52 protein-coding genes and 1 riboswitch (2 of these 53 running past the window's edge) are annotated in these 56504 nt (G+C 66.6%); of the genes, 20 read left to right on the top strand and 32 right to left on the bottom strand.

The features are described from left to right. The 5 genes from HBE63_RS20355 to HBE63_RS20375 form a co-directional block, all read left to right on the top strand. Positions 1-289: the final stretch of a DUF1326 domain-containing protein gene (locus tag HBE63_RS20355; protein WP_166906359.1), read on the top strand. It extends 431 nt beyond the left edge of the window; 289 of the gene's 720 nt are visible here — the last part of the coding sequence; its start codon lies off the left edge, out of view; the stop codon is at positions 287-289. 438 nt (positions 290-727) lie between these two features. Continuing rightward, positions 728-964, top strand: coding sequence for a hypothetical protein (locus HBE63_RS20360; RefSeq protein WP_166906360.1), 237 nt, complete (start codon positions 728-730; stop codon positions 962-964). Positions 965-1077: 113 nt separating this feature from the next. After that, complete coding sequence (locus HBE63_RS20365) at positions 1078-2292, top strand: acetyl-CoA acetyltransferase (protein WP_166906361.1); 1215 nt, start codon at positions 1078-1080, stop codon at positions 2290-2292. Next, positions 2289-3740, top strand: coding sequence for a carotenoid oxygenase family protein (locus HBE63_RS20370; protein ID WP_166906362.1), 1452 nt, complete (start codon positions 2289-2291; stop codon positions 3738-3740). The genes HBE63_RS20365 and HBE63_RS20370 overlap by 4 nt, the downstream gene beginning before the upstream one ends. Before the next feature lie 40 nt (positions 3741-3780). Next, a complete protein-coding gene (locus tag HBE63_RS20375) occupies positions 3781-4650 on the top strand; it encodes a helix-turn-helix domain-containing protein (protein WP_166910012.1) in 870 nt (289 codons plus the stop codon). Here the strand turns inward: HBE63_RS20375 and HBE63_RS20380 are convergent. Further along, positions 4616-5788 carry a Cmx/CmrA family chloramphenicol efflux MFS transporter gene (locus tag HBE63_RS20380; RefSeq protein WP_166906363.1) on the bottom strand — a complete coding sequence of 391 codons (1173 nt, stop codon included), beginning with the start codon at positions 5786-5788 and terminating at the stop codon, positions 4616-4618. The genes HBE63_RS20375 and HBE63_RS20380 overlap by 35 nt on opposite strands. 315 nt (positions 5789-6103) lie before the next feature. On the opposite strand from HBE63_RS20380, the gene HBE63_RS20385 reads away from it, so the two are divergent. Beyond that, positions 6104-6640 (top strand): AAA family ATPase, encoded by a 537-nt coding sequence (locus HBE63_RS20385; protein WP_166906364.1) that lies wholly within the window; start codon positions 6104-6106, stop codon positions 6638-6640. Between the two features lie 22 nt (positions 6641-6662). Here the strand turns inward: HBE63_RS20385 and HBE63_RS20390 are convergent, their stop codons facing one another. Both HBE63_RS20390 and HBE63_RS20395 read right to left on the bottom strand, forming a co-directional pair. Next, positions 6663-7256 (bottom strand): GNAT family N-acetyltransferase, encoded by a 594-nt coding sequence (locus HBE63_RS20390; protein ID WP_166906365.1) that lies wholly within the window; start codon positions 7254-7256, stop codon positions 6663-6665. Then, positions 7253-7672, bottom strand: a complete 420-nt coding sequence (locus HBE63_RS20395) for a hypothetical protein (RefSeq protein ID WP_166906366.1) — start codon at positions 7670-7672, stop codon at positions 7253-7255. The genes HBE63_RS20390 and HBE63_RS20395 overlap by 4 nt, the downstream gene beginning before the upstream one ends. A 19-nt stretch (positions 7673-7691) precedes the next feature. Between HBE63_RS20395 and HBE63_RS20400 the strand changes: the two genes are divergently transcribed. Continuing rightward, entirely contained in the window at positions 7692-8144 is a 453-nt protein-coding gene (locus HBE63_RS20400) for a cupin domain-containing protein (protein ID WP_166906367.1), read from the top strand. On the opposite strand, the gene HBE63_RS20405 is transcribed toward HBE63_RS20400, so the two are convergent. From HBE63_RS20405 to HBE63_RS20460, 12 genes are all read right to left on the bottom strand, one after another. After that, positions 8119-8892: a VOC family protein gene (locus HBE63_RS20405; RefSeq protein WP_166906368.1), complete on the bottom strand. Its 774-nt coding sequence runs from the start codon at positions 8890-8892 to the stop codon at positions 8119-8121. The two genes, HBE63_RS20400 and HBE63_RS20405, sit on opposite strands and share 26 nt — an antisense overlap. An 82-nt stretch (positions 8893-8974) precedes the next feature. After that, entirely contained in the window at positions 8975-10018 is a 1044-nt protein-coding gene (locus tag HBE63_RS20410; RefSeq protein WP_166906369.1) for an acyl-CoA dehydrogenase family protein, read from the bottom strand. After that, complete coding sequence (locus HBE63_RS20415; RefSeq protein WP_166906370.1) at positions 10018-11181, bottom strand: acyl-CoA dehydrogenase family protein; 1164 nt, start codon at positions 11179-11181, stop codon at positions 10018-10020. The genes HBE63_RS20410 and HBE63_RS20415 overlap by 1 nt, the downstream gene beginning before the upstream one ends. Continuing rightward, a complete protein-coding gene (locus tag HBE63_RS20420; RefSeq protein WP_166910014.1) occupies positions 11178-12098 on the bottom strand; it encodes an acyl-CoA dehydrogenase family protein in 921 nt (306 codons plus the stop codon). Before HBE63_RS20420 ends, HBE63_RS20415 begins: the two co-directional genes overlap by 4 nt. Positions 12099-12103: 5 nt before the next feature. Beyond that, entirely contained in the window at positions 12104-13258 is a 1155-nt protein-coding gene (locus HBE63_RS20425; RefSeq protein WP_166906371.1) for an acyl-CoA dehydrogenase family protein, read from the bottom strand. A gap of 11 nt (positions 13259-13269) precedes the next feature. After that, positions 13270-14409, bottom strand: a complete 1140-nt coding sequence (locus HBE63_RS20430; RefSeq protein WP_166906372.1) for a CaiB/BaiF CoA-transferase family protein — start codon at positions 14407-14409, stop codon at positions 13270-13272. After that, positions 14406-15326 carry an SDR family NAD(P)-dependent oxidoreductase gene (locus HBE63_RS20435; RefSeq protein ID WP_166906373.1) on the bottom strand — a complete coding sequence of 307 codons (921 nt, stop codon included), beginning with the start codon at positions 15324-15326 and terminating at the stop codon, positions 14406-14408. Before HBE63_RS20435 ends, HBE63_RS20430 begins: the two co-directional genes overlap by 4 nt. Continuing rightward, positions 15323-16165, bottom strand: coding sequence for a TauD/TfdA family dioxygenase (locus HBE63_RS20440; RefSeq protein WP_166906374.1), 843 nt, complete (start codon positions 16163-16165; stop codon positions 15323-15325). Before HBE63_RS20440 ends, HBE63_RS20435 begins: the two co-directional genes overlap by 4 nt. Beyond that, entirely contained in the window at positions 16162-18009 is a 1848-nt protein-coding gene (locus HBE63_RS20445) for an NAD(P)/FAD-dependent oxidoreductase (protein ID WP_166906375.1), read from the bottom strand. The genes HBE63_RS20440 and HBE63_RS20445 overlap by 4 nt, the downstream gene beginning before the upstream one ends. Further along, on the bottom strand, positions 18006-19178 hold the full coding sequence (locus HBE63_RS20450) for an LLM class flavin-dependent oxidoreductase (RefSeq protein WP_166906376.1): 1173 nt from the start codon (positions 19176-19178) through the stop codon (positions 18006-18008). The genes HBE63_RS20445 and HBE63_RS20450 overlap by 4 nt, the downstream gene beginning before the upstream one ends. Before the next feature lie 65 nt (positions 19179-19243). Then, positions 19244-20659, bottom strand: coding sequence for an SRPBCC family protein (locus HBE63_RS20455; protein WP_166906377.1), 1416 nt, complete (start codon positions 20657-20659; stop codon positions 19244-19246). Then, entirely contained in the window at positions 20659-21504 is an 846-nt protein-coding gene (locus HBE63_RS20460; RefSeq protein WP_166906378.1) for an SDR family NAD(P)-dependent oxidoreductase, read from the bottom strand. The genes HBE63_RS20455 and HBE63_RS20460 overlap by 1 nt, the downstream gene beginning before the upstream one ends. 153 nt (positions 21505-21657) lie before the next feature. Here HBE63_RS20460 and HBE63_RS20465 point away from each other — a divergent pair, with 153 nt between their 5' ends. Genes HBE63_RS20465 through HBE63_RS20485 form a run of 5 tightly spaced genes read left to right on the top strand, consistent with a single transcriptional unit; the run spans position 21658 to position 27885 of the window. Next, positions 21658-23271 carry an SMP-30/gluconolactonase/LRE family protein gene (locus HBE63_RS20465; protein WP_166906379.1) on the top strand — a complete coding sequence of 538 codons (1614 nt, stop codon included), beginning with the start codon at positions 21658-21660 and terminating at the stop codon, positions 23269-23271. Positions 23272-23279: 8 nt separating this feature from the next. After that, a complete protein-coding gene (locus HBE63_RS20470) occupies positions 23280-24017 on the top strand; it encodes a GntR family transcriptional regulator (protein ID WP_166906380.1) in 738 nt (245 codons plus the stop codon). Between the two features lie 21 nt (positions 24018-24038). Further along, a complete protein-coding gene (locus HBE63_RS20475) occupies positions 24039-25628 on the top strand; it encodes an AMP-binding protein (RefSeq protein ID WP_166906381.1) in 1590 nt (529 codons plus the stop codon). Between the two features lie 2 nt (positions 25629-25630). After that, on the top strand, positions 25631-26416 hold the full coding sequence (locus HBE63_RS20480; RefSeq protein ID WP_166906382.1) for an SDR family NAD(P)-dependent oxidoreductase: 786 nt from the start codon (positions 25631-25633) through the stop codon (positions 26414-26416). Next, entirely contained in the window at positions 26413-27885 is a 1473-nt protein-coding gene (locus HBE63_RS20485; RefSeq protein WP_166906383.1) for a long-chain fatty acid--CoA ligase, read from the top strand. Before HBE63_RS20480 ends, HBE63_RS20485 begins: the two co-directional genes overlap by 4 nt. Here HBE63_RS20485 and HBE63_RS20490 read toward each other — a convergent pair. The 6 genes from HBE63_RS20490 to HBE63_RS20515 form a co-directional block, all read right to left on the bottom strand. Beyond that, positions 27880-28977, bottom strand: a complete 1098-nt coding sequence (locus HBE63_RS20490; protein WP_166906384.1) for a dihydrodipicolinate reductase — start codon at positions 28975-28977, stop codon at positions 27880-27882. The two genes, HBE63_RS20485 and HBE63_RS20490, sit on opposite strands and share 6 nt — an antisense overlap. 74 nt (positions 28978-29051) lie before the next feature. Continuing rightward, on the bottom strand, positions 29052-29504 hold the full coding sequence (locus tag HBE63_RS20495) for an SRPBCC family protein (protein WP_166906385.1): 453 nt from the start codon (positions 29502-29504) through the stop codon (positions 29052-29054). Positions 29505-29507: 3 nt separating this feature from the next. Continuing rightward, the gene (locus tag HBE63_RS20500) at positions 29508-29687 is read right to left on the bottom strand and encodes an antitoxin (protein ID WP_166906386.1); all 180 of its coding nucleotides are present in this window, start codon (positions 29685-29687) and stop codon (positions 29508-29510) included. Positions 29688-29745: 58 nt separating this feature from the next. Beyond that, a complete protein-coding gene (locus HBE63_RS20505) occupies positions 29746-32229 on the bottom strand; it encodes an HAD-IC family P-type ATPase (protein ID WP_166906387.1) in 2484 nt (827 codons plus the stop codon). A gap of 66 nt (positions 32230-32295) precedes the next feature. Continuing rightward, complete coding sequence (locus HBE63_RS20510; protein WP_166906388.1) at positions 32296-33408, bottom strand: MBL fold metallo-hydrolase; 1113 nt, start codon at positions 33406-33408, stop codon at positions 32296-32298. A gap of 1 nt (position 33409) precedes the next feature. Next, positions 33410-34144 carry an enoyl-CoA hydratase gene (locus tag HBE63_RS20515; protein WP_166906389.1) on the bottom strand — a complete coding sequence of 245 codons (735 nt, stop codon included), beginning with the start codon at positions 34142-34144 and terminating at the stop codon, positions 33410-33412. A gap of 26 nt (positions 34145-34170) precedes the next feature. Here HBE63_RS20515 and HBE63_RS20520 point away from each other — a divergent pair, with 26 nt between their 5' ends. Beyond that, a complete protein-coding gene (locus HBE63_RS20520; RefSeq protein ID WP_166906390.1) occupies positions 34171-35643 on the top strand; it encodes a carboxyl transferase domain-containing protein in 1473 nt (490 codons plus the stop codon). Between the two features lie 20 nt (positions 35644-35663). Here HBE63_RS20520 and HBE63_RS20525 read toward each other — a convergent pair whose 3' ends face one another. Next, positions 35664-37658 (bottom strand): YhgE/Pip family protein, encoded by a 1995-nt coding sequence (locus HBE63_RS20525; RefSeq protein WP_166906391.1) that lies wholly within the window; start codon positions 37656-37658, stop codon positions 35664-35666. 14 nt (positions 37659-37672) lie between these two features. Beyond that, entirely contained in the window at positions 37673-38413 is a 741-nt protein-coding gene (locus tag HBE63_RS20530; protein ID WP_166906392.1) for a hypothetical protein, read from the bottom strand. 221 nt (positions 38414-38634) lie between these two features. Continuing rightward, a riboswitch (M-box (ykoK) riboswitch) is annotated at positions 38635-38807 on the top strand. Positions 38808-39090: 283 nt separating this feature from the next. Between HBE63_RS20530 and HBE63_RS20535 the strand changes: the two genes are divergently transcribed. After that, positions 39091-39264: a hypothetical protein gene (locus HBE63_RS20535; protein WP_208301532.1), complete on the top strand. Its 174-nt coding sequence runs from the start codon at positions 39091-39093 to the stop codon at positions 39262-39264. 150 nt (positions 39265-39414) lie between these two features. After that, positions 39415-40251 carry a VOC family protein gene (locus HBE63_RS20540; RefSeq protein WP_166906393.1) on the top strand — a complete coding sequence of 279 codons (837 nt, stop codon included), beginning with the start codon at positions 39415-39417 and terminating at the stop codon, positions 40249-40251. Here the strand turns inward: HBE63_RS20540 and HBE63_RS20545 are convergent. Continuing rightward, complete coding sequence (locus HBE63_RS20545; RefSeq protein ID WP_166906394.1) at positions 40232-40630, bottom strand: hypothetical protein; 399 nt, start codon at positions 40628-40630, stop codon at positions 40232-40234. The genes HBE63_RS20540 and HBE63_RS20545 overlap by 20 nt on opposite strands. Before the next feature lie 80 nt (positions 40631-40710). Here HBE63_RS20545 and HBE63_RS20550 point away from each other — a divergent pair, with 80 nt between their 5' ends. After that, positions 40711-41790 carry an asparaginase gene (locus tag HBE63_RS20550; RefSeq protein ID WP_243858191.1) on the top strand — a complete coding sequence of 360 codons (1080 nt, stop codon included), beginning with the start codon at positions 40711-40713 and terminating at the stop codon, positions 41788-41790. Positions 41791-41800: 10 nt separating this feature from the next. Here HBE63_RS20550 and HBE63_RS20555 read toward each other — a convergent pair whose 3' ends face one another. Continuing rightward, positions 41801-43417 carry an AMP-binding protein gene (locus HBE63_RS20555; RefSeq protein ID WP_166910018.1) on the bottom strand — a complete coding sequence of 539 codons (1617 nt, stop codon included), beginning with the start codon at positions 43415-43417 and terminating at the stop codon, positions 41801-41803. An 8-nt stretch (positions 43418-43425) separates the two neighbouring features. Then, entirely contained in the window at positions 43426-45123 is a 1698-nt protein-coding gene (locus HBE63_RS20560) for an AMP-binding protein (protein ID WP_166906395.1), read from the bottom strand. Positions 45124-45182: 59 nt separating this feature from the next. Between HBE63_RS20560 and HBE63_RS20565 the strand changes: the two genes are divergently transcribed. After that, on the top strand, positions 45183-46022 hold the full coding sequence (locus HBE63_RS20565; protein ID WP_166906396.1) for a LuxR C-terminal-related transcriptional regulator: 840 nt from the start codon (positions 45183-45185) through the stop codon (positions 46020-46022). 113 nt (positions 46023-46135) lie between these two features. Then, complete coding sequence (locus HBE63_RS20570) at positions 46136-47254, top strand: epoxide hydrolase family protein (RefSeq protein ID WP_166906397.1); 1119 nt, start codon at positions 46136-46138, stop codon at positions 47252-47254. Positions 47255-47320: 66 nt separating this feature from the next. Here HBE63_RS20570 and HBE63_RS20575 read toward each other — a convergent pair whose 3' ends face one another. From HBE63_RS20575 to HBE63_RS20585, 3 genes are read right to left on the bottom strand one after another with little or no spacing between them, the layout of a single operon-like run. After that, positions 47321-49189 (bottom strand): ABC transporter ATP-binding protein, encoded by a 1869-nt coding sequence (locus HBE63_RS20575; RefSeq protein WP_166906398.1) that lies wholly within the window; start codon positions 49187-49189, stop codon positions 47321-47323. Beyond that, entirely contained in the window at positions 49186-51081 is a 1896-nt protein-coding gene (locus HBE63_RS20580) for an ABC transporter ATP-binding protein (RefSeq protein ID WP_208301174.1), read from the bottom strand. Before HBE63_RS20580 ends, HBE63_RS20575 begins: the two co-directional genes overlap by 4 nt. A gap of 36 nt (positions 51082-51117) precedes the next feature. Further along, complete coding sequence (locus HBE63_RS20585) at positions 51118-53010, bottom strand: ABC transporter ATP-binding protein (RefSeq protein WP_166906399.1); 1893 nt, start codon at positions 53008-53010, stop codon at positions 51118-51120. Between the two features lie 94 nt (positions 53011-53104). Between HBE63_RS20585 and prrA the strand changes: the two genes are divergently transcribed. Together prrA and HBE63_RS20595 are read left to right on the top strand one after the other, a co-directional pair. Beyond that, positions 53105-53815 carry a two-component system response regulator PrrA gene (gene prrA, locus HBE63_RS20590; RefSeq protein ID WP_003884623.1) on the top strand — a complete coding sequence of 237 codons (711 nt, stop codon included), beginning with the start codon at positions 53105-53107 and terminating at the stop codon, positions 53813-53815. A gap of 3 nt (positions 53816-53818) precedes the next feature. After that, positions 53819-55159 carry a HAMP domain-containing sensor histidine kinase gene (locus tag HBE63_RS20595; RefSeq protein ID WP_166906401.1) on the top strand — a complete coding sequence of 447 codons (1341 nt, stop codon included), beginning with the start codon at positions 53819-53821 and terminating at the stop codon, positions 55157-55159. Between the two features lie 61 nt (positions 55160-55220). Here the strand turns inward: HBE63_RS20595 and HBE63_RS20600 are convergent, their stop codons facing one another. The 3 genes in view from HBE63_RS20600 to HBE63_RS20610 are tightly spaced (at most 11 nt apart) and all read right to left on the bottom strand, a layout consistent with a single transcriptional unit that may run on beyond the window. Further along, complete coding sequence (locus HBE63_RS20600; RefSeq protein ID WP_166906402.1) at positions 55221-55826, bottom strand: hypothetical protein; 606 nt, start codon at positions 55824-55826, stop codon at positions 55221-55223. After that, positions 55823-55978, bottom strand: coding sequence for a hypothetical protein (locus HBE63_RS20605; protein WP_166906403.1), 156 nt, complete (start codon positions 55976-55978; stop codon positions 55823-55825). Before HBE63_RS20605 ends, HBE63_RS20600 begins: the two co-directional genes overlap by 4 nt. Before the next feature lie 11 nt (positions 55979-55989). After that, on the bottom strand, positions 55990-56504 hold the 3' end of the coding sequence (locus HBE63_RS20610) for an OmpA family protein (protein ID WP_166906404.1). Its footprint extends 520 nt past the window's final position; the window shows 515 of its 1035 coding nt (coding positions 521-1035); the start codon falls outside the window, past its right edge — the gene reads right to left on this strand; its stop codon occupies positions 55990-55992.

Raw genomic sequence — 56504 nt, forward strand, 5'->3', positions numbered from 1 at the left:
TCCCGGCAAAGTCGATCTGTTGGTGGAGGCCCTGACCGGCCCGACGGCCGACCCGAACCGACGGGTGACCACCACCAACGCGCCGGGCGCAGAGGTCGGCCCGGGCCAGGTCGCAACCTGGGGCGTGGTCAAGGAAGACCACGCCGTGGGCTTCGAGTGGTCACACGAGCACACCGGTGCCTCGAGCAAGCACTTCCCGTTCGACTGGCGCCCCGGGCCTGAGGATGCTGGCGCGAGCGAGGCGAATGCGGAAACACAGCCTTCCTCCTCCTGCACCTGCGGCTGCTGAGTCGCGCACCGGCGCCGGGCGGGGGCAGCCGCTCCCGCCCGGCGCCGGATCTGGCGTCTAGTTCAAGCCGTTCGACAGACTCCGCGCTCCCCCGGTGATCAAGGCCGTCCTGCCGTCCAGCTCTCCCATACCCATCCTTCCTGTTGTCGCGGTCCTTGGATGCAGACCGCCAGTGCCGGCAAAACTTGTCGGCAGCACTCTTCGCACCACGCGACACGCGTGTCACACGGACTAGCTGGCAACACTCCGAAGCGTCGCCACGGGACCTTGTTTCCCTTGGCAAATGAATTCAACGTCCTGACCGGGGAGGCTTCGACGAGAGCAAATTGGCTGCACCGTGGCATCCCAGGCGATTCCCAGGAACATGATGAGATGCACTAACGTTATCTACAGACGGGGGCTCTGAGCTCGAACACAGCAAACAACCCGGAGGTGAAAATGATCCGTTCGAAACTGATGAGGGCCGCAGCAGTCGGACTGGGTGCGTTGGCGGTGCCGGTCGGCGTCGCAGTGGCAGGCGCCGCTCCGGCCTCGGCCGGCCCGAACATCTGCGCGAGCGGTCCGTACGGCTACGTGCAGGCTTGCGTCGAAGGTCCCGGGTGGGGCGGGTGGTACGACAACGGTCCGCGTTGGCATGGCCGTGGCCACGGCCATGGACATGGTCACGACGACTGAGTCGGTTTAAACACGGGTAACGCCGTGGCGGGGATCCGAGCCTGGGTTTCCGCCACGGCGTTTTCTCGCTGAACCGCCTTAGTCACTCTCTTAGTTGTAGTAGCGTCGGCGCCATGGACGACGTCTGGATTCTCGGCGGCTACCAGAGCGATTTCGCCCGCAACCTGACCCGTGAGCAGGTCGACTTCGCCGGGCTCACCCTCGAGGTTGTCGACCACACCCTGAACAGCGCCAGGATCGACGCCACCGGCATCGGAGTCGTCCACGTCGCAAACGCCTTCGGCGACCTGTTCGCCGGTCAGGCACACCTCGGCGCCATGCCGGCCACCGTGCATCCCGACCTGTGGGGGACCCCGGCGGCTCGGCACGAGGCCGCATGCGCGTCGGGGAGCGTTGCGACCCTCGCGGCGATCGCCGACCTGCGCTCCGGCGCCTACGACAGCGCCCTGGTTATCGGGGTGGAACTGGAGAAGACGGTCCCCGGCGATACCGCCGCAGCACACCTCGGCGCCGCCGCGTGGACCGGTCATGAAGCGAACGACGCCAAGTTCGTGTGGCCATCGATGTTCTCCGAGGTGGCCGACGCCTACGGCCAGCGCTACGGCCTCGATGCCGGACATCTGCGCGCCATCGCCACACTGAACTTTCGCAACGCCCGGGCCAACCCCAACGCACAGACCCGCGACTGGACGGTGCCCGACCCAATCGAGGATGACGACGCGACCAATCCACTGGTGGAAGGCCGACTGCGCCGCTTCGATTGCAGCCAGATGACCGACGGCGGGGCCGGTCTGGTGTTGGTCAGCGACACCTACCTGCGCGCCCACCCACACGCCCGGCCCATCGCGCGCATCGACGGCTGGGGCCACCGCACGGTCGGACTGGGGTTGCGGCAGAAACTCGACCGCAGCGCGACCGATCCGTACCTGATGCCGCATGTGCGCCTTGCCGTGCTGGACGCGTTGGGCCGCGCCGGCGCGACACTCGACGATCTCGACGGGTTCGAGGTCCACGACTGCTTCACTCCCAGCGAGTACCTCGCCATCGACCACATCGGCCTCACCGGCCCCGGCGAATCCTGGAAGGCCATCGAGAACGGCGAGATCGAGATCGGCGGGCGGCTTCCGATCAATCCCAGCGGCGGATTGATCGGCGGTGGCCACCCGGTCGGCGCCTCCGGGCTACGGATGCTGTTCGACGCCGCCAAGCAGGTCAGCGCCACCGCGGGGCCGTACCAGGTCGAGGGCGCAAAGACCTTCGGCACCTTGAACTTTGGCGGCAGCACCGCCACCACCGTCAGCTTCGTCGTGGGAGGCGCCCAGCAATGAACACCGAAGTTGTGGCCAAGTACCTGTCCACCCTGCCCGAGGACGACGACCACCCTTACCGCACCGGGGCGTGGCGTCCGCAGACCACCGAATGGGATTCCGACGACCTGCGGGTCATCGACGGCGAGATCCCGACCGACCTCGACGGTGTCTACCTGCGCAACACCGAGAACCCACTGCATCCGGCATTGCAGACCTACCACCCGTTCGACGGGGACGGGATGCTGCACATCGTCGGCTTCCGCGACGGAAAAGCGTTCTACCGCAACAGGTTCATCCGCACCGACGGTCTCCTGGCCGAAATCGAGGCCGGCGGCCCGCTGTGGCCGGGTGTTGCCGAACCGATCGAACTGGCCAAACGCGACCACGGCTGGGGCGCCCGCACGCTGATGAAGGACGCCTCCAGCACAGACGTGACCGTGCACCGTGGCGTCGCGCTCACCAGCTTCTACCAGTGCGGCGACCTGTACCGCATCGACCCGTACACCGGCGATGCCCTGGGCAAGGAGGACTGGGGCGGGGCGTTTCCCGCCGAGTGGGGCGTCTCGGCGCATCCCAAAGCCGACGACGCCACTGGCGAACTGCTGTTCTTCAACTACGGCAAGCAAGCGCCGTACATGCACTACGGCGTGGTGGACGCCGACAACCGCCTCGCGCACTACGTCGACGTCGAACTGCCCGGGCCGCGGTTGCCCCACGACATGGCGTTCACCGAAAACTACGTGATCCTCAACGACTTTCCGTTGTTCTGGGATGCCGAATTCCTCAAGAACAACGTGCACCTGCCCAAGCTGCACCGCGACATGCCGTCCCGGTTCGCAATCCTCCCCCGCCGCGGCGGGACAGGCGACGTCAAGTGGTTCGAGGCCGACACCACTTATGTCCTGCACTTCACCAACGCCTACGAAGACGTCGACGAAATCGTGCTCGACGGGTTCTTCCAGGGCAACGCGACACCGGCCCTGGCGCTGGACAAGATGCAGACCAGGCTGCATCGCTGGCGGTTCAACCTGGTGACCGGCCAGACCCGCGAGGAGCAATTGTCCGACAGCATCACCGAATTCGGCATGATCAACCCCGGTCACGCCGGGCGCGACTACCGCTACGCCTATGCCGCCACCGGGAAGCCGGGCTGGTTCCTGTTCGACGGATTGGTCCGCCACGACCTGCACACCGGATCCGAACAGCGCTATGCCTTTGAAGACGGCGTGTACGGCAGCGAGGCTGCCATGGCGCCGCGAGTGGGCAGCTCCGGCGAGGACGACGGCTATCTGGTCACCATCACCACCGACATGAACGACGACGCCTCCTACTGCCTGGTGTTCGACGCGGCCCGGGTCCCTGACGGACCGGTGTGCAAACTCGCTCTGCCGGAACGGGTTTCCAGCGGGACCCACTCCACCTGGGCACCCGGTGACGAGCTGCGCCGATGGCTGGTGCGTGACTGACACGCAGTTGCCGGCCGGCGGTACCAACGCCGTCGGGCAGATGTTGGCTCTCGTCGGCGACGAATGGACACTGCTGGTGATGCAGCAGGCGCTGCTGGGCGCCACTCGTTACGGGCAGTTCAGGATCCGGCTGCCGATCTCCAACTCGGTGCTGACCCGCCGTCTGGGCACCCTGACCGAAGACGGGCTGCTGCAATGTCACCGCTATCAGGAGCGGCCTCCACGCGACGAATACCTGATCACCGCGCGCGGCCGTGCGCTGTGGCCCGTGCTGGTGTCCATCTGGGAGTGGGAACGCCATTGGGTGCCCGAACACCGCGAATCCCTGCCTGCCATGCGGCATCTGCGTTGCGGCACCGATTTCACGCCGGTACTCACGTGTGGCGGCTGCGGTGCACCGACCAGTTCCGGCGAGGTGACCGCTGTGTGGGGGCCGAGCGGCGGCTGGGCCCGTTCGTTGCCCGTGGTCGCGACGCGGCGTCGCTCCGAGGACGATCGTCGCGACTCTCCGTCCGGGCTGTTCCCTCAGACCATGAGCGTGCTGGGGAACCGCTGGGCGTTTGCGATCCTGGTGGCGGCCTTCACCGGCACCACCAGGTTCTCCGAGTTTCAACGGGCGTTGGTCGCTCCGCCCGCGTCGCTGGCCGACCGCTTGCAGACCTTCCGGGGCAACGGGATTCTCACCATCACCGACGAGGACCCGCACTACCGGCTGACCCCGAAGGGCACCGCATTCCTGCCCGTGCTCGTCACGGCACTGGCCTGGGCCCAACGGTCGTTCCCCGCCGCCGAGGGCCCCGCCGTGATCCTCACCCACACCCGTTGCGGGCACCCGTTTTCCCCGGTGTTGACGTGTGATCAGTGCGGTGAGCGGCTCACCGGGGCTGCAGTGTCTGTCGTCGAACTGTGATGGCCAGCACCACAATCAGGGCGATCCCGGTGAGCGCAACAGCCACCCACACCGGCCCGAGGCTTCCCGCCGGGCCTGGGAGCGAGGCGGCGGCCAGCGCCGGGCCGAAGGTGGCTCCGATATTCAGTGCCGCCGTCGCGTACGAGCCGCCCATGGCCGGAGCCCCGGAAGCCGCATAGAGCACCCGAGCAATGAGGGTGCTCCCCACCGCGAAGGCCAAGATTCCTTGTGCCAGGACCAGAATCAGCAATATCACCGGATGAGCTGCCAAGGCGGCCAACGTAATCCAGCCGACAAGCAACAGCGAGCCACCCACCCCGATGACGAGGCGGGGACGATGATCGGAGAACCTGCCGGCCACCGTCACCCCGATGAGCGAGCCAAACCCGAAGAGCACCAGCGCCACCGGCACCCACAGCTCCTGCAAGCCGGCGATGTCGGTGACGATGGGTGCCAAGAACGTGAAGGTGGCGAACGTGCCCGCGTTGACCAGGGCGGCGAGGAGTAGGGCCAACACCAGTCTCGGCGATTTGAGTTGAGTGAGCTCATCACGTAGCGCCGGTCCCTCACTCGCGGAGCCCGAATCTTCTTCGGAGCGACCGGAGATCCCGTGCAGGATGCCGAGCGCGGCGGGCAGGCACAGCAGCGCGACCGCCCAGAACGCAGACCGCCATCCCAGAAGTGCACCCAGCACTGCGCCGCCGGGCACACCCGCGATGGTCGCCACTGTCGTCCCGCCGAGCAGTACCGACAGCGCGCGTCCCCTCTGATCTGCCGCTACCAGAGCGGCGGCCGCGCTGAGCGCAACCGCCAAGAATCCGGCATTGGCCAGTGCGGCGATGACGCGGGTGCCGAGGAGGATCGTGAAGTTTGGTGTCAGCGCGCCGACAACGTGGCAGAGCGCAAAGACGACCACACATCCGAGCAGGCTGGTCCGGGCCGGCCACCGACGCGCGAGCACGGCCATGGCCGGCGCACCGATGACCATTCCGACGGCAAAAGCGGAGGTCAGTAGGCCGGCAGCGCCGACCGTGACGCCGAGACCGGCGGCGATATCCGGAACAAGCCCGGCGAGCATGAATTCCGAGGTGCCCATGGCGAAGACCGCGAGGGCAAGAAGATAGAGAGCGAAAGGCATTGGGCACTCCGAGGCAAGAGAACGAACAGGAGGCGTCTCGTCACCACGGCCAGCACCAGACAGGTGCGGAAAAACTGAAGAGTCAGTAATTCAGGGAGCTGACGGCGTGACCGAAAGCCCCCATCTTGTGCGCTTCAGGGCTCGACATGCCGCCACCCTACTAAAGACTCTCCCCAATCGCGCAACCGAAATCTGCCGGTGTCCGAGGGGGACACTCACGTTCCCACCCGGAAATGAATTTCAGTTGACAGAGTCATCCGACTCGAAGAAGAGTGGCCAGCTGACCGAACACGGAACACAACGACGGGTTTTCAGATGAGCGGAACCGTGATCATTCTGACCGGCCCACCCGGAGCAGGGAAGAGCACCATTGCTGCCGCACTCGCCCGAAGCTTCGACCGGGGAGTGCACCTGCATACCGATGACTTCTGGCACTACATAGTCGCCGGAGCGATCCCACCATACGAGCCAGCATCCGCCGCCCAGAATCAGACCGTGATGGACGTTATCGCGCGAGCTGCCTTCACCTATGCGGCAGGTGGATTCACAACCGTGCTGGACGGTATCGTCGGGCCGTGGATGCTCGAGCACTTTCACGGCCACCCGCCTGACATCACCATCCACTACGTCGTGCTGCGGCCCAGCCGCGACACCGCCCTTGCGCGAGCCCAGGCTCGTACCGAACCTGACGCACTTGTCGACGAGCAGCCGATTGTCACGATGTGGGATCAATTCGCATCCCTAGGTGACTACGCGCCGCACGTACTCGACACCTCAAAAGACATGGCGCACCAGACAATCCAACGTGTCGAAAGTGCTATTGCTTCCAACAGCTTCCGCCTCCACCTCTAGGTCAAAGCGACCGACAGGCCGCCTACCAGCGGTTGAGCCGGAACTCCAGGTTGTTGCGCGCAGCGGGCCATTCGATGTCCAGAATCGAGTACACGACGGTGTCACGACGCGACCCGTCGGGCAGCAACTGTTGGCTGCGCAGTATCCCGTCGAGCTTGGCACCGAGCCGTTCGATGGCCGCACGGCTGGCGAAGTTGAAGAAGTGGGTCCGGAATTCGACTGCCACACAATTCAACTCGTCGAATGCATGGCTGAGCATCAACAGCTTGGTCTCGGCGTTGACGCCGCTACGGCGCACATCGGCCACGTACCAGGTATGCCCGATCTCCAGCCGCCGGTTCGGGCCGTCGACATGCAGGTAGCTGGAAGACCCCACCAGCCTGCCGTCGAGGTTGCGCACCACGAAGGTCACGCCGTGATCGGCCGCGCGCAGTTCGAACATGCGCTGCACCCACTCGGCGGCACTGCCGGGCCGCGGCGTCATCGTGTACCAGAGCGAGCCCAACTCACCGTCCGCGGCGGCGGCGTCGATCTCGGGGATGTGCTCGGTCGTCAACGGTTCCAGCGTCACCCAACGCTGTCCGGTCAGCTCCACGGGCGTGATGAATTCGCTCATCCGCGGCCTGACGTCGACAACAATGACCACACCGAACACAACCCGGCCAGCACCGCCATGGCACCGCCGACGTACAGCCCGTAACCCGCGGTGACCGGCCCCTTGACGTTCAGCGTGTAGTACCACACCGTCAACGCCACGAGGGCCAGCGAAATCAGCAGCCCCGCAGCTGAAGCCCACCGCTGCGACAGCCCGCGCCCGGCCATCGCACCGGCCACGATCAATCCGGCGCCCAACAGAACGATCAGCTGCCCGGCGCCGAAACCACGCGGCAGCACGATGCTTCCCACTGCCCCGCCGATCGCATTGGCCCGGCCGCCGCCGTTGGCGCTGGTGGTCAGCCACGGCAACCAGGCGACCACCACCAGGACCGCAGCACATAATGCCACCAGCCACCCTGGACGCAGACGAACCATGACGACGAGACTATCGGGTGTGACCGAACTTCCCGACTGGGCCAGACGGCTCGACCTCGCCCCGCACCCCGAGGGCGGGTGGTACCGAGAAACGTGGCGCAGCGAACTGACGGTAAGCCAGTCTTCGCTGCCATCGGGCTACTCCGGACCGCGCAGCGCCGGCACCGCGATCCTGTTCCTGCTCATGCCGGGCCAACAGTCGGCCTGGCACACCGTCCGCAGTGCCGAACTCTGGTTCCACCACCGGGGCAGCCCGCTGGTCCTGGAGATCGGCGCTGACAGGAAAACTGCGGCCGCGCGGCTACTGGGCCCGGACATCGAAGCCGGGCAACACCCGCAACTGCTGGTGCCGCCCGGCCACTGGCAGCGCGCGAAGCCACGCGACGACGAGCCTGCCCTGGTCAGTTGCGTGGTGGTACCCGGCTTCGACTTCGCCGACTTCGCGCTCAGCCCTGCAGCGACGACAGATTGAACCCGGCACCGGTCGGATCGGCCACCGCGGCCAGCCGCCCGTAGGGGGTGTCCTCGGCCGGACGCATCACCGAACCACCGTTCGCGACGACCAACTCGATCGTCTTGTCCACGTCGTCGGATCCGAAGAACGTGGTCCAGGTCGAGGGCGTGCCCTCGGGGATGAACGCCGATCCGTCCATCACACCGACCAATTCCTCACCGTCGAATGCCGCTGTGCTGTACCGGAACTCGTCGGTATCCGACACCCCCTGAGTGGTCCAGCCGAACACTTCCCGGTAGAAGTCCAGTGCCTTGGCGTAGTCGCTGGTGGTCAGTTGGTGATACACCGGCGCGCTCGCCTCGTTGAACAATGCGAAGCCCTCGTGCCCGGCCGGCTGCCAGATACCGAAGAACCCGTTGGCGGTGTCGGTCATCATCGCCATCCGGCCCTTGGCCGGGATGTCCATCACGCCACCGCAGTTGCTCCCGCCGGCCGCGATGGCCGCCGCCACCGTGGCATCGGCATCCGCGGTGTGCAGATAGGTGGTCCAGGCATCGGGTGCGTTCCACTGCGGATCATTGCGCATCAGCCCGGCCACCACCTGCCCGTCGACGGATGCAGTGACGTAGCCGCCGTACTCGGGGCCGCCGGTCTCATACGTCCAGCCGAACACCGCACCGTAGAACTGCTGGGCACGCTCAAGGTCGGACGTGGTCAGGTCGATCCAGTTGGGGGCGCCCAGCGGGGCGCTCTGACGGGTAACCACGATATTTCTCCTTCATGGAATGGACAGTCGCTAGGTCTGACCATCGCCGCCCTGAAAACTCATCGTCCACTCGCGGGGAAAATCACCGATAGCGCGCGGCGATCCTGGCGCGGTGCTCGGCAGGCGACCCGAACAGCGATCGGTTGAGCGCGGCCCGCTTGAGATAGACGTGCACGCCGCTCTCCCACGTGTAGCCGATGCCGCCGTGCAGTTGCATGGCCTTGCCGGCCACCTCCACGGCGGCCTCGGTGGCGTAGGCCTTGGCCATTGATATGGCGGTTGCCGCGTCGCTGTCCTCCGCTTCGATGGCCGCGTTCACCAGTTGACGGGCCACCGCGATCCGCACGAGCATGTCCGCGCAGGCGTGCTTGACGGCCTGGAATGAGCCGATCGGACGGCCGAACTGCTGACGGACTCCGGTGTAGGACACCGTGGCGTCGAGCATGGCCTGCGCGACGCCGAGACTGTCGCAGGCCACCGCGAGGGCGGCCCGTTCGGTGAGCGCACGCAAGCCGGCCTCAGCATCGCCGTCGAAGCGCCACACCGCGTCCTCGTCGACCTCGACCCCCTCGGCCATCACAGTGGCCAGCCTGCGGGTCTCGTCGAGCACCGGCTGGTCGGTGACCGTCAGCCCGGGTGAATCGGCGGCCACGTCCACCAACACCGGGACACCGTCGGCGTCACGGGCAGGCAGCAGCAGTCGCTGAGCTCCGGCCGCATCGGACACAAAGCCGGCCCGGCCGTGGACGCGCCAGCCCAGCCTGGTGGTGGCCAATTCGAAGGGCGCCAGCTCACGCTCCCCTGGCAGCGCGAGCGCGGCCCGGATATCTCCGGACACCACGGCCCGGAGCAACGGGTCACGAGATTCGCCTGCTTGCACCATATTCAGGGCACCGACGGCCAGCACCGCACCGCCCAGATAAGCGGTGGCCGCAGCGGCCCGGCCCAGCTCCTCGCAGATGACCGCCACCTCGGCGAACGTGGCGCCGGCACCACCAGCGTCCTCGGGCGCGTCCAGTCCGGTCCAGCCTGCCGAGACCAGCAGCGGCCAGTCGATGGTGTCCTTGGCCAGCAGATCAGCGGCTACCGAACGCAGTTCGTCATGGATCTCGGAGAATTCGCTCATCACACTGCACTCGGTTCTCTCGGCAGGCCCAGACCGCGCTCACCGATGATGGTGCGCTGGATCTCGCTGGCGCCGCCGGGGATGGTCCACTCCCACGATCCGATGAAATCGAGCATCCAGGCGCCCGACTCCCAGCCGCTGGAGGCCGGTTTGGTCAGCACGGTGTGGGCGTTCAGGCCACCGATCTCCGCGCCGAAACCCGTCATCCGCTGCAGCAATTCGCTGTAGTAGAGCTTGACGATCGACGCGTCGGCCGGTCCGGCTTCGCCCGCCTCGGTGCGCTCCACCAGATCCCGGCAGAGCCCGCGCAAGCCAGTCAGCTCGATCTCGAACTGCGCCAGCCGGTCTGCCACCACCGGATCGTCTGTCGGGGCGGCGTCCAGCAGCCACTTGAAGCCCGCATTGCCCAGCCGCTCGGACAACTCCAGCATGGTCATGCCACGCTCGGCGCCGAGCGTGGCCTGCGCGACCTGCCATCCCTTGTTCACCGGACCGATCAGGTTGGCCGCGGGAACTGCTACGTCGTTGAGGAAGATCTCGCAGAAATGCGAATCTCCCACGGCATTTCGGATCGGTCGCACGTCGATGCCCGGTGTGGTCATGTCCATCAGAAAGTACGAGATGCCGTGCCGCTTGGGCGCATCCGGATCGGTGCGCGCCAACAGCAGGCACCAGTCGGCGTGCAATGCACCACTGGCCCACAGCTTCTGGCCGTTAACGATGAAGTTCTCGCCCTCAGCTCGGGCTGTGGTGCGCAGAGCGGCCAGATCGGATCCGGCCTCCGGCTCGGAGAAGCCCTGTACCCAGATCTCACCGTCGAGGATGGCGGGCAGGTGCCTTCTGCGTTGGTCGTCGGTGCCCGCGGCCAGCAGGGTGGAGGCCGCATGGTGGATCCCGACGAAGGCCAACACGAGGCGGGGCGCATCGTGGGCGGCCAGTTCCTGGTACAGGATGATCTGCTGGGGCACGGACATGCCGCCGCCCCATTCGGCCGGCCAGTGCGGCACGGCGTATCCGGCGGTGTGCAACTCGGCGAACCAGGATTTCTGGAACGCTGCGAACTCGTCGTCGCCGACGCCGGTCTGACTGGGGCGCCAGTCTTTCGGGACGTGCGCAGCGCACCAGTCCCGCACGGCGGCCCGGAACTCGTCGAGCTCGCTCACGAGAACAACCCGGTGAGTCCACGCCGGCCCAGCCGCGCGGTCAGCCTGTCGCGGGTCTGGGATACGCCGAACGGCAGACGACGCAACGGCTGGCTGTACCGCGACAGCCAGGACAGCACGGTCTCATCGCAGAAGCCGACGGCTCCGTGCAGCTGATGGCACACCCGGAACACCACCTCGGCCGCCTCGATGGCGCCCAGCCGCAGGGCGAGCGCGTCGTTGATCGCCTCGTCGGACGGGTTGGTGTTCAAGCTCCACAGTGCGTATTTGGCCAGCATGTCGACGCCACTGCGTTCCACCTCGGCATCGGTCAGCTGGAACTGCACGCCCTGAAAGGCCGACAGCGGCTGGCCGAACTGCTTGCGCAGGCTGACGTGCGCGACGGTCAAGTCGATAGCCCGATCCAACATGCCGAGCAGCGTCCACGACGGCAACGTCAAGGCCAGGGCCACATCTGCAGTGCCGTGGGTGTCCACTGCGGTGAGCTCGAGTGCGGCGGCGAACGACGGACCCGACGCACCGACCTTGGTCACCGCGCTGCGCGTACCGTCCAATGTGACAGTGGCCCAACGGTTGTCCAGACCCTGCAGTGCCGCCTCGGGAGCATCGGCGTCGACGACCACCAGCCCCTCGACGTCGAGATCCTCCGGACGCGCCAATCGCTCGGCCACCGGATACGGCAGGGCCCAGTACCCGGCACTGCGGCACAACGCGGCCGCGGCCTCCAACGAATCCACATCGGTACGGGGTTCGAGCTCGAGGGCGCCCAAGCTGTCCAGGACGGGGGTGATCAGGCCGGCGCGGGTGTGGGGCTTGGCGTCGGCCTGGGCCAGCAGCTGATCGCCACCGGCGGCCTCGAAGGCCTTGAGAGCTTGGCGGCCATATTCTTTGGCGTCGTCGTTGAGATCCAGAATCATCGCCGTCATGCCTTTCCGGCCAGCATGGTCCGCGACAGCAGGATGCGCTGCATCTCGATACTGCCGGAGGACACCGTGGACGCCTGCGAGTACCGCCAGTGGTCCTCGACCTCCGCGCGGAAGTACTCGGCCTCTGCGCTGCCGCCCCTGGGGAGTGCGGCGGCAATCTCCATCAGCACCTCGGCACTTTCCTGGTCCAGTCGGGTCACGGCGATCCGATATGCCGCGGAGTCACCGGGATTCACCCTCCCGGTAGCCTGCATCGACACCACCCGGTAGGCCATCAGCCGGGCCCGGCGGCAGTGCGTGAGCATCCGGGTCCACCGGCCGCGCAGCTCGGCGGGAAGCTGCTCCCACTTTTCGCCGAGCACCTCAGGGGCGGCCTGCAGCAGCCGCTCACAGCGCGCGTAGCGGGCGATGCCGACGCGCTCGAAGGAGACCACGTCCTGCACGATCGACCAGCCCTGGTCGACGGTGCCGAGCACATCGGCCTCGGTGACCTTGAGGTCGTCGAAGAAGACTTCGTTGAGATGGTGCGGACCCATCATGGTGCGGATCGGGCGCACCTGGATGCCGGGCGAATCCATCGGCACCAGGAAAATGGTCATGCCCTGCTGCTTCTTCTCACCTTTTGAGGTGCGGGCCAACAGGAAGATCCACTGCGCCATGGTGGCGTACGAGGTCCAGATCTTCTGACCGTTGACGCGCCAGCCGTCGTCCTCCCGACGGGCGAAGGTGCGCAGCGAGGCCAGGTCGGAGCCCGCCTCTGGCTCGGAAAACCCTTGGCACCAGATCACTTCGCCGTTGGCGATCGGTGGCAGGTGCTTGCGCTGTTGCTCTTCGGTGCCGTGGCGCATGATGATCGGGCCCACCCAGTTGACGCCCATGTACTGCGCACCGCGTGGCTCGTGATGCGCCCACATCTCCTCGCGCACCACGGTCTGCTCCCACATCGAGGCATCGCCGCCGCCGAACTCCTTCGGCCACGACATGCACAGCAGATGCTGCTGCGCCAGCGTCCGGCAGAACTGCTGGGCCACCGCCAGATCGGCGGGGTCATCGGTGAACGCGCCGAGAAAATCGGCGGGCACCTGGTCGGCGATCAGCGCACGCAGCTCACCGCGCAGCGTGTCGGCCGCCTCACCAAAATCGAAATCCACTCCTGGCCTTTCTATCGCGGACCGAGCTCGGCAAGCACCTCGGCGGTGTCCGCTCCCAATTCCGGTGCATACCCGGCGATCCGGCCCGGGGTCCGGGAGAACCACGTCGGCACACCGGGCATGCGCACCTGGCCGTGCTGGGTGTCGACGGTCTCGAACAACCCAACCGCGTTGAGGTGCTCGTTCTCGAACAACTCGTCGGGGGTCAGCATGGGTGCCGCGGGAATCTCCAACTCCGCGAACAGATCCAGCCACTCCGCGGTGGTGCGCTCCTTGAGAGTCCCTGCCAGCAGCCCGTACACGGTGTCGATCTGCCGGGCCCGCTGCTCCAGGGAGGCAAACTGCGCTGTGTTCCAGGCCGGCTGGACCCGCTCGATGAACGCGTTCCAGTGCTTGTCGTTGTAGATCAGCGCCGCGATGTGACCGTCCTTGGTCTCGTACGGCTTGCGGTTCGGGGTGACCGCCCGCGGGTACACCGCAGGCCCCAGCGGGGGGTCGAACATGGCGCCGTTGGCATGTTCGACCAGCATGAAGGAGGCCATGGTCTCGAACATGCTGACTTCCACCTCCTGGCCCTCGCCGGTGCGTTCCCGGTGGAACAGTGCCATCGTGGTCGCGTAGAGCGCGGTCAGCCCGGCCACCTTGTCGGCCATGATCGTGCCGACGTAGGACGCCTCACCGGTCAGTTGCTGTTGCACGGCAGGCAATCCGCATTCGGCCTGGATGGTGTCGTCGTAAGCCGGCCGGTCGGCGTCCGGGCCGCGCCGGCCGTAGCCATAGCAGTTGGTGTAGACGACGTCCGGGTTGATGGCCGCGACGTCGTCGTAACCGAACCCGAGCTTGGTGATGGCCTTGGCCCGCATCGAGTGGATGAACACGTCGGCATCGGCGATCAACGCACGCAGGTCGGCCTTGCCCTGCTCCGACCGTAGATCCAGCACGACGCTGCGCTTGCCGCGGTTGACGTTGACGAACACCCCGCTCATACCCGGCGCGGGTCCGACCGAGATGTAGCGGGTGTTGTCCCCCGCCGGTGTCTCCACCTTGATCACGTCGGCGCCCATGTCGGCCATGATCTGCGTGCAATACGGCCCCATCACCATCGCGGTGAGGTCGACGACTCGAATCCCTTGCAGTGGACCGGTTGTCATGGTCGGGCCCCCTCCGCGGCTCGTCCGAAGCTGTAGCGGATGTGCTCGGAATGCCCGTCGGGGACGACCGGGAAGATCACCGGCTCACTGACGTCGCGGATGCGGTCGATCTGCTCGCCGACGTCCTCCACTGTCCACGACGACTGATACACGCCCGGCGACTCGGCGACGACCGCGCGGGCCAGCCTTCCGGCGATCGCCACGAAAAATTCACCGGTGACCGAACAGGATTCATGCGCCAGCCAGCCCACAGCCGGCGCCACCAGGTCCGCGCCCATCGGCGGGTACGCCGAGGTGTCAAGACCCTCGGCCATCCGGGTCACCGCACCCGGCACGATCGCATTGCACAACACACCCTCGGCGGCACCCTCGAGCGCCACCACATTGCACAACCCGAGGATCCCGGACTTGGCCGCGGCATAGTTCGCCACCTCGCGGTTGCCGTACAGCCCACCGATCGACGAGGTCAGGACCACGCGGCCGTATCCGGCCTCACACATGAGTGGAAACGCCGGGCGCACAACGTGGAATGCGCCGCGCAGATGCACGTCGAGCACCGCGTCAAAGTCGTCGTAACTCATCTCCTTGAGGGAGCCTCGGCGCACCGTGCCCGCGTTGTGGATCAGGATGTCGACGCGGCCGAAATGCTCGATGGCCTTGCCGATGATCGCCTGACCGCCCTCCGCAGTGGCCACCGAATCCGTGACGGCGACGGCTTGTCCACCGGCCGAAATGATTTCGTCGACCACCTGCTGCGCCGGAGCGGTGTCGGCGCCGTCCCCGGTGAGACTGCCGCCCGGGTCGTTGACGACCACCTTCGCACCCTTCGATGCCAGCAGAAGGGCATACTCGCGGCCCAGCCCCCGGCCTGCGCCGGTGATGACCGCGACGCGATCGTCGAATCTCAATGTGCTCAAGCGAAAGGCTCCTCGCCCTCGAGCTTGGTGCGCTGCAACAGCCGCCCCGACGTCGGATCGTACGGCGTGGCCCGGTGCATCGTTCCGGTGTTGTCCCAGATCACCAGGTCACCCACAGTCCACTTGTGCCGGTAGGTGAAGTCGGGTTGGGTGGCCCAATCCCGCAGCCACACCAGCAGTTCGGCACTCTTGCGGAAGTCGATCGGGCCGTCGGCGTCGACGATGTGGCGCGCGGTGGCACCGAGCACGAGCGACTTACGGCCGGACTGATGGGTCCACACCAGCGGCAGCTCCCGATCACCGATGGCCATCATGCGGCGCAAAGACTTCGCACTGGGTTCGGGGTCGTAGTAGAACAGCGTGTTCCACGCCGAGTGCATCACCCGCAGCCCCTCGATGTCGGCCTTGTCCTCGTCGGACAGGGCGTCATAGGCCGCATAGGTGTTGCAGAACTCAGTGTCGCCTTCTTCCGGGTTACCCAGCGCCACGCTCTGCAGCAGCGAGGCCAGGATCGGCACCTCGTTCATGGTGCCGTCGATGTGCCAGTACAGCGAACCCTTGAGATAATCGGCGTGCTTGTTCACCTCGGTGTCGAGAGAGACTTTGTACAGCTTCTCGCCTTGGTGCTCCGCGGCGAACGTGCCGAGGGTTTCGGTGAACGCGATCTGCTCGTCGTCGGTGAACCCGATCTGCGGGAACACCAGCACCCCACGCTGCTCGAGCAGATCCCGGATCGCCCCGGCATGTTCGCCTGACAGCAGCGTGGCCTTGTCGGCGCGGATCTCGGTTCCGATACGGGGCTTGATATCCCGGGTGTCGAGTGCCGTTGTCGTCGTCATGTGGTGAGCTCTAATCCGTCGAGGTCGCCCTTGGCCCGCCAGTCAGCGATCAGCTCGTCGAAGGCGTAGAACCCTGGCGAGTAGAAATCGCCCAGGAAAGCGCCATTGCGCTCCGCGCCGCCGCGACCCTCGTTGTTGTAGTAGCCAGGCGTGCACGACAGTTCGAACGCCGAGTTGTCGATCGCCAGTTCGCGCACCGTCGAGACCCAGATGTCCTGGCCCTCCTGGCTGGGCTCGACCGTGGTGGCACCCCGGTTCTGCGCCTCGGCGATGATGTAGGCGATGTGCTTGGCCTGCTGTTCGAACATCGCCGTGGTGTTGGCCGACACGCCGCCCTGGATGAAGCCCATGAAGAACTGGTTGGGGAATCCGCGACTGGTCATCCCGTGCAGCGTCTGATAGTCGTTCTGCCAGTGGTCGAACAACTCAAGCCCGTCACGCCCGACGATGCGCTCGATCGCGAACCGGCGGCTGATCTCGGTGGAGATCTCGAAGCCGCTCGCGAAGATCACGCAGTCGACCTCGTATTCGACACCGTCGGCAACGATGCCCTTCTCGGTCAGCCTCTCCACCCCCTTGGAGGCCGCGACGTCGACGAGGGTCACATTGGGGCGGTTGAACGTGGCCAGATAGTGCTCACTCGACGTCGGCCGTTTGCACATGAAGCGGTAGTACGGCTTCAACGCCTCGGCGGTCGCGGGATCCTCCACGATCTCGCCGACGAGTCGGCGCAGCCGCTCCATGATCTTGAAGTCTTCCTCTTCCCGGAACGCCATGATCTGCTCGATGGTCACGGCGGCCGGGTCTTCGCTGGTTGCGATCCGGGCGGTCAGGTTGCGCCCGAGCTCGGTCCAGAAGTCGCACACCAGGTCTGGCTCACCGAACACCACGCCGACGAACGGCGACCAGTTGTGGAAGTTGCGCTTTCGTTCTTCCTGCCAGCCTGGTTGCAGGGACGCGGCCCACGCCGGATCGGTGGCCGGGTTAGATCTCGCGTCAACCGAGGACGGTGTGCGCTGGAAGACGAACAGCTCCTGGGCATCACGGCCGAGGTGCGGTACCAACTGGATTCCCGTCGCACCGGTGCCGACGAGAGCGACGCGTTTGTCGGCCAACTTGTGCAGGCCGCCGTCGGCATCCCCGCCCGTGTAGTCATAGTCCCAACGCGCGGAATGGAACACGTGGCCCGAAAAGTCCTTGATCCCGGGGATACCCGGCAGCTTCGGCCGGTTGTAGGAGCCTTGCGCCATGACCACGAAGCGGGCCCGGATGTCATCGCCACGGTCCGTGCTGATCTGCCAACGTTGCGTCGCGTCGTCCCAACGTAATTCGCGTACCTGAGTGGAGAACAGGGCGCCGTCGTACAGGCCGAAGTGCTTGCCGATGTTGCGGCAGTGCTGGAAGATCTCGGCGCCGTCGGCGAATTTCTTGCTCGGCATGAAGTCGAGCTCTTCGAGCAGCGGGATGTAGCAGTAGGCGTCGTTGTCACACTGGATCCCCGGGAAGCGGTTCCAGTACCAGACCCCGCCGAAGTCCCCGGCCATCTCGATGACGCGGATTCCCTCGACACCAGCCTTCTTCAAATACGCTCCGGCCAGCAGGCCGGCAAAGCCCCCTCCGAGGATGACGACGTCGGAGTCCTCGCTGATCGGGTCCCGTTCGGTCACCGTCGTGTAGGGGTCGACCTCGTAGAAGTCGGCGAAATCGCCTTCCAGCTCCAGGTACTGGTCAGCGCCCTCGGGCCGCAGCCGCTTGGCCCGCTCGGCGGCGTAGCGCTCTCGGATCGCGTCGATGTCGATATCGGTGGGCGTGTCGGTGGGCCCGCAGGTGTTGGGCTGCGTCATGCGTTGGCCTTCTCGGGCAGGGCAGCGGCATGCAACGGTGCGGGCATGTCGTGCACTGCGGGCAGCACCTCTTTGGCGAACAGTCGGACGCTGTCGAAGGCCTTCTCGTACGGCATGGTGCCGAACTGCGGGACGATGGTGACCTCGCAGAACGAGCAGGCTTCCTGTGCGGCCTTGAGCTTTTCGAACACCGTCTCGGGTGTGCCGATCAGCAGGTTCGAGGCATGGTATCCGGGCGGGCCGCCCTTCTTCTGGTTGCCGACCTCCGAGGCCAGCACGGCCGTCGCACTCGCCTCGCGGGCCGCGTAGGCCTCATACCCCTTGACGCCCTTGAAGTTCGACGCGTCGGCGAAACCGTAGTGCACGTTGACGTCCCGGTTGGCGGTCCAAATCCACTCTTCGGTTTGAGCGACCTCGTCCTCGGACTCCACGCAGTACATGAACATCACGTTCTTGGGCTGACACGGTCCCAGGCCTTCTTCGGCACGGAAGGTGTTGACCTTGCGCACTTCTTCACCGGCGTCGGTGATCGGCTTGTTGCCGACGAACAGCGGCACCATGCCGCGCCGCGACAGGATCTCCAGCGATTCGGCGGTCGAGGACGAGCTGTAGATCCGGTCGAACAGGTCGGTGCTGATCGGCTCCGGACGCAGGGACATCTCCGGGAACGAGAAGATCTTGCCCTCATAGGAGAACCGCTCACCGGAGAAGGCCAGCTTGAGGATGTCCAGCGTCTCGTTGAACCGGTCGCGGCTTTCCTCACGCGGTACGCCCACCGCGGCGAACTCGCCCTTGGACACGCCGCGGCCCAGACCGATGGTGGTGTAGCGACCGTTGGAGACGATGTCGAGGTAGGCGATCTGGGTGGCCAGCCGGATCGGGTTCCACCACGGCACCACCGCCACGAAGGTGCCCAGGCTGACCCGCTCGGTACGTCCGGCGAAATAGGTCAGAGCCTGAATCGGGTTGGGCGTCATGCCATATGGCGTGCCGTGATGCTCAGGGAACCAGATCCCATCGAAGCCCAGCGGCTCGGCGAGGTCGCCGAGTGCCAGCGCGGCCTGCACGCACTGGTAGTCCGGTGTGGCCGGCGGAGTGCTGAAGTCGCCGGCCAGCACGCGCTCCCAATCGTGGGAGTTCTGCGCTCCCGTACCCAGATTGACCTTCATGTTTTCTCCTTATCGGGCGAGTTGTGTGCGTCTGGTAACGCTGGGCGCTACCGGATGCACCCAAATCACTGGATGTCTTGGGGCTCTCCGGTGTCCATGTACTTGGAAAGTTGGTAGTGCAGGTTGACCGTGCTGCGTTCGCGGTAGGGATTGGGCAATGTTCCGGGGAAGCCTGCCGATTTCATCCCCTGTTGCACCGCCGCCATATTCGAGAAATCCTGCGGCAGTACAGACAGCCAGTTCGGTGAATCCTTCGGGGTATAGGCCCATTCGGTCTCCGGCTCTTCACCGTTCGGGTACAGCTCGAAGACGGCGACCTCGAAGATGCACTTGTCCGGGTTGTAGCCCGGATCGGGCCGTGCGGCGTAGCACAGCGCGCTGGTCAGGCCCTGCCCCACTTGGAAGTTCGGGAAGATCTGCCAGGCCGTGCCGCTCTGCCCGAGGATGTCGGGCGGGATGGTCGGCCAGGTCACGCCACGCGCCTCGTCATCGCGGCGGGCCGAGGCCAGCCAGTACTGCAGCACCTCGTCGGCGGGTGTGCCCTCGGGAAGTTCGTCGACGAGCCGCTTGGCGGCGTTCACCAAAGTCTTCGTCGTCGTCGCGTTGGTTTCTTCCATGGTGTAGACCTGCATCTCGGCGGTGGAGATGCGGGGGTCACCGGTGCCGAGCCGGATCTTGGACTTGGTCTCGTCCATGCCTTTCGGCGCGTCGTAGCCGATGTTGCTGTGTTTGCCCTGCGCCTTGGCCCAGCCCTTGAACTCGCCGAACTGGTTGAACTCCGGGTGCGTGGTGAACACGTGGTAGGTCTCGTTGAAGGCCTCCATCGCGACCTTCCAGTTGCAGTCGAAGTACAACCATTTGCGCCACTTGTAGCGCATGTTCTCCAGACCGAACGGGTCGAGGATCTTGGCGGCCGGCATCAGGTAGTCGGCCAACGACTCGCAGTCGGGATCCATGTTGATGAACAGCCACCCACCCCAGGTGTCCACCTGCACGGGCGCGAGGTGAGTGTTGCGGGGGGTGAGTTTTCCCTGCCAGTCGTCCTGTTCCCGGATGTGCGTACAGGTTCCGTCGAGACCGTAGGTCCAGCCGTGGAATCCGCAGACGAAGGACTTCCGCGCCCGGCCGGTCGCGTTCTTCGCGCCCTCGGGGTTGTCGATGAGCTTGCGTCCGCGGTGCATGCAGACGTTGTGGTGGGCCGTGAATTCATTTGGGCCCGTGCGCACGACAATAATGGAGTCGTCGAGGATGTCGTAGGTCAGGTAGCTCCCGACCTCGGGGATCTCCTCGACCCGGCCGACCTGCTGCCAGACCTTGCGCCACAGTCGATCCCGTTCGGCGCGAGCGTAGCTCTCGGAGACATAGGCCTCGACCGGGATGGTGGTCGGCTGAGACAGATCTTCGGCAATCTCTCCGGTCGCGTCGTCCGGATCGGCGTCGACCTCCATCGCGGCGTCGAGATGAGATTCGGTATGAGCCATTAGATCCTCCTGATGGCTGCGCGGAAGTCGTCGTCCTTGAGGAACAGCGAGGTGTTGTCGCCGCCGAGATGGGTCCAGCGCAGATTGAGTCCGCCGTCGACCAGGATGGTCTGGCCGGTGATGTAGCTCGACAGGTCGGAAAGCAGAAACAGGATGGCGCCGGCCTGCTCCTCGGGAGTGCCGCGCCGCCCCATCGCGATGGCCCGCCGGTCACGCTCGGGGTCGGCGTCGACATAGGTTGCCGAGGCGGCGGTTTCGGTCACTCCCGGGGCGACGGCGTTGACCCGGATGCCTTCGGCGGCAAGCTCTGCAGCCATCGTCCGGGTGGCTGCCACGATCGCGGCCTTCGCGGTGCCGTAGGCGACGTGATACGGCGCGGTGTTCATCCCGCTGATGGAAGACACCGACACGATCGAGCCCGGGTTCTCCCGGGCCCGGATTTCTGCAGCCACAGCCTGGCTCATGAAGAACATGGTTTCCAGGTTCGCGGTGAACAGTTCGCGCCAGTCGGCCCGTGACACCCGGGTGGCCGGCATCCAGGTGGCCGGCGCCGCGCCGCCGGCGACATTCACCAGCCCGTACAGCGTCCCCTCGGCTGCACGTGCCGCTTCGAGCACGGTCGCGATGCCCTCATCCGTCGACGCGTCGGCCGCCACCGTCACCACGCTCAGGCCCTTGTCGGTCAGCGGTGCAACGTGCGTGTCGAGGTTGTCCTGCGATCGGCTCACCGCCACGACCGTGGCCCCGGCTTCGGCCGCCATCCGCGTGACGGTGGTGCCGATGCCGCCGCCACCGGCGCCCGACACCACCACGACCCGGCCGTCCAGGCTCAGGGAGCTCTCCATACGTAACCCTTATCGACCTATTTGTCCGGACAACATATTGCGATCTTCATATTGGAGAACACTATTCCCCAGCACTTATGGACCGTCAAGGGCAGATATGAACGTATCGACGGCTATTGTCTGGACTACGTGGAGTTGCTAACGTCCGAGGTCATGAGCGCGCTATCGGTATCTGAGGCCAGGTACACCGCAAACCCCACGGTCGCCGGGAACTGGACGCTGGAGCAGGTCACCGCGCCCAGCCGGCTTTTCGGCGCGAACGGCCTGCGCACCGGCCCGGATGGGCGGATCTACATCGCCCAGGTGACCGGCAGCCAGATCAGCGCCCTCGACCCGGCGACCGGGCGATTGGAAACCGTCAGCGCCAAGGGTGGCGATATCGTCGCTCCGGACGACGTGGCGTTCGACGCCGACGGCAACCTGTATGCCACCGAGGTGATGGACGGCCGGGTCAGCGTGCAGGAGGCCGGTGGTCGCACCCGCGTGCTGCGCGACGACATCCCCTCGGCCAACGGCATCACGTTTCACCAGGGTCGGCTGTTCGTCGGCGAATGCCGCGAAGGCGGCCGGCTCATGGAGTTCGACCTCGCCGGTGGCGCCCCGCGCGTCCTGTTGGAGAACGTGCCCTCCCCCAATGCCATGGAGGTCGGCCCCGACGGGTTGCTCTACTTCCCGGTGATGGGTGCCAACGAGATCTGGCGCATCGATCCCAACGGCGGGCAACCCGAAGTGGTGGCAGGCGGGCTAGGAGTCCCGGACTCGGTCAAGTTCGACGCCGACGGCTACATCGTCTCCACCCAGGTGGCCAGCGGCCAGGTGCTGCGCATCGATCCGCGCAGCGGCGAGCAGACGCTGCTGGCGCAGTTGAATCCCGGCCTGGACAACTGCACCTTCGTCGGCGACCGGTTGTTCGTCTCCAACTTCACCGGTGAGATCACCGAGATCCTGGGTAGCGGCGGCAGCAGCCAGGCGCTGCTGCCGGGCGGGTTGAACTGGCCGCTGGATCTGACCGTGGGTGCCGACGGCGGGTTGTATGTCGCCGACGGCACCTACTTCTACCGGGTCGGCCCAGAAGGCGCCCTGCAGACCGTCGCGATGCTGTTCTCCCCGGGCTACCCAGGCTTCCTGCGCGGCGTGACCGCCTCGGGGCCAGGTGAATTCATCGTCACCACCGCCGCCGACACCGTGGCACGCTTCCGCCCGACGGGCGCCCAAGATGAGGTGAGCGAAGTGCTCGCCAGCGGCATCGACCAACCCTATGGGGTGGCCCTGGCACCCGACGGGTCTGTGCTGGTGGTCGAGCAGGGTGCGGGACGGCTGCTGTCGGTGCGCGACGGCTCCGTGAATGTGCTGGCTTCCGGCCTGGACACCCCGGTGGGCGTGGCGATCGGACCCGGTGGCGCACCGCTGGTCTCGGTGGCGGGTGCCGTCATTCGTGTCGACGACCGAGGTGTCGCACCCCTGGTCGACGGATTGCACACTCCGCACGGGATTCTCGTGCGTGACGGCGCGCTCTACATCGTCGACTCCGGCAGCAAGGAGCTGATCAGCTACGACGTGGAGGACGGCCCGGCCACTGCTCGGACTGTCATCGCCTCTGGACTGCCCGTCGGCCCGCCGCCCGGGGTGACCCCCAAGCTGCTCAAGGGCATGCCCCCGTTTTCCGGCCCACAGGGCCCGTTCGCCGGGATCACCGCGGGACCCGATGGCACGCTCTACATCTCGGGCGACGGCGACGGCAGCGTGCTGGCGCTGGGCCGGGCCTGAACGAGAACATGACAGTCACACCGGCCGACCACCGTTACCTTCAGGTGGCGCGCACCCTACGCAAGGAGATCGTCGACGGGGTCTACCCGGTGGGCTCGCAACTGCCCACCGAACACGAACTCTGCGAGCGCTTCGAGGTCAGCCGCTACACCGTGCGCGAAGCACTGCGGCGATTGCGCGACGACAACCTGGTCACCTCGCGGCCGCGGGCCGGAACCACCGTGGCACCACGGGCCGCAGCGAATACCTATGCCCAGGACGTGGTCTCGATCAATGATCTGCTCGCGTTCGCCACCGGCGCCCAGTTCACCATCGAGTCCAACGCCATGGTCACCATCGACGGCGAGTTGGCCGACCGCACCGGACTCCCCCTCGGCGAGCAGTGGCTGGCGGTGCGCGGTTACCGCCAGGCCGACGACGATGCGGCACCGGTATGCCGCACCGAGTACTACATCAACCGCAGCTTCGCCGGAGTCGGCCGGCTGCTGCAACGGCACTCCGGGCCGATCTTCCCGCTGATCGAGGATCTGTTCGGAGTCAGCATCGTTGAAGTGCACCAGGAGATCTCAGCGATCGTCACCTCCCCCGAGCTCGCCGCGGGCCTCAAGGTCCCCCCAGGTACCGCGGCCCTGCAGATGCAACGGGCGTACACCACCTCCGACGGGGAGGTCGCCCAGGTCACCGTCAACACCCACCCCTCGGATCGGTTCCGGCATGCCATGACGATGCGCCGGGTCAAGGGCTGAGGCGTGGTGCGCAGGAACGCTGTGGGCCATAGAGACCAAGCCCGCGCGGCCGACGCCTACGCCCGCGGGCTGTGGGTGTCCACCACTCTGGCCGACGCACTGGCCGACGCGGCGCATGACACCCCCGACCGGGTGCTGCTGATCGACGCGGAAACCAGGCTGACCGCCCACGAGTTACACACCCGGGCGAGCACTCTGGCCCTGCAGCTGGCCGCGCGGATGCCGCAAGGCAGCGTGGTGTCCTTCATGCTGCCCAACTGGCACGAGGCCGCGGTCATCTATCTGGGCGCCACACTGGCCGGCATGGTGGTCAACCCGATCCTGCCCTCACTGCGGGACCGGGAACTGTGCTTCATCCTTGATGACGCGCGCAGTCGTGCGATCTTCATCCCCGCTCAATTCGGCAACCACGACTACGCGGCCATGCTCACTCGGGTCTGCCCACAGCTGGACGTGCCTCCGGAAGTCGTGGTGCTGCGCGGCGATCCGGGTCCGCACCAGGCGTTCAGTGCCCTAGGCGATGCTCCGGATCAGGAGCTCCCGACGCTCGACCCGGACGACATCCGGATGATCATGTACACGTCGGGCACCACCGGAGGTCCCAAAGGCGTACTGCACAGCCATAACTCGATCAACGCACTGATCCGCCAGTTGGGTGAGCACTGGATGGTCGACCCCGGTGACACCTTCCTGGTGCCATCCCCCATCGCGCACATCGGCGGCTCGATCTACGCCTTCGAATGCCCGCTGCTGCTGGGCACCACCGCGGTGCTGATGCAACGCTGGAACGCCGACGGTGGCGTGGCACTGATGACCGAATACGGGTGCACCCACATGGCCGGGGCGACACCGTTTCTGGAACAACTGCTCGGCGCCGCCGAACGGGTCGGCACCCGGTTGCCCGATCTCAAGGTGTTCATCTGCGGTGGCGCGTCGGTGCCGCCATCGCTCATCCGCCGGGCGTCCGACTACTTCGACCGGGCCGTCGTCAGCCGGGTGTACGGCTCCACCGAGGTACCGGTCACCACCGTCGGCTCACTGGCCCCGGGAGGGGTCGAGCACGCCGCCGAGACCGACGGCCGCCCCGGTATCGCCGAGGTCCGGCTCGTCTCCGGCGAGATCCGGGCCCGCGGTCCACAGATGCTGCGGGGTTATCTGCACTCCGAGGACGAGATCGAATCCTTTGACGAGGACGGCTTTTTCCGTACCGGGGATCTCGGCCGCTGGGTCGACGGCGACTACCTGCAGGTGACCGGGCGAGCCAAAGACCTCATCATCCGCAACGGCGAGAACATCTCCCCCAAGGAAGTCGAGGACATCCTCGTCGGCGAACTGGGCATCACCGAGGCGGCCGTCGTCGGCCTGCCCGACGAACGCACCGGGGAACGTGCCTGCGCGGTACTGGTGACGACCGACGGTCAACGCCCCGACGTGGCCGATGTGGGCCGGGTGCTGACCGAGCACGGGTTGGCCCGGTTCAAATCGCCCGAGCGGGTGGAGGTCTGGGATGCCCTGCCGAAGAACGACGCGGGAAAAGTCTTGAAACATCACATCCGGGAAAGGCTGACGAGGGTGGCCGGGGCGAGCGAAGCGACGGGGAAGGTTGTCTAGAGATGCAGGTTGCGATCGTCACCGGGGCCAGCAGCGGCATCGGATTCGGCTGTGCCACGACGCTTGCCGAGGCCGGAATAGCCGTACTCGGCACCGGACGCGATGAGGAGCGACTCGGCGAACTGGCCAAGGCTGTCCGCGATCCTGACCTCATCGCCACGCTGGCCGTCGACCTGACTGCCGACGACGCCCCACAACGCATCGTCGAAGCCGCGCTGGCCCGCTGGGGCCGCATCGACTTTCTGATCAACAATGCCGGTGTAGGCAGCCCCAAGCCCCTGCACGAGACCGACGACGCGACCCTGGACTACTTCCTCGGCATCATGCTGCGCGCACCATTTCGGTTGGCCCGAGACGTGATACCGCACATGGGACCTGGCTCGGCAATCATCAACATCACCTCGACGTTCGCGGTTGTCGGCGGATTGCGCGGCGGCGCGTACTCGGCCGCCAAGGGCGGGTTGACGGCGCTCACCACTCACATCGCCTGCCAGTACGGGGCCCAGGGCATCCGCTGCAACGCGGTGGCCCCGGGCGTCACCGTCACCCCGATGGTCGAACAACGCCTCAACGATCCGGGCTTCCGCAAGATGCAGACCGAGATGACCCCGCACACCCGGCTGGGCCGGATCGAAGACATCGCCGCCACCGTGGCGTTCCTGTGCTCCGACGGCGGCAGCTTCATCAACGGACAGACCATCGTCGTCGACGGCGGTTGGAGCTCGACGAAGTACCTGTCCGATTTCGCGCTGAACGCCAAATGGGTTGAGGATGGTTCTCCATCATGAATATTTTCGCGGTACTCGATCAGGCCGCGGCGAGATTCGGTGACCACGGCGCGGTGTTCCTGGGCGAACGCCAACTGCACACCTGGGCGCAGCTACGCGACCGGGTACTGCGGCTGGCGACCGCGCTGAAGGCCCTCGGCGATCGCGGCACCCGTATCGCCGTCGCCAGCGAGAACCGGCCCGAGGTCATCGAGCTGATGTTCGCCATCTGGGCGGCCGAATGCGTTTTCGTGCCGATCAACTACAAGCTGCACCCTCGCGAGATGGCCGACATCCTGGCGGATTCCGGTGCGGCGCAGGTGTTCGCCTCGGCCAAGATCGCCGAAGGCCTGGCGGCTACCACCGGACTCCCGATCGAAACCATCGGCAGCCAGGACTACTCGGACCGGCTCGATGCCGAGCCCGCGATCCCGCCGTCGACCGATCCGGACACCCTGGCCTGGCTGTTCTACACCAGCGGCACCACCGGAAAATCCAAGGGCGCCATGCTGTCCCACCGCAACCTGATGGCGATGACGGTGGCGCACCTGGCCGATTTCGACGATCCGGACGAGGATTGCAGCCTGATCCACGGCGCCCCGATGTCGCACGGCTCCGGCCTGTACATCCCGCCCTACGTGCTGCGCGGTGCCCGTCAGGTGGTGCCGGAATCCGCCGCGTTCGAGCCCGGCGAATTCCTGGACCTGTGCGACCATCACCCCGGCAGTAGCGCCTTTTTGGCTCCGACCATGGTGCAGCGCCTGATCCAGACCGGCCGGCCCCGCCCGCAGAACCTGAAAACCGTGGTCTACGGCGGCGGGCCGATGTACGTCGACTGCCTCAAGAAGGCACTGGCCGCCTACGGCCCGATCTTCGTGCAGCTCTACGGGCAGGGCGAAGCCCCGATGACGATCACCGGGCTGCGTCGCGCGGACCACATCGATGCCGACGACGCGACGCTGGGCTCCGTCGGTTATCCGCGTTCCGGCGTCGAGGTCGCCGTGCTCACCTCCGACGGCACCCACGCGGCCGTCGACGAGATCGGCGAGATCGTCTGCCGCGGCGACGTCGTCATGTCCGGCTACTGGAACAACCCGACCGCCACCGCGGCCACCCTCAGGGACGGCTGGCTGCACACCGGTGACATGGGATCGTTCGATGCCCGCGGCTACCTGACCCTGCGCGACCGGTCCAAGGACGTGGTGATCAGCGGGGGCAGCAACATCTATCCCCGCGAGGTGGAGGAAGCCCTGCTGGAACACCCCGACGTGGTCGAGGCGGGCGTGGTCGGCGCGCCCGATGCGGAGTGGGGTGAGGTGGTGGTGGCGTTTGTCGTGGGCGAAGTCGATGCGGCTGCGCTCGACGCTCACCTGCTGGAACGCATCGCCCGGTTCAAACGGCCCAAGCGCTACGAGTTCATCGACGCCCTACCGAAGAACAGCTACGGCAAGGTGCTCAAACGCGAACTGCGGGACCGATTGAGTTCATAGCGCGAAGTTCATAGCACGAGACCACATCAGGCCGCGGATCAACTCCGTCGGCGGGATATCCTCGGCGGCAATCAATCCCGCGGGCGCACCACAGACCCAGTCGATCGCGTTGACCACCCGCGCCGCGGTAGACACACACCCGGCGTCGGTCACATCCAGCACCGGATGGGACAGACTGGTGCTCACCTCGATGCGGGGCTCGCCCTCGATGATCACCATGTGCACGCCCGACTGGCCCTCGGGCGGATACTCCCAATCCGGCGCCGCCGCAGGCGTGAGCCGGGTGGTGTGCTCGACGGTGATGACCGGAACACCACCGCGCAGGCCATCGGCGGCAAATCGCGTGCCGGCCAGCTGCCCGGGTTCGACTGTCAGCATCGTGCATTCGATCCGCTCGGTGGCGTACCACGGCTCGAACCGCTGGCCGACCTCGTCGAGTTCCACCCCCAGGCGGTCGGCGAGATTGCGCACCAGTCCGCCGAACATCGACGTGATTACTCCCGGCTGGAACGCCATCGGCAGGTCGTCGTCCGGAGTCGTACCGAAACCCATGGCGGTACCGGTGTATTCGTAGTCGTCATAGTTGCCGTAGTCGAAGATCTCCTTGATCGTCACCGACTCGGCACGGGTGACCAGACTGAGCGCGGCGTACGCCGCGGTGTCCCCCGAATAGCCGGGGTCGATGCCGTTGACATACAGCGAGGAGTTCCCTGCCGCGCAGGCCTGCTCAAGCGGAATCCTCAGCCAGTCGTCGGCCTGTCGCGGTGTCACCAGCCACACCATGGAGGTTCCGACCACGTTGATCCCCGCTGCCAGGAACCGCGACATCTGCTCGACGGCTTCCATCGGCCGGGTCTCGCCCAATGCCGTATAGACCACGCAGTCGGGCCCGAGTGCGATGAGCGCATCGATGTCGTCGGTCGCGATCACGCCCGTCGGCTCGCTGTGCCCACACAGGTCGGCAGCGTCACGCCCGATCTTGTCCGGGCCCGCCGCATGGACACCGACCAATTTCAGGTCGGGTCTGCCGATGACCGCCGCCAGCGAATGCCTGCCGACATTGCCTGTCGAAAACTGCACCACTCTGCGCATCATGACAACCTATATTGCCGACTGAAGTCAGCCAATGAATGAACCGGGGAACAAGGTGCCCGAAAAGACCCGACCTACGCCGAGGACGTGTACAGCGCCTTGAACTTGTTGAGTGACTGCTGAATATCGCCTTTGAGCGCGGCGGCCACCACCATGCCAATCGGCCCGAACAGGGCCGGCCCGCCGAGGTGCACGTCAAAGGTCACTTTCGCGCCCTCTCCGCCGTCCACCGACGCCGGTGAGATCTTTCCGATCAGCTTGACCTTTACCCCGCCACGGCCCTCGCCGTTGAGCGTCAGGGACTGCGGCGGCTTGTAGTTCACCAGCGTCCACTTCACGCGGTTCAACATGCCTTTGACTTCGACGATCGAGTCGATGACCGTGCCCTTTTCCAGGGTTTCGGGCAGCGCCGAGCGCCAGGCCCGGTGGATGCTGAGCCACTCGTCGTACCGGGACAGATCTGAGGCGTACTCCCACGCCTTCTCCGGCGGCAACGGAACATCGACGGAGACAGACAATTTGGCCATAATTTACTGCTGCGGTTCTTCTTTGTTGAGGGAGTTCTTCGCCGCTTCTTGCGCCTTGTCGACATGCTGGCTGTACTTGCCCTGCGTCTTCTCGTCGATGACGTCGCCGGCCTTGTCGATGGCCTGCTCAACCTTGTCAGCGTTCTGCGACAAAAGGCTCTTGGCCTTGTCCAGGAATCCCATCAGCCCACCCTATCTTCTCGATTCTCAACTGAACGCTGGCTATTGTCCCCGCAGCCAGCTATCTCCACAACCGACGCTTCTCCCCGAGGACCGTCCCCTGCACCCACCACAGCACCTCGATCAGTGTTGCCCCGACCAGTCCGATGCCCAACGCAATCGCGGTGACCTTGAGATTCGACGGGTCCAGCATGAACAGGCGTTGCGCCAGAGGCAGACTGAAAATCAGCACATACGCCAGGCCGGAGAACGCGACCAGCGCCACGCGCCACCACTCATACGGGCGGGCCACCACCGACAGCACCCACAGCGAGGACACCAGCAACGTGATCAGCGCCGCCGTCGAGGCCTGGGTCTGTTCCAGCAGGCCGGCCTCCCGGCCCTGATAGGCCACCAGATACGAGACGAAAGTGACGGTGCCGACCACCAGCCCCGACGGCAGCGCGGCCATCATCACCCGGCGCACGAAACCTGAATGGGCCCGTTCGTTGTTCGGGGCCAGCGACAAGATGAACGACGGGATACCGATGGTGAACCAGGCCGCGATGGTGACGTGGATCGGCTGGAACGGGAACAACAGCGGATCGGTGCCGAACAACTTGGACGACAATCCGGCCAGTGCAACCAGGATCGCCAGCAACACCGAGTACACGGTCTTGGTGAGGAACAGGTTCGACACCCGCTCGATGTTGCCGATCACCCGCCGACCTTCGCCGACTACATACGGCAGCGTGGCGAACTTGTTGTCCAACAACACGATCTGCGCCACCGCACGCGAAGCCGAACTACCCGATCCCATGGCGACGCCGATGTCGGCATCTTTGAGGGCCAGCACATCGTTGACGCCGTCGCCGGTCATCGCCACCGTGTGCCCACGCGACTGGAGAGCATGCACCATGGCCCGCTTCTGATCCGGGCGCACCCGGCCGAAAGTGGTGTACTCATCGAGGGTCTCGGCCAACTGCTCCGGTTCGTGCGGCAACTGGCGGGCATCCATCGTCTCGCCGTGCAGGCCCAGCTTCCCGGCGACCGCGCCGACCGACACCGCGTTGTCCCCGGAGATCACCTTGACCGAAACATGCTGGGAAGCAAAGTAATCGAGCGTGTCAGCGGCATCGGGACGGATCCGCTGCTCCAACACCACCAACGCGACGGGAGTCACCGTGCCCGGGGCCTGCGGCGCGTCGACCGCCAGATCGGACGACCCGACCAGCAGCACCCGCAGCCCCTGGGCGCCGATCTGCTCCGCTTCCTCGGCCACCGGTGAGCTGGAGTCCAACAACACATCCGGGGCGCCGATCACCCAGTTGCCATGCTCGCCGTAGGACGCGCCACTCCATTTGGTGGCGGACTTGAACGGGGCCGTCGCGGTGGCCGTCCAACCCGGCGGCGTCGCGAAAGCCTCGGCGATGGCCACCATGCTGGCGTTCGGCCTGGCGTCGTCGGCGGCCAGCTGCGCCAGCGCCGAAGCGACATCGCTCTCAGCGATCCTCTTGAGATCGCTGACCCGCATACCGTTTTCGGTCAACGTGCCCGTCTTGTCCGCACACACGACATCGACACGGGCCAAGCCCTCGATCGCGGGCAGCTCATTGACCAGACATTGCCGTCGGCCCAGCCGCACCACCCCGACCGCGAATGCGATCGACGTCATCAGCACCAGGCCTTCGGGCACCATCGGCACCAGCGCACCCACCATGCGCAGCACCGGTTCATGCCACACCGCATCGGTGGTGAAGATCTGACTCATGATGATCTCCAACGAATCTCGCCAACCGCCCTCGTTGGCGACGATGTCGTGGTAGGTCTGCTTGAGCGACTCCAGGATCCGGGGGTCGGTGGTGAACAACTGGGTGTAGATGGTGAGCAGGCCGGCAGGCACCAGCATGTAGGTGATGACCTGCAGGATCTTGTTGATGCCGTTGCGCAGTTCGGATTTCACCAAGGTGAACTTGGAGGCCTCTTCGGCGAGCTTGGCGGCATACGCCTCGTGCCCCACCTTGGTCGCGCGGTAGGCGCCGGAGCCGGCGACCACGAAACTGCCCGACATCACCGCGTCGCCCGCGGCTTTGACGATCGGGTCGGCCTCGCCGGTCAGCAGCGACTCGTCGACCTCAAGGTTGGACTCCTCGATGATCTCGCCGTCCACCACGATCTGGTCGCCCGGCCCGAGTTCGATGATGTCGTCGAGCACGACCTCCCCGGGCAGCACGGCGCGGCTACCGGATTCCCTGCGTACCGTGGGCTTGGCCTGCCCGACAATGGCCAGCTTGTCCAGGGTCTGCTTGGCCCGGACCTCCTGGATGATGCCGATCGCACTGTTGGCGATGATCAGCAGGCCGAACGCCCCGTTGATCAACGACCCGGTCGACAGCACGATCAGAAACAGCACACCCAGGATCGCGTTGATGCGGGTGAACACATTGCCGCGGATGATCTCCGAGATGCTGCGCGCCGCACGCGTCGGGACGTCGTTGCTTTTACCCTCGGCTACCCGCTGGGCCACCTCGGCATCGGTGAGACCAGTGGCAATGATCGTCGTCATCCGCGAAAAGTCCTCGTCCCGTCGGTGTCGTGGAGCTCAAGACGTCAGTTTGCCACCGGAAACAGGTCAGAACTCCCACCACGGGTCGAGTGCCGCAGACGCGGCGTCCACCCGCTGCCCCGGGCGCGGCACCGCGATCTGCACCCCGGCCGGGTCGGCCGCCGTCAGCAATCGGCGCACCGGATCGGCCCACGGGTGCGGGGCCAGCCGGAAGGTCGCCCAGTGGACCGGCACCAACAACCCGGACTCGGTGACGTCCAGATGGGCGCGCACCGCTTCCTCGGGATTCATGTGGATGTCGGGCCAACTCGGGTGATACGCCCCGACCGGAAGCAGGGTCAGATCGAAAGGTCCGTATTCCGAACCGATTTCGGAGAAACTCTTGGTGTAGCCGGTATCTCCGCCGAAGAACGCCCGGTGCTGAGGCCCGATGAACGCCCACGAAGCCCACAGCGTGGTGTTGCGCTGGAACAGCCGCCCCGAGAAGTGCCGGGCGGGCGTGCACACCAGGGTCAGCTCCCCGATCCGGTGGCTCTCGTTCCAGTCGAGCTCGATGATCCGGTCCTCGGGTATCCGCCACTTACGCAGATGCGCCCCGATGCCCAACGGCACCACGAACGGAGCCCGCTGGGTACGGGCCAACCCCATCACGGTCTCGATATCGAGGTGGTCGTAGTGATCGTGGCTGATCACCACGGCGTCGACGGCAGGCAGGGCCTCCAGCGGCAGCGGCGGCTCGTGCAGCCGCTGCGGACCCACCACCCGCGACGGCGAGCAGCGACGGCTCCAGACCGGATCGGTCAGCACCCGGTAGCCGTCGACCTCCACCAGCGCAGTGGAGTGCCCGTACCAGGACACCGCGCACGCGGCAGCTTCGCCGTCATTGTCAGAAGGTTCGACCAGCGGGATCGGCCCGCCCGGCCTACTGGCGGAGCCCGAGCCGAGCATCTCGGCGATCAGCATGCGCCACTCTTCGCGGCTCATGCTGACGCCGGGTGAGGCCGGCTCGACGTTGACGAACACACCGTCGGCGTACTGCAGGGACCGCTGCGCCACCGGGCGGATTTGGCGGGGCAGGGCCCCCACCGAGGCGTAGCTCCCGTTCAGCGCGCGTAACAACCACCCGCCGGCCAGCAGTGAAGCCGACCTGGCACCCAACCGCAGCGCAGCGCGCAACATGTCAGGCCCCGTTGAAGTTCGGCGGGCGCTTCTCGATGCGGGCCACCTGGGCTTCGATGACGTCCTGGCTACCCCACGCCTTGTCGAACAGCTCCTTGTGGACCGGCCACGACTCCTCGTAAGCACCGTCGTCGTTGAGCACCCGTTTGGCGTGCTGCAGGGCCAGCGGCGCGAACCCAGCCAGCTCGGCAGCCCACTTCTGCGCGTCGGCCAGCGTGCCGATGCGGTTGGCCATGCCGGTCTGCAGTGCGGTCTCCGCGGTGAGCCTCTCGGCGCCGAGCAGCATGCCGCGTGCCCGGCCGTAACCCACCAGCGAGGTCAGCCGCCGGATGCTCCAGTTGTCCAAGGCCAGGCCGTACTTCGCGACCGGAAACTGGAAGTAGGCCTCGGGCGCGACGACGCGCAGATCGCAGATCATCGACAAGATGACGCCCGCACCGATCGCCGGGCCGTTGATCGCGCCGATGACCGGAACCGGCGCCTTGTCGATCGCCAGGTTCAGCGCCAGCGCCTTGTCAGGGAGCTTCTCGGCCATGCCCGCGGCGTCGGTCAGGTCCGCGCCCGAGCTGAACACCGGACCCGCACCGGTCAGCACGATGGCCCGGATGTCCTGTTCAGCGGCATGCTCGACCGCTTCCCGCAAGCTGTCGACAAGCTCGCAGTTCAGCGCGTTGCGCCGCTCTTCGCGTTGCAGTTCCAGGGTCAGGACACTGCCGTCTCTGGTCACACCAATCATGTGGCCAGCCTATATAGGCTGGCGCCGTGAGTCGGATCGGCGCCCGCGCGCTTCGTGATGCAGTGCTCGACGAGGGCTCGTTCCAGAGCTGGGACTCCCCACCCCTGGAGGTCGCCACCAGCGCCGATTACCGCCGCGAACTGGCCGAGGCATCGGCGAAGACCGGGCTCGACGAATCCGTGCTGACCGGGGAAGGCACCATCTTCGGCCGCCGCGTGGCCGTGGTGGCCTGCGAGTTCGATTTCCTGGCCGGGTCGATCGGGGTGGCGGCCGCCGAACGGATCACCGCCGCGGTGACGAGAGCCACAGCCGAGCGGCTGCCGATCCTGGCCTCCCCGAGCTCCGGCGGGACCCGGATGCAGGAAGGCACCGTGGCCTTTCTGCAGATGGTCAAGATCACCGCCGCCGTCGAACTGCACAAGCAGGCCCACCTGCCCTACCTCGTCTACCTGCGCCACCCCACCACCGGAGGGGTGTTCGCCTCCTGGGGTTCGCTGGGGCACGTCACCGCCGCCGAGCCCGGCGCGCTGGTCGGCTTCCTCGGGCCCAGGGTCTACGAGCACCTCTACGGCGAACCGTTCCCGTCCGGGGTGCAGACCGCCGAGAACCTGCACGCCCACGGCGTCATCGACGGCGTGGTGCCGCTCGCACTGCTGCGCGACACCCTGGACCGCACGCTGCGGGTGGTGTCCGACGCGCCTGGTCCGGCACCCGCGGCGGCGGCACCCGAGCCGCTGCCCGACGTGCCGGCCTGGGATTCGGTGCAGGCGTCGCGGCGACCGGACCGGCCCGGGGTCGGGTACCTGCTGCGGCATGGCGCCACGGACCGGGTGCTGCTCTCCGGTACCGAGCGCGGCGAGGCCGCGACGATGCTGCTCGCGCTGGCCCGCTTCGGCGGGCAACCCGCGGTGGTACTAGGTCAGCGACGCATCGTGGGCGGGCTGGTCGGGCCGGGCGCCCTGCGTGAGGCCCGGCGTGGCATGGCGTTGGCGGCCGGACTGCAGCTGCCGCTGGTACTGGTGATCGACACCCCTGGCCCGGCCCTGTCGATCGAGGCCGAGCAGGGCGGGCTGGCCAGTGAAATCGCCCGGTGTCTGGCCGAATTGGTCACGCTGGACACCCCTACCGTCTCGGTGCTGATGGGTCAGGGCAGCGGCGGGCCGGCCCTGGCGATGGTGCCCGCCGACCGGGTGCTGGCCGCCGCCAACGGCTGGCTGGCCCCACTACCGCCCGAAGGTGCCAGCGCCATCGTGTACCGCGACACCGCGCATGCCGCGGAACTGGCTGCCGCGCAAGGGGTTCGCTCGGTGGACCTGCAACGCCACGGCATAGTCGATGTGATCGTCCCCGAAACACCCGACGCCGCTGACGAACCGCGGGCGTTCACCCAGCGGCTGTCGGGCGCCATCGCCGGCGAGCTTGCCCAGTTGCGCGCGGTGCCCGGCGAGCAGCGGCTGCAGACCAGGCTGGACCGCTACCGGCGGATCGGGCTCGGCTGACGGCACGAGCCGGGGGAGTCTCACACTTCGATCGGCGGATGCAATCGATCCATCGTGTACTGCCGATCTCGCCGCGCGGCCCACGAACTGGCGGCCAGCGAGCCGGCCAGTACACCGAGCAGCACCGCGATCGCGACCCACAACCGTGAGTCGATCCCGCCGACGATCAACTGGCGAAGACCGTTGACCGCGTATGTCATCGGATCGACCGGGTGCAGTATCTGGAAAGGTTTGGCGGTGGTCTCCACCGGATAGATGCCGCCGGCCGAGACCAGTTGCAGCATCAAGAAGGCCAACGTCACCACCCGGCCCACCGACACCCCGAACAGTGCGTTGAACGCCTGGATCAAAGCCAGGAACGCACCCGCCACCAACAGCAGGAACGCCACGGTGGACAGCGGGTACTTCGCTTGCAGCCCCACCCCGAAATGCACCACCACGTACATCACGACGACCTGACAGAACACGATCAGCAGGGCAGGCCAATAGGACGCCAGCACCACGCGCAGCGCCCCCAGACCGTTGACCACCGGGCGGGACTGCAACGGCTTCAACAACATCCAGATGATGAGCGCACCGATGAACAAGGCCAGCGGCAGGAAGAAGGGCGCGAAACCGGTGCCGAAGGTGGCAGCCGGATTGTGGGTCTGGATGTCCAGCGCCACAGGCGCGGCCAGGGTCCGCGCCACCTCGGTGCGCTGCTGCGGGGTCCACGACGGGACCTGGGTCGAGCCCTCCTTGAGCGCGGTGGCCAGTTGCTGGTTTCCGGCCTGAAGCTTCTCCGTACCGGCGGCGAGTTCACCTGCCCCACTGGACAGTTGGCGCCCACCGTTGGTCAGCTGCACCAGACCGCCGTTGAGCCGCTGGGCGCCCTCGTTGAGTTGGTGTGCCCCGTCGCGCAATTTGACGACGTCGGAGCGCAAACCGCCGGTGACCGCCTTGGTGATGAACACCCGCAGTTTGCTGTTCGGATCGCCCAGCTCGTTCTCCAACTGGGTGGCGTTGTCCCTCAGACGGATCAGGCCCTCGTCGGTGGTCGGGTCGAGACCCCGTGCCTGCAGCAGCCGTTGCGCACCGGCCAGGAACTCCCCGGTGTCGCGCACCGCGGGGTCCGGGCTGTTGCGCAGCAAGCCGACCGCCTGGTCGACGATCGCGGCAGCCTGCGCCTGGTCGATGTTCAGTGCCGCGATCCGGTCGGTGGTCGAGCGCACCGCACCCGACAACCGCTGCGCGGCCATGCCGACCTCGTTGGGATCCAGGCCAAGTCCGCTGACCCGGTCCAGCACCGTGAGCAACGGATCGGTCGCCGTGTCGACCGCCGTCGACAGTTGCCTGGTACCCGCGGCCAGCTGCGCGGACCCGTCACGCGCGGTGACCAGACCCGTGGTCAGCGCGTCAGCTCCAGTGGACAATCGGTGCGCGCCGTCATTGGCGGCCGCACTCCCGGTGGCCAGCTGCTGCGCGCCGTCAGCCGCCTTCACCAGGCCGGCTCCGGCGTCGGTCAATCCGGTCAGCACGGTGCCGACCGTGCGTTCGCCGATCTTGCCGTTGATCTGGTTGATCACCTCACGGGCCGCGTTCTGGCCGATGATCGACCCCAGGTAGTTGTTGGCATCGTTGAAGGTGAAGCGGATGTTGGCCTGATGCGGCGACCCACCCGACGGTGACGAGATGCTGGTGCTGAAATCCTCCGGCAGCGTGATCGAGAAGTAGTACTTGCCGTCGGCCACGCCCTCGGCCGCCTCCTGCGCCGAAACCCGGTGCAGCTGAAGCTGACCCGAGTCGACCAACGCATCAGCGACCTCGTCTCCGGCCTTGATCAGCTGTCCTTCGGCGACGGTGCCCTGGTCCTCGTTGACCAAGGCCACCGGAACCTTGTCCACCTCACCGAACGGGTTCCAGAACGCCCACAGATACATCGCGCCGTACAGCAGCGGCAGCAGGATGACCGTCACCAGCGCGATCCGCGGCATCGTGCCGCGCGAGAAACGTTTGAGGTCGGTACCCAACGACATTCCGGCTAGCACAGCTACTCGCCACCTTTCTGCGAACCGGCCAGCTCGGCCAGCGTCGTGTTGGGAACTGCCACCTGCGCCCGTACGGCCGAGGCCAGATGGCCGGGCACCCCGTTGACCGTCGCGGTGATCACGGTCTGCTTCTCCCCCAGCGCGATCAGCCGCCCCAGCAGGATGTCGCGGTTGCGGTCATCGGTGAGGTGGTCGAGGTTGCCGACCACCAGCAGCGGCGGGCTCGCGGTATTGGCCAGCGCGATGCGCAGCAGGATCTGGTCGAGCTCGGTGAGCCCGTCGAAGTACGCCGTCAGCGACGGCAACGGCAGATCACCGAACACCGGCGCGCACATAGCGGCCAGCGCGTCGTCGTCGGCGCGACCCACCAGCGTGTACCAGGGCGCGTCCCACCGGCGTTGCTCGGTCACCAGGTCGCGCACCGTCACCGACTCCGACACGGTGTCGAGTTCGTCGATCCCGGCGAGCGCGGCGGAGCGGAAGATGTCCGGCGCCCGGGTACGCCCGAAAACCGTCAGCTGCCCGCGCGCCGTTTTCATCCGCCCGGCCAGTGTCATCAGCAGTGCGGTGCGACCGGTACCCGCCGACGCAACCAGAACCGTGACACCGCCTTCGTCGATGTCGAGGTCGATGGGCCCGTATACCGGGCCCCATGGGCCGTGCATCGCGATGGCACGCGCGGTGATGGCCGGTGGCTTCTGCTCGTCCTCGCCGGTGTCGGGCTCGGGAGTTTGCTCAGGCATGGCCCAATCACAACACATCCGGCCGGTGCGCACAGGCAACCGCAAACCCCGCCGCCGTGCCGATTCTTGGGTGAACCCTGCGAAAACGCTTGGAGACTTCCGGTGACGACGGTCGCGCCCAACCCTCGATGCGTCATTGCCGAACTGACGCAACCGATTTGAGAACCACGATCTCGCAGCGAATCGTGTTGACATCTGCCTCGTGTAAGGTCTCTAATGAAACCGCGCTTCGTTAGGTGAGGCTCCTACACGAACACAGGCCACTGATCCGACGACGTCGAGAGACGCCCAGGGTTAGGACAGGTCTTCCCGGCCTAAGGGATGACCCGAAGTGGCTTCCCGCCCCTGGTGGGACACGTCGTGTAGTGCCAAAGCTCTGATGAGGAAGTGCTCGCGCCGGTCGGCGCGTTCGGCCATGTGCCCAGCTTCCTCTTCAGCGTGTTTGCATCTGACGGTTGCGTCAAGACCAGCGGCGCCCAGTGCGCCCGACAGCGAGGAGGTGACGACGACATGACGTCGAGTGACAGTCCGTATCCCAGTCCGATTCGAAAACGTCTGTCCATAAACATCTTTCCGCTGTCGATGACTGCCTAGATCCGCCACCCCGGACACCCGCGGTGGGTGGCTGCCGCATGCCTGTCGACGCGGAGAGCTCCGATTCAACTGGAGATGATCCGATGCAGCGCAACACCTTTCTTCGTCATGCCCAAAGCGTGGTCAAGGGCCTCATCGCCTGGATCCACACAAGGGCATCACTGACCCCGCAGGAGCGGCACAACCTGAGGATGAGCAACACCCCGGTGGCGGTCCTGACCGCGTCCCTGGGCGGCGGCTCGCATACCGCCCGATAACCGGGCAATCCCAGATGCCGTGGAATCAACCATTTTTCACGTAGTCAACGACGTGAACTGACACCTTCCATACCGCACCGCACCCCCGCTGGGCGGAGTGATCGGCGGCGGCATCAGGGCCGTCGACGCGGCAGGTGCGACGATGTACAGATGACCGAGTCAAGGACCTACCCGCCCGGAGTGCCCTGCTGGGTGGATACCGACCAGCAGGATGTGGCTGCCGCCCAAGACTTTTACGGTCAGCTGTTCGGCTGGACGTTCGAGAACGTGCTGCCCGAGGATGCCGAGCAGACCTACCTGATCGCCACGCTGGACGGTCACGACGTGGCCGCGATCGCGTCTGCGCAGACCGGGGACGAGATCACCTGGAACACCTATGTCGCGGTGACCGACGCCGATACGACGGCCGAGGCGGTCACGGCCGCAGGTGGGACCGTGACCAGCGGGCCCGTCGACGCGGGGCCCGGTGGGCGGCAGGCCGGTTGTACCGATCCCCGCGGCGGGCACTTCAAGCTGTGGCAGCCGCGACGACGCCTCGGCGCCCAGCTGGTCAATGTTCCCGGCGCCTGGAATTTCAGCGACCTGCAGACAACCGATCCGCAGGCCGCCGCGACCTTCTACGGGCCGCTGTTCGGCTGGGAATTCGACAACGCCGGCTTCGCGACGATGATCCGCCGTCCGGGATACGCCGACCATCTCGCCGCCACCATCGACCCCGGCATCAGGGAACGGCATGCCGCCACCGGTACCCCGCCCGGGTTCTCCGATGCGGTCGGCTGGATCGGACAGCTGGCGGACGAACAGCAGCCCGAACACTGGCAGGTGACGTTCGCGGTGGCCGACCGCGACGAATCCGCGACACTGGCCGAAACGCTCGGCGCCGCCGTGGTTTCCAGCGCGGACACCGAGTGGACGAACACCGCCCTGATCCAGGACCCGCAAGGCGCGCGGCTGGTCCTGAGCCAGTTCATCCCGCCGACGGACTGATCACCGAGCGGTGCCTGGTGGTGTAGGTCAGCACAGCCGCGGCGATGAGCACCTCGAGCAGCGCCAGCAGCGTCGCCGTCGTCATCATCGCCGAGGTCTGGACGGGCGCCACCACACCATGGTGATGCGCAGGCATGGGGGTGTGCAGGGCGATCATCGCCAGGCTCATCAGCGCGATCGTGCACCAGACGCCGGAGGTACCGCGCCGCCACAGATGACCGGCGCAGTACAGACAACCCACGATCATCGCCGCGAGCACCGCGGCGGCCACCGGGTTGGCGGTCGCGCCGAGCAAGACGACGTGCAGGCCCGCCGAACTGACCGCCAAAAACGCACACGCCCGCCGCCCGAGAACGCTGCAGGCGTGTGCGGCCGACATAGCTTCATCGTCGCAGCAATCAATTGTCGGCGCTGCCGAAACCCCGGTGCGTGTTTGCGTATCGCCGTAGCGTCTGCCAGATGACGAACTTCGCAGCCCGCCCGGCCCGGTCGCGACTGGCGATGGGCACAGTCCTTCTCACCGCCGCACTGATGACTGCGTGTTCGACCGACACGAACTCGACTGAAGCGACGACAAACCCGGATAGTGCCAAGGGCGAATCGACGGCGGGCCGAGTCGTGGTGATCACCACCGGGGGGACCATCGCGACGAGCACCGACGCCAACGGCGTGCGCCGCCCGACGGTCAGCGGTGCCGATCTGGCGGCAGGCCTGGACGTCCAGATCATGGATGTCATGAAGAAGGACAGCTCGCAGCTCACGCCGGCCGACTGGGACGTGATCGGAGCGGCCGCCAAGAAGGCGGTGGCCGAAGGTGCTTCCGGTGTGGTCATCACCCATGGCACCGACACGATGGAAGACACCGCGATGTGGCTGGACGTCACCTACAACGGGCCGGCACCGATTGTGCTGACCGGGGCGCAGCGCAGTTCCGACGCGCCGGATGCCGACGGGCCGACAAACCTGCGGAACGCGCTGACCGTGGCGTCCAGTCCCGCAGCCCGCGACCAGGGCGTAATGATCACGTTCGCCGGTGACGTCTTCCAGGCCTTGGGGACGCACAAGGTGAACACCCAGGATCTCCACGCGTTCGGTGGCACAGCACCGATCGGAACGGTTGCCGATGACACCTTCAAACTCGACCACCCCGCACAGCGACCGTTCCTCGGTGAGGTACCGGCGGTCAGTGCACCGCGGGTCAACGTTGTCGCGGCCTACCCGGGCGACGGCGCAGGCCCCATCGACGCCGCGGTGGCCGCGGGAGCGCGCGGAATCATCGTGGAGGCACTGGGATCTGGCAATGCGGGTGACGGCGTGGTGGACGCGGTACGTCGCCACGCGCCGGCCGGGGTGGCCTTCGGAATCTCCAGCCGTGTCCCGACCGGGGACGTCATCGCCGAATACGGTCCCGGCGACGACATGGTGAAGGCCGGCGCGGTGATGGTTCCCCACTTACGGCCGAGCCAGGCGCGGGTGCTGATGATGGCGGCGCTGGCCACCGGTAAGCCGGTGGGCGACGTGATCAAGCGTTGGGGCTGAGTTATCCCGGTTATCCGGCGTCGAGCCCGAGAAGCTTGACGCTTTCGTCGCGCATGTCGACCTTGCGGATCTTGCCGGTGACCGTCATCGGGAATTCGTCCACCACGTGCACATAGCGTGGGATCTTGTAGTGGGCCAGTTTGCCCGTGGCGAAGGCCCGTACCGCCTCGGCATCCAACGGGGCGCGGCCCGGTTTCATCCGGATCCAGGCGCAGATCTCTTCCCCGTACTTCGCGTCGGGAACCCCGATCACCTGCGCATCGTCAATGTCGGGGTGGGTGTAGAGGAACTCCTCGATCTCCCGCGGGTACACGTTCTCACCGCCGCGGATCACCATGTCCTTGATCCGGCCGACCACCGTGCAGTAGCCGTCCGCACGCATCACCGCCAGATCCCCGGTGTGCATCCAACCCTCGGCATCGATCGCCTCGCCAGTCTTGGTCTCCTCGTTCCAATAGCCGAGCATCACCGAGTAACCGCGGGTGCAGAACTCACCGGGCTGCCCGCGCTCGACCGTCTCGCCGGTGTCCGGGTCCACGATCTTGACCTCGATGTGCGGATGCGCCCGCCCGATGGTGGCGGTACGACGCTCGAGATCGTCGTCGACCAGCGTCTGGCACGACACCGGTGACGTCTCGGTCATGCCGTAACAGATCGCCACCTCGGCCATGTGCATTTCCGCCACCACATGCTTCATCACCTCGACCGGGCACACCGAGCCGGCCATGATCCCGGTCCGCAGCGAGGACAGGTCGAAGTGGGCGAAGTCGGGATGACCCAGCATCGCGATGAACATCGTCGGCACCCCGTACAGCGCGGTGCACCGCTCGGATTCGACGGCGGCCAACGTGATCCCGGGATCGAACCCCGGCGCCGGGATCACGATCGTCGCACCGTGGGTCAACGCCCCGAGATTGCCCATCACCATGCCGAAGCAGTGATAGAACGGCACCGGGATACACACCCGGTCACCGGCGCCGAAGTTGATCAACCCGCCGACGAAGAACCCGTTGTTGAGGATGTTGCGATGGCTCAATGTCGCGCCCTTGGGGAACCCGGTTGTCCCCGAAGTGTATTGGATGTTGATCGGATCGGTGTTGGACAACTCGGCGTTCCGGGCACGCACCTGGTCCTCGCCGACCTGTTCGGTACGCAAGCGGTCCAAATCCAGGGTGCCGAGGAAGATGATGTCTTTCAGCGCCGAACATTCCGCCGCCACCTCGGCCACCATCGTCACATAGTCCGAGGACTTGAACGCAGTGGCCGCCACCAGGGTCCGAACGCCCGATTGCTTGAGTACGTAGGCCAATTCGTGGGTGCGGTACGCCGGGTTGATGTTGACCAGGATCGCGCCGATCTTGGCCGTGGCGAGCTGCAGGATCACCCACTCGGCGCAGTTGGGCGCCCAGATCCCGACGCGATCGCCCTTGGCCACACCCCGTGCCATGAGCCCCCTTGCCACCAGATCGACCTCGACATTGAGCTCGGCGTAGCTCCAGCGTCGCCCCGACGCCACCTCGACCAGTGCTTCGGCGTCCGGCCCGGCGGCCACCATGCGCTCGAAGTGCGCCCCGATGGTCTCCTCGAGCACGGGTACATCGGTGGGGCCCGCGTCATACGACTTCATCGCCGTGTTCATTCCACAAGGTCCTCGTATCGGTATTCGGTGGAAATCGGTTGGCCCGCTCCGTGAGCCGCATCCTCACGCTTGCGCAACTCGACGCGCCGGATCTTGCCCGAGATGGTCTTGGGCAGGTCGAAGAACTCGACCCGGCGCACCTTGAGATATGGCGCAAGATGATCGCGGGCATAGGCCATCACATCTTTTGCCGTGTCCGCGTTGGCTTCCCAGCCATCGGCCAGCGCGACATAGGCCTTGGGCACCGCCAGGCGGGTGTCATCGGGTTGCGGCACCACCGCGGCCTCGACCACGGCCGGATGCTCGATCAGCACACTCTCCAACTCGAACGGCGACACCTTGTAGTCGCTCGACTTGAACACGTCATCGGTGCGGCCGATGTAGGTGATGAAGCCGTCCTCGTCGCGGCCGGCGACGTCGCCGGTGTGATAGTAACCGCCGGCCATCACCGCCTCATTGCGTTGCGGGTCACCGAGATAGCCGGTCATCAGGTTGTGCGGGTGCGCCGCCAGGTCCAGGCAGATCTCCCCCTCCTCGGCCGGCGTCCCGGTGATCGGGTCCACCAGCACCACCGGAACCCCCGGCATCGGACGGCCCATCGAACCGGGCTTCACCGGCTGTCCCGGGGTATTGCCGACCAGCAGCGAGGTCTCGGTCTGGCCGAAGCCGTCGCGGATCGTCAGCCCCCAAGCTCTTTCAACCTGAGCGATCACATCGGGATTCAAAGGCTCACCGGCGCCAAGGATCTCGCGCAGCCCCTCGGGCCGCTCCCCCAGGTCGGCCTGGATCAACATGCGCCACACCGTCGGCGGGGCACAGAACGTGTTGACCTTCGCCCGGCGCAACTGGTCCAGCAGTGCCGCGGCATCGAAGCGTGCGTAGTTGTAGACGAAGATCGTCGCCTCGGCGATCCACGGCGCGAAGAAGCAGCTCCAGGCGTGCTTGGCCCAGCCGGGTGAGCTGATCGCCAGGTGCACATCGCCGGGTTTGACGCCGATCCAGGCCATCGTGGTCAGATGCCCGACGGAGTAGGAGACCTGAGAATGTTCCACCAGCTTGGGCTTGCTGGTGGTGCCCGAGGTGAAGTAGATGAGCATCGGGTCGTCGACCGTGGTGCACGCTTCGAACCGGCGCGGTGATACTTCGTACGCGTCGGTATAGCGATGCCAGCCGACGGGAGCGTCGCCCACCACGACCCGCACATAGTCCCCCGGCACCTCGGCGAACTTGACCGCATCGGCGGTGTTGGCGATGGCGAACCGCGCGCCGCCGCGCGTGATGCGATCGGACAGATCTGCCGGCCCCAGCGCTCCGGTGGTGGGCATGATGACCGCGCCGAGTTTGGCGATGGCCAGCATGGCCTCCCACAACTCGACCTGATTGCCGAGCATCAACAGGACCCGGTCCCCCTTGCCTACGCCGAGACCCTGCAGCCAGGCCGCGACACGATCGGACCGCTGCGCCATCTCGGCAAACGTGACCTGCTGTTCGGAACCGTTCTCCTCGACGATCCACAGCGCCGGGCGGTCGTTGCCCCTGGCGATCGCGTCGAACCAGTCGAGCGCCCAGTTGAAGGTGCCGCTGATCTGCGGCCAGGCGAACTCCTCGACGGCCCGGCCGTAATCGGCGATGGTGGCGACCAGCTGGTCACGGGCACTGCGGTAGCGGTCCGTGTTGCTCGCGACGACAGTCATGACAGTTATGCTCTACGTCACACTCGGTTGTCCGCTACCCCCGAAAGTGGGTACCTACGATGCGCCCCTGGTTGCTGCGGCCTCGCGACGCCGACGCGATGCGCGCCGAGCTGCGCCGCATGGCCACCGACACCGGGCTTCCGCTGACCTTCGGCGGGCAGGTGCACGACGACACCCTGCTGCTGAGCGAGTTCTTCGGCACCCGCACCGGCGCCATGCGCGGGCTCGCGGTGCTGCCCCGCGCCGGGCTGGGCGGGGCCAGCGTGGCGGCGCGTCGCCCAATCTCGGTGCCCGACTACCGGCGTGCCTCGACCATCACCCACGACTACGACGAGCCCGTGCTGTCCGAGGGAATCCGTTCGATCCTGGCGGTGCCGGTCGTCGTCGACGGCACCGCCCGGGCCGTGCTCTACGGAGCCCACCGCACCAGTGCGCCGATCGGCGATCGCACCGCGGCCGCGATGGTGGCCTCGGCGCAGCGGTTGAGCGACGAGCTACGCGTTCGCGACGAGGTAGACCGACGCATGCGTCTCCGCGAAGCCGCCCTGACCACCTTCACCGACGCGACGGCCGACACCGAGCAGATCCGAGAGGTGCACGCCGACCTGCGCCGGCTGGCCGCCGACACCCCGGACCTGGCGGGGCCATTGCGCGACCTCGCCGACCGGTTGGCGGTCGCCTTGCGCGGCGACCCGCCGGCCAGCGCACCCTTGACTGTCCGCGAGGTCGACGTGCTGGCACAGGTCGCCCTGGGTTGCACCAATGCCGAAGCAGCCCAGCGGCTCTCACTCAAACCGGAAACCGTGAAGGCTTACCTGCGCAGCGCGGCAGCCAAGCTCGGGGCCCGCAACCGTCACGAAGCGGTGTCCAAGGCCCGGCGGCTGCGACAGATTCCTTGACTTCGGCGAATCGCCCGAAACAGTTGCGCTGAAGATTGCGGTCACCAGGTAGCCGCGATCTTCAGCGCAATACTCAGCACAGCGCGCCACCTCGCGCTGAGAGAATGGCCTACATGACCCTGAGTGAGCCGTTGATCAAGCCGTTCCGCATCGCAATTCCCGACGCCGACCTGGACGACCTCAAGCAGCGTCTGAACCGGACCCGCTGGCCCGAGGCCGAGTGCGTCGACGACTGGACCCAGGGCATCCCGCTGGAATACACGATGGACCTGGCCACCTACTGGGCCAACGAGTACGACTGGCGCGCCCGTGAGGCCGCGCTGAACCGATTCGACCACTTCACCACCGAGATCGACGGGCTCGACATCCATTTCATCCATCAGCGCTCCGGGCGCGAGGATGCGTTCCCGCTGCTGATCACCCACGGCTGGCCCGGATCCATCGTCGAATTCCACAAGGTGATCGAGCCGCTGACCGCAGCCGGATTCGACGTGGTGTGCCCGTCACTGCCCGGCTACGGGTTCTCCGGGAAGCCGAGCGCGACGGGTTGGGGCATCGGGAAGATCGCGCAGGCATGGGACACGTTGATGACGCGACTGGGGTACGAGCGCTACGGCGCCCAGGGGGGCGACTGGGGTGCCGCGGTGACGACGCAGATCGGCCGCAACGTCGGCTCCTGTGTCGGCATTCACGTCAACATGCCGATCGCGCAGCCGCCGGCCGAGGGCATGGGCGAGATGACCGAGGACCTGGAGAAAGCCCTGGCCCGCATCGACTACTACCGCAAATGGGATTCGGGCTACATGAAGCAGCAGTCGACCCGGCCGCAGACCGTCGGGTACGGACTGGTGGACTCCCCCGCCGGTCAACTGGCCTGGATCGCGGAGAAGTTCTGGTCCTGGATGGACTGCGACGGAAACCCAGAAAACGTGGTGCACCGCGACGAGTTGCTCGACAACGTGATGCTGTACTGGCTCACCGCGTCGGCCGCGTCGTCGGCCCGGCTGTACTGGGAGAGCCACAGCACTTGGGGCGGTGGCGAATACGTCAGCCTGCCCACCGGAATCGCGTCGTTCCCGCTCGAGATCCTGCGCGCTCCGCGCAGCTGGTGCGAGACCGGCTACAACGTCACGCACTTCACGACGATGCCCCGCGGCGGACACTTCGCGGCCTTCGAACAGCCGGAGTTGTTCGTCGAGGATGTGAAGGCGTTCTTCGACACCGTGCGGTGATTCCTTTACACCATCTGACGCTGCCAACGAAGATGTGGATAAGGGCCAGGGGCGTGGGCGCGGAGCTCAGGCCAGCGAATCCACCCAGGCCCGGTGCAACGCCGCGTAGGCGCCGTCGGCCCGGCCGATCAGATCCGCCGGCGCACCGTCCTCGATGATGCGGCCGTGCTCGAGCACCAACACCCGGTCGGCGATCTGCACCGTGGACAGCCGGTGTGCGATCACCAGCGCGGTGCGGTCGGCCAACACGGTTTCCAACGCGCGCTGCACCATTCGTTCGCTCGGGATGTCCAGTGAGGACGTCGCCTCATCCAGGATCAGGACAGCCGGATCAGCCAGGAATGCCCGGGCGAACGCCACCAGCTGACGCTGCCCCGCCGAGAGCCGGCCGCCGCGCTTGGCCACATCGGTGTCATACCCATCGGGCAAGGAATCGATGAACCGGTCCGCGCCGACGGCCGTGGCCGCCGCCCGCACCTGCGCATCGCTGGCATCGGGCCGCCCGAACCGGATGTTGTCGGCAACCGTCCCGGAGAACATGAAGTTCTCCTGGGTGACCATCACGACGTGGCGGCGCAATTCGGACTGCGCCAGCTCACGCAGATCCACACCGTCGAGAGTCACCGACCCGGCCGTGGGGTCGTAGAACCGGGCGATCAGCTTGGCGATGGTGGTCTTGCCCGCACCGGTGGTGCCCACCAGTGCCACGGTCTGACCGGCCGGCACCTCGAGCTCAAAGCCCGGCAACACCGGCCGCCCACGCGCGTACTCGAACCGCACATCGTGAAACCCGATGGCACCCTTGGGCTCCGGTAGTGAGACGGGATGTGCCGGATCGGCAATGGCGGGCTGCTGCGCCAGCACCCCGGCCAGCTTCTCCAGCGCCGAGGACGCCGACTGGAAGGTGTTGAAGAACTGCGAGATCTCCTGCATCGGCTCGAAGAACATCCGCAGGTAGAGCAGGAACGCGGCCAGCGTGCCGATCGTCATCTCGCCGGTCAGCACCCGGTAGCCGCCGTACAGCAGCACCACACCGGTGGTGAGGTTGCCGACCAGCTTGACCCCGGGCATGAAGATCGCCAGCAGCTTGAAGGTCTTTTCGTTGATCGCCCGGTACTCGTCGGCGACGTCGTCGAAGATCTCCTGATTCCGCGGCTCGCGCCGGTAAGCCTGCACGGCCTTGATGCCGGTCATGGTCTCGACGAACTGCACGATCACCAGCGCCGCGCTTTCGCGCACCAACCGGTACGTCTTGCCCGACTCGTTGCGGAACCACCACACCAGGCCGACCAGGATCGGGAAGGCCGCCAGGCACATCAAGCCCAGTCGCCAATCGAGAGCCACCAACAGGACGGCCGTGCCGAACAACGTCAGCACCGCGGTGATCAGACTGTCGAAACCGGTTTCCAGCATGTCCTGGATGGCCTCGACGTCGTTGGTGGACCGGCTGACCACTCGGCCCGAGGTATAGCGGTCGTGGAAGGCCACATCGAGCCTGCCGAAATGCCGGAACACCCGGCGGCGCAACTCCAGCAGCACCCGCTGCCCGACCCGCCCGGAACGCCGCAGGAAGAACATCCGGCTGATCGCCTGCACGATCACCACGGCGCACAACGTCCCGACGACGAGCATCAGCTCGCGGGCCTGACCGCCCTCGAGGATCGGCGGGATGCCGCGGTCGATTCCGCGCTGCACCAGGATCGGAACCGAAAGCCGGGCAGCGTTTTCCACGACGACCACGAGTGCCAGCACCGCGACCGTCCACCGGAAAGGGCGCAGCAACGACATGAGCAGCGCCCGGGCCTCCCGGCGCCGGGGCAGGCTTTCGTCGATGGGGAGCGCGGAACTGCCGTCACCGACGTGGTCACCGGTGACGGCGTCGGCGCTGTCGTCTTCGTCGTCGGTGACGCGCCCGCGCCACTGCGTGGTGCTCATCGGCGCTGCACCTCCGCACTGAGATGTGGTGGCTCGCCCACTTCGTCGATGGCTGCCCGCTCAGCGTGCCCACGCTGCAGCCGGCCCAGCTCCTCGTCGTCCTCCCACTCGCAGCTGCGCTCGGAAGCGTCGTCGAGCTGGTCGTCGGCGGCCAGCAGGTAGCGGTATTGCGGTACCTGCGCCAGTAATTGGGCGTGGGTCCCGATGTGGGTGATGGTGCCGCCCTGTAGGAGCGCGACCTTGTCGGCCAACAGCACGGTTGATGCCCGGTGCGCGACGATGATGCCCGTCACCCCACGCAGCACCCGGCCCAGCGCCTCGGTCACGACGGCCTCGGTGTGGACATCCAGCGCCGACAGGGTGTCGTCGAGCACCAGGATCTTGGGCGCCGCCAGGATGGCCCGGGCCAGCGAAAGGCGTTGGCGCTGCCCGCCGGACAGACTCATGCCCTGCTCCCCGATCCGGGTGTCCAGGCCGAACGGCAGGTCGTAGACGAACTGTGCGGCCGCGACCTCGATGGCCTGGCCCAACTGCTCGTCGGTGGCATCGGCACGGCCCAGCCGCAGGTTCTCTGCCACCGACATCGAGAACAGCGTCGGATCCTCGAATGCCGTGGCCACGGTCTGCCGCAGCGCCGGCAGGCTCAGCTCGCGGATGTCGCGGCCGTCGATCAGGATCTGGCCTTCGGTGACGTCGTAGAGCCGTGAGAACAGGGCGGCCAGTACCGATTTGCCCGAGCCGGTCGCACCGACCAACGCCAGCGTCTGCCCCGGCTCCACCACCGCATCGACATGGCGGAGGGCCCATTCGTCGCCGTCCGGGAACGTGAAGCCCACGTCCCGCAGTTCCAGCCGGCCACCTCGCGGCGGCTGCGCGACCGGGCCGTCGGCGATATCGACCGGGGCATCGAAGATCTCGGCGATCCGGTTCGCGGCGGTGAACGACTCCTGGGTCATCGACAACAGAAAGCCCAGCGACGCGATCGGCCACACCAGCGACAGCATCATCGTGATGAACGCGACCAGGGTGCCCATCGTGACGTGGCCGTGGCCCGCCGCGTACGCACCGAAACCCAGCACCACGATCAGCGTGAGGTTGGGGATGACCTCCAGCACGGTCCAGAACTTCGCGGACACGCTCACCCTGGCGAACTGGGTGTCATACAGCTGCGTGGCCTGCTCGTCGAACCGGTCGAAGACGTAATCCTCGCGGCCGAACGCCTTGACCACCCGCAGCCCGAGCGCGGCCTCCTCGACATGGGTTGCGACATGGCCGGTCTGGTCCTGCGCCAACCGCGACAGCCGGGTGTACTCCCGCTCGAAATGCAGCACAGTCGCCGCGATCGGCACGATCGACACCAACACCACCACGCCCAGCGGCCAGTACATGGCCAGCAGGATCGAGGTCACCACCACGATCTGCAGGGTGTTGAGGATCAAGAACACCAACCCGAAGGACAGGAACCGGCGGATGGTCGACAGGTCGTTCATCACCCGCGACAGCAGCTGCCCGGACTGCCAGCGGCCGTGGAAACTCATCGGCAGGATCTGCAGCCGCGCATAGAGATCCTTGCGGATGTCGGCCTCGACACCCATGGTCGCCCGGGCCACCAGCCAGCGCCGGATGAACCACAGCACCGCCTCGGAGATTCCGACCGCGACAGCGGCCGAGCCCAGCACCCACAGCCCGTGCGGATCCTGGTGGCGCACTGGGCCGTCGATCACGGCCTTGGTCATCAGCGGAATCGCCACCGTGGCGGCCAGGCTGACCACCGCGACCACGACCATCACGATCCAGCGGGTCCGGTACGGCAACAGATAGGGCAACAGCCGCCACAGATCTGAACTGGTCCGGATCCGCTTCGGAGATGGGGCGATCGCGGCTTGACTCACTGAATCAATCCTCCCATCAAAAGCAAACGATTAACCTCACGCGGCCGGAACCTCCTCGGAGAACTGCGTGTCGTACAGCTCGGCGTACCGACCGCCACGGGCCAGCAGTTCGCGGTGGGTGCCACGCTCGACGATGCACCCGTCCTCGACGACCAGGATGAGATCGGCGGCGCGAACCGTGGACAACCGGTGTGCGATGACGATCGAGGTGCGCCCATCCAGTGCCTCGGCCAGCGCCTGCTGCACGGCGGCCTCCGAGGCCGAGTCCAGCGACGCTGTCGCCTCATCGAGCACCACCACCCGGGATCGTCCCAACAGCAGGCGCGCGATGGTCAACCGCTGCCGCTGCCCTCCGGACAGACGGTATCCGCGCTCACCGACAACCGTGTCCAGACCGTCGGGCATCGCCGCGACCACGTCGTCGAGCCGGGCCCGGCGCAGCGCCTCCCAGAGTTCTGCATCAGCGGCTTCAGGCGCTGCCAACAGCAGGTTCGAGCGGATCGACTCATGGAACAGGTGCCCATCCTGGGTCACCATGCCCACGGTGTCCTTGAGCGACGCGAACGTCACGTCGCGCACGTCCGCGTCGCTGAGGGTGATGGATCCGGAGTCGACGTCGTAGAGCCGGGCCAGCAGCGACGCGATGGTCGACTTGCCCGCTCCCGACGAACCGACCAGCGCCACCATCTGCCCTGGCTCCGCGGTGAACGAAATGCCGTGCAGCACCTCGTCCCCGCCGCGGTGGTCCAGGGTCGCCACTTCTTCCAGCGAGGCCAGCGACACCTTGTCCGCCGGCGGATAAGCGAAGCGGACGTCGTGAAATTCAATCGAGACCGGCGCGCCTTCCTTCTGGCCTGGGACCTCGACCGCGTCAGGCGTCTCGGCGATCAGCGGCACCAGGTCCAGCACCTCGAAGACCCGCTCGAACGACACCAGCGCGCTGGCGATCTCGACCCGTGCGTTGGCCAGGGCGGTCAGTGGCGCATACAGCCGGGTCAGCAACAGCGCCAGCGACACCACCGCACCGGCCTGCAACTGCCCGCCGATCGCCAACACCCCGCCCAGCCCGTAGACCAGCGCCAAGGCGAGCGCCGACATCAGAGTCAGCGAGTTCATGAACGTCGACTGCAGCATCGCCGTGCGGACCCCGATGTCACGCACCCGGTCGGCGCGCACCGAGAACTCGCCGGACTCACGCTCCGGACTACCGAACAGCTTGACCAGGGTGGCGCCCGGGGCCGAGAACCGCTCGGTCATCTGGGTGTTCATCGTGGCGTTGTAGGTGGCCGCCTCCCGCGACAGCCCGGCCATCCGGGTGCCGATACGACGGGCGGGCAGCACGAACAACGGCAGCAGCGCCAGCGACAGCAGCGTGATCTGCCAGGAGATGCTGAGCATCACCACCAGCGTCAACGTCAACGTCACCAGGTTCGCGACGATGCCCGAGAGCGTGTCCGAGAACGCCCGTTGCGCGCCGATCACGTCGTTGCCCAACCGGCTCACCAGGGCGCCGGTGCGGGTGCGGGTGAAAAAGGCCACCGGCATCCGCTGCACGTGGTCGAACACCGCGGTGCGCAGATCCAGGATCAGACCCTCACCGATGTTCGACGACAACCACCTGGTCAACAGGGCCACCGCGGCCTCGGCGACGGCGATCGCAGCGATAGTGCAGGCCAACAGCACCACCGTCGACGCCGGGCCACCCCGGGTGATCGCGTCGACCACCCGGCCGGCCAGCACCGGCGTCGTCACCGTCAACACCGCGCTGACCACGCTGATCGCGACGAACCAGCCGAGCCTGCGGTGGTGGCGCGCGGAGAACCGCCAGATCCGGGACAAGAGCCCCCGGGAGGCCAAGGCCCGCAGGTCACCGTCACGGGCGTGGGCCTGCCGATACAGCGACTGTCGGGCCACCGTTTCCATACTCATAGGCATCACCGTAAAACCTCAACAAATATTGAGGTCAAAGACTTCCCTGGGCGCCTCCGCGAATCGCCGTTGTTCATCAGGCAAGATGTCGGTCATGGATAGCGCTACCGGTGGCATGGCCTCGCCCCGGGTCCTCGTCGTAGACGACGACCCCGACGTGCTCGCCTCGCTGGAACGCGGGCTGCGGCTGTCCGGGTTCACCGTATCGACGGCCGTAGACGGGGCCGAGGCGCTGCGCAGCGCCACCGAGACCCGACCCGACGCGATCGTGCTCGACATCAACATGCCCGTGCTCGACGGCGTGAGCGTGGTGACCGCCCTGCGCGCGATGGACAACGACGTGCCCGTCTGCGTGCTCTCGGCCCGCAGCAGCGTCGACGACCGCGTCGCCGGCCTGGAAGCCGGCGCCGACGACTACCTGGTCAAGCCGTTCGTGCTGCAGGAGCTGGTGGCCCGGGTCAAGGCCCTGCTGCGCCGCCGCGGCGCATCGGCCACCTTCTCGTCCGAGACCATCCAGGTCGGCCCGCTCGAGGTCGACATCCCGGGCCGCCGCGCCCGCGTCAACGGCGTGGACGTGGATCTGACCAAACGCGAGTTCGACCTGCTGGCTGTCCTGGCCGAGCACAAGACCGCAGTTCTGTCCCGGGCACAGTTGCTGGAACTGGTCTGGGGCTACGACTTCGCCGCCGACACCAACGTGGTCGACGTGTTCATCGGTTACCTCCGCCGCAAACTCGAAGCCGGCGGCGCGCCCCGGCTGCTGCATACCGTCCGTGGGGTCGGGTTCGTGCTCAGGACGCAATAGGAAATGAGGCCGCTGACCCGGATCTTCCGCCGCACACCCTCGCTGCGGACCCGGGTCGCGTTCGCCACCGCCATCGGCGCGGCGATCGTCGTCGTCATCGTCGGCACCATCGTCTGGGTCGGCATCACCAACGATCGCAAGGAACGGCTGGACCGCCGCCTCGACGAGGCCGCCGGCTTCGCCATCCCGTTCCTGCCCCGCGGCCTCGGCGAGATCCCCCGCTCCCCCAGCGATCAGGACGCGGTCATCACCGTCCGCCAGGCCGGAAACGTCTCGTCGAACTCGACCGTCGTGCTGCCGGAGCTTCCCGACGGCTACGCCGACACCTACATCGACGGCGTCCGCTGGCGGGTGCGCACCGTGCAGATCCCCGCCCCCGGCCCCATGTGGGTGGCAGTCGGTGCGACCTATGACGCCACCATCGCCGACACCAACAACCTGCACCGCCGGGTGCTCATCATCTGTGTGTTCGCCGTCGGCGCGGCCACCGTACTGGGCTGGGTGCTGGCCGCGTTCGCGGTCCGCCCGCTCAAACGGCTGGCCGAGCAGACCCGCGAGATCGAGGTGAGCGACGAAGCTCCTGACGTCGAGGTGCGCGGCGCCAGCGAGGCCGTCGAGATCGCCGACGCCGTCAACGGCATGCTGCAACGCATCTGGAAAGAACAGGACCGCACCAAGGCCGCGTTGACCTCGGCCCGCGACTTCGCCTCGGTGTCCGCCCACGAACTGCGCACCCCGCTCACCGCGATGCGGACGAACCTGGAAGTTCTGTCCACCCTCGATCTGGCCGACGATCAGCGCAAGGAAGTGGTCGGCGACGTCATCCGCACGCAGTCGCGCATCGAGGCCACCCTCGGCGCCCTGGAGCGCCTCGCCCAGGGCGAGCTGACCACCACCGACGATCACGTCACCGTCGACATCACCGAGCTGCTCGACCGCGCCGCCCACGACGCCATGCGCGTTTACCCCGACCTCGAAGTCTCGCTGGCGCCGTCACCGACCGTGATCATCATCGGGCTGCCGACCGGACTCCGCCTGGCCGTGGACAACGCGATCGCCAATGCGGTGAAGCACGGCGGCGCCACCCGAGTGCAGTTGTCGGCGGTGAGCTCCCGCGAGGGCGTGGAGATCGCGGTCGACGACGACGGCGTGGGTGTGCCCGAGGAAGAACGCGAGATGGTGTTCGACCGCTTCTCCCGGGGGTCCACGGCATCGCGGTTGGGCTCGGGGCTAGGGCTGGCACTCGTGGCCCAGCAGGCCGAATTGCACGGCGGTACAGCCACTCTGGAATCGAGCCCATTGGGCGGGGCGCGACTGCTGTTACGCCTGCCCGGCCCGCGCTGACCGGTCGCCATACGCAGAATCGCCCGCCTCCGATGGTGGAGGCGGGCGATCTGCGTTGTTGTTACTTCTTCTCGCGCTGGGACTTGCCACTGTCCCAGCGGTTGAACCCCGCCTTCTCGGCGGATTCCACGTCGGCGAACCAGAGCTCGGCGATGGTCACCGAGTAGGACGGGCTCTCCGGCGAGTGATAGAGCATCGAATCCTCGTTGCCCTTGATCAGATACCCCGCCGGCGTGCCCGCACCCGAAACCCGGACCGAACCGGCGCCGTAGGGCGTCTCCTCGACGACCTCGACGTCATCGCCTGCCGCAGCATCGTCAGCAGCCTCGTGGGCACCTCCGCCGGAGGCGAACTTGGCCGCACCTGCCGCACCCGCGGCTGCCGCACCCGCCGCCCCGGCGCCGGCGCCGGCTCCGGCGCCGGTGACCTTGGGCAACCTCGTGGTCGGCTCGTCGACCGAGCCGACCTTGGGCAGCCGCGTCGTGGCGTCATCGGTGACAGCCGTTGCAGTGGCGGCAGTTCCGCCCTTGGCCGCAGCGCTGGGACGTCGGCCGAGGGCGCCGTACACCGGCACCTCCCGCTTCACCCGACGCAGGGTCAGTGCCAGCGTCAATACCAGCCCGAGCACGAAGGCCAGAGCCATCAACCACCAGTTCACATCGCTCATCGTCGTGCTCCAATCTCACGTGAGCCGGGCAGTTCGGCGAACGCCTCTTCCTCAGTGGTGGGCTTGACGGTCACGACTGAAATCAGCCAGGCCACCAGCGACCCCACCACAAACGCGAGCAGATACCACAACCATTGGATTACGAAGTCCATGTCGAATCTCCCTAGTTGACCGTGATCTCGACGCGGCGGTTCTGCGCCTTGCCTTCGGGGGTGTCATTGCTGGCGATCGGATTCGCCGAACCCGCGCCCGACGACGTCACGTGATCGGCCGCCAGCCCCTGCGAAACCAGATAATCAGCAACGGCTTTCGCGCGGTTGCCGCTCAGCGGGACATTGATCGCGTCATTGCCCGAGCTGTCGGTGTAACCGGTGACGGCCACTTGCGCGCCCGCACAGGACTTCAGCTTGTCGGCCACCTGCGACAGCAGCTGCTGCGATGACGCGGCCACAACGAACCCGTCGGTGCTGAAGTTGATCGGTGTGCGCAGCAGTGCACTCACATCGTTCTGCAGCACGGCGCAGGGTCCGGGTGTACCCGGTGCACCGGGAGCGGCAGGTGGCGGAGGCGCAGGGGCAGTAGCGATCTGAATGTTGTTGACGAGCTTGATGTTCGGCCATGCCGCCTTGGCGGCCGCCTCGACCGCGTCGCGCACCTGTGCCGACGGCGCGGTTCCGG

It is taken from the genome of Mycobacterium sp. DL440, from assembly GCF_011745145.1.
Lineage (GTDB): Bacteria > Actinomycetota > Actinomycetes > Mycobacteriales > Mycobacteriaceae > Mycobacterium.

Excerpts from the sequence above, each read along its gene's own strand:
- HBE63_RS20495 (WP_166906385.1), bottom strand. The coding sequence starts at position 29,504 with ATGGCCAAATTGTCTGTCTCCGTCGATGTTCCGTTGCCGCCGGAGAAG.
- HBE63_RS20515 (WP_166906389.1), bottom strand. The coding sequence starts at position 34,144 with ATGATTGGTGTGACCAGAGACGGCAGTGTCCTGACCCTGGAACTGCAA.
- HBE63_RS20490 (WP_166906384.1), bottom strand. The coding sequence starts at position 28,977 with ATGCGCAGAGTGGTGCAGTTTTCGACAGGCAATGTCGGCAGGCATTCG.
- HBE63_RS20440 (WP_166906374.1), bottom strand. The coding sequence starts at position 16,165 with ATGACGACGACAACGGCACTCGACACCCGGGATATCAAGCCCCGTATC.
- HBE63_RS20605 (WP_166906403.1), bottom strand. The coding sequence starts at position 55,978 with ATGGACTTCGTAATCCAATGGTTGTGGTATCTGCTCGCGTTTGTGGTG.
- HBE63_RS20530 (WP_166906392.1), bottom strand. The coding sequence starts at position 38,413 with ATGCCTGAGCAAACTCCCGAGCCCGACACCGGCGAGGACGAGCAGAAG.
- HBE63_RS20465 (WP_166906379.1), top strand. The coding sequence starts at position 21,658 with ATGAGCGCGCTATCGGTATCTGAGGCCAGGTACACCGCAAACCCCACG.
- HBE63_RS20485 (WP_166906383.1), top strand. The coding sequence starts at position 26,413 with ATGAATATTTTCGCGGTACTCGATCAGGCCGCGGCGAGATTCGGTGAC.
- HBE63_RS20445 (WP_166906375.1), bottom strand. The coding sequence starts at position 18,009 with ATGACGCAGCCCAACACCTGCGGGCCCACCGACACGCCCACCGATATC.
- HBE63_RS20525 (WP_166906391.1), bottom strand. The coding sequence starts at position 37,658 with ATGTCGTTGGGTACCGACCTCAAACGTTTCTCGCGCGGCACGATGCCG.
- HBE63_RS20550 (WP_243858191.1), top strand. The coding sequence starts at position 40,711 with ATGACGAACTTCGCAGCCCGCCCGGCCCGGTCGCGACTGGCGATGGGC.
- HBE63_RS20510 (WP_166906388.1), bottom strand. The coding sequence starts at position 33,408 with ATGTTGCGCGCTGCGCTGCGGTTGGGTGCCAGGTCGGCTTCACTGCTG.
- HBE63_RS20570 (WP_166906397.1), top strand. The coding sequence starts at position 46,136 with ATGACCCTGAGTGAGCCGTTGATCAAGCCGTTCCGCATCGCAATTCCC.
- HBE63_RS20385 (WP_166906364.1), top strand. The coding sequence starts at position 6,104 with ATGAGCGGAACCGTGATCATTCTGACCGGCCCACCCGGAGCAGGGAAG.
- HBE63_RS20430 (WP_166906372.1), bottom strand. The coding sequence starts at position 14,409 with ATGACAACCGGTCCACTGCAAGGGATTCGAGTCGTCGACCTCACCGCG.
- HBE63_RS20450 (WP_166906376.1), bottom strand. The coding sequence starts at position 19,178 with ATGAAGGTCAATCTGGGTACGGGAGCGCAGAACTCCCACGATTGGGAG.
- HBE63_RS20565 (WP_166906396.1), top strand. The coding sequence starts at position 45,183 with ATGCGCCCCTGGTTGCTGCGGCCTCGCGACGCCGACGCGATGCGCGCC.
- HBE63_RS20500 (WP_166906386.1), bottom strand. The coding sequence starts at position 29,687 with ATGGGATTCCTGGACAAGGCCAAGAGCCTTTTGTCGCAGAACGCTGAC.
- HBE63_RS20600 (WP_166906402.1), bottom strand. The coding sequence starts at position 55,826 with ATGAGCGATGTGAACTGGTGGTTGATGGCTCTGGCCTTCGTGCTCGGG.
- HBE63_RS20380 (WP_166906363.1), bottom strand. The coding sequence starts at position 5,788 with ATGCCTTTCGCTCTCTATCTTCTTGCCCTCGCGGTCTTCGCCATGGGC.
- HBE63_RS20420 (WP_166910014.1), bottom strand. The coding sequence starts at position 12,098 with ATGATTCTGGATCTCAACGACGACGCCAAAGAATATGGCCGCCAAGCT.
- HBE63_RS20585 (WP_166906399.1), bottom strand. The coding sequence starts at position 53,010 with ATGAGTATGGAAACGGTGGCCCGACAGTCGCTGTATCGGCAGGCCCAC.
- HBE63_RS20470 (WP_166906380.1), top strand. The coding sequence starts at position 23,280 with ATGACAGTCACACCGGCCGACCACCGTTACCTTCAGGTGGCGCGCACC.
- prrA (WP_003884623.1), top strand. The coding sequence starts at position 53,105 with ATGGATAGCGCTACCGGTGGCATGGCCTCGCCCCGGGTCCTCGTCGTA.
- HBE63_RS20575 (WP_166906398.1), bottom strand. The coding sequence starts at position 49,189 with ATGAGCACCACGCAGTGGCGCGGGCGCGTCACCGACGACGAAGACGAC.
- HBE63_RS20410 (WP_166906369.1), bottom strand. The coding sequence starts at position 10,018 with ATGAGCGAATTCTCCGAGATCCATGACGAACTGCGTTCGGTAGCCGCT.
- HBE63_RS20545 (WP_166906394.1), bottom strand. The coding sequence starts at position 40,630 with ATGTCGGCCGCACACGCCTGCAGCGTTCTCGGGCGGCGGGCGTGTGCG.
- HBE63_RS20460 (WP_166906378.1), bottom strand. The coding sequence starts at position 21,504 with ATGGAGAGCTCCCTGAGCCTGGACGGCCGGGTCGTGGTGGTGTCGGGC.
- HBE63_RS20365 (WP_166906361.1), top strand. The coding sequence starts at position 1,078 with ATGGACGACGTCTGGATTCTCGGCGGCTACCAGAGCGATTTCGCCCGC.
- HBE63_RS20560 (WP_166906395.1), bottom strand. The coding sequence starts at position 45,123 with ATGACTGTCGTCGCGAGCAACACGGACCGCTACCGCAGTGCCCGTGAC.
- HBE63_RS20360 (WP_166906360.1), top strand. The coding sequence starts at position 728 with ATGATCCGTTCGAAACTGATGAGGGCCGCAGCAGTCGGACTGGGTGCG.
- HBE63_RS20540 (WP_166906393.1), top strand. The coding sequence starts at position 39,415 with ATGACCGAGTCAAGGACCTACCCGCCCGGAGTGCCCTGCTGGGTGGAT.
- HBE63_RS20555 (WP_166910018.1), bottom strand. The coding sequence starts at position 43,417 with ATGAAGTCGTATGACGCGGGCCCCACCGATGTACCCGTGCTCGAGGAG.
- HBE63_RS20390 (WP_166906365.1), bottom strand. The coding sequence starts at position 7,256 with ATGAGCGAATTCATCACGCCCGTGGAGCTGACCGGACAGCGTTGGGTG.
- HBE63_RS20370 (WP_166906362.1), top strand. The coding sequence starts at position 2,289 with ATGAACACCGAAGTTGTGGCCAAGTACCTGTCCACCCTGCCCGAGGAC.
- HBE63_RS20595 (WP_166906401.1), top strand. The coding sequence starts at position 53,819 with ATGAGGCCGCTGACCCGGATCTTCCGCCGCACACCCTCGCTGCGGACC.
- HBE63_RS20375 (WP_166910012.1), top strand. The coding sequence starts at position 3,781 with ATGTTGGCTCTCGTCGGCGACGAATGGACACTGCTGGTGATGCAGCAG.
- HBE63_RS20480 (WP_166906382.1), top strand. The coding sequence starts at position 25,631 with ATGCAGGTTGCGATCGTCACCGGGGCCAGCAGCGGCATCGGATTCGGC.
- HBE63_RS20505 (WP_166906387.1), bottom strand. The coding sequence starts at position 32,229 with ATGACGACGATCATTGCCACTGGTCTCACCGATGCCGAGGTGGCCCAG.
- HBE63_RS20395 (WP_166906366.1), bottom strand. The coding sequence starts at position 7,672 with ATGGTTCGTCTGCGTCCAGGGTGGCTGGTGGCATTATGTGCTGCGGTC.
- HBE63_RS20455 (WP_166906377.1), bottom strand. The coding sequence starts at position 20,659 with ATGGCTCATACCGAATCTCATCTCGACGCCGCGATGGAGGTCGACGCC.
- HBE63_RS20535 (WP_208301532.1), top strand. The coding sequence starts at position 39,091 with ATGCAGCGCAACACCTTTCTTCGTCATGCCCAAAGCGTGGTCAAGGGC.